56 protein-coding genes and 1 tRNA gene (2 of these 57 cut by a window edge) are annotated in these 57531 nt (G+C 67.3%); 14 read left to right on the forward strand and 43 right to left on the reverse strand.

All coding sequences use genetic code 11. The features are described 5' to 3' along the window. The 5 genes in view from E0W80_RS01345 to lnt are tightly spaced (at most 57 nt apart) and all read left to right on the forward strand, a layout consistent with a single transcriptional unit that may run on beyond the window. Nucleotides 1-42, forward strand: the end of a protein-coding gene (locus E0W80_RS01345) for a WYL domain-containing protein (RefSeq protein ID WP_131491014.1). Its footprint begins 942 nt before the window's first position; only the last 42 of its 984 coding nucleotides appear in the window; its start codon lies off the left edge, out of view; it ends in the stop codon at nt 40-42. Nucleotides 43-86: 44 nt separating this feature from the next. After that, nucleotides 87-323, forward strand: a complete 237-nt coding sequence (tatA, locus tag E0W80_RS01350) for a twin-arginine translocase TatA/TatE family subunit (RefSeq protein WP_047519604.1) — start codon at nt 87-89, stop codon at nt 321-323. A 57-nt stretch (nt 324-380) separates the two neighbouring features. Next, on the forward strand, nt 381-1139 hold the full coding sequence (gene tatC, locus E0W80_RS01355) for a twin-arginine translocase subunit TatC (RefSeq protein ID WP_131491103.1): 759 nt from the start codon (nt 381-383) through the stop codon (nt 1137-1139). Then, entirely contained in the window at nt 1136-3610 is a 2475-nt protein-coding gene (locus E0W80_RS01360) for a DEAD/DEAH box helicase (protein WP_131491015.1), read from the forward strand. The genes tatC and E0W80_RS01360 overlap by 4 nt, the downstream gene beginning before the upstream one ends. Before the next feature lie 11 nt (nt 3611-3621). Further along, complete coding sequence (gene lnt / locus E0W80_RS01365; RefSeq protein ID WP_131491016.1) at nt 3622-5145, forward strand: apolipoprotein N-acyltransferase; 1524 nt, start codon at nt 3622-3624, stop codon at nt 5143-5145. On the opposite strand, the gene E0W80_RS01370 is transcribed toward lnt, so the two are convergent. The 4 genes from E0W80_RS01370 to E0W80_RS01385 all read right to left on the reverse strand — a co-directional run bounded on the left by E0W80_RS01370 (nt 5142) and on the right by E0W80_RS01385 (nt 7834). Next, nucleotides 5142-5525, reverse strand: coding sequence for an RNA polymerase-binding protein RbpA (locus E0W80_RS01370; protein ID WP_131491017.1), 384 nt, complete (start codon nt 5523-5525; stop codon nt 5142-5144). The two genes, lnt and E0W80_RS01370, sit on opposite strands and share 4 nt — an antisense overlap. A gap of 124 nt (nt 5526-5649) precedes the next feature. Then, nucleotides 5650-6426: a glycerophosphodiester phosphodiesterase family protein gene (locus E0W80_RS01375; protein WP_131491018.1), complete on the reverse strand. Its 777-nt coding sequence runs from the start codon at nt 6424-6426 to the stop codon at nt 5650-5652. Continuing rightward, on the reverse strand, nt 6423-7352 hold the full coding sequence (locus E0W80_RS01380; RefSeq protein WP_052193254.1) for an SPFH domain-containing protein: 930 nt from the start codon (nt 7350-7352) through the stop codon (nt 6423-6425). The genes E0W80_RS01375 and E0W80_RS01380 overlap by 4 nt, the downstream gene beginning before the upstream one ends. Nucleotides 7353-7360: 8 nt before the next feature. Further along, nucleotides 7361-7834: an NfeD family protein gene (locus tag E0W80_RS01385; RefSeq protein WP_047519596.1), complete on the reverse strand. Its 474-nt coding sequence runs from the start codon at nt 7832-7834 to the stop codon at nt 7361-7363. A 122-nt stretch (nt 7835-7956) separates the two neighbouring features. On the opposite strand from E0W80_RS01385, the gene E0W80_RS01390 reads away from it, so the two are divergent. Beyond that, the gene (locus tag E0W80_RS01390) at nt 7957-8721 is read left to right on the forward strand and encodes an SDR family oxidoreductase (protein ID WP_047519594.1); all 765 of its coding nucleotides are present in this window, start codon (nt 7957-7959) and stop codon (nt 8719-8721) included. A gap of 67 nt (nt 8722-8788) precedes the next feature. Here E0W80_RS01390 and E0W80_RS01395 read toward each other — a convergent pair whose 3' ends face one another. Further along, nucleotides 8789-9385: a DUF308 domain-containing protein gene (locus tag E0W80_RS01395; protein WP_047519592.1), complete on the reverse strand. Its 597-nt coding sequence runs from the start codon at nt 9383-9385 to the stop codon at nt 8789-8791. Nucleotides 9386-9568: 183 nt separating this feature from the next. Between E0W80_RS01395 and E0W80_RS01400 the strand changes: the two genes are divergently transcribed. The 3 genes from E0W80_RS01400 to E0W80_RS01410 are packed head-to-tail and all read left to right on the forward strand — an operon-like array spanning nt 9569 to nt 12767. Continuing rightward, complete coding sequence (locus E0W80_RS01400) at nt 9569-9967, forward strand: helix-turn-helix transcriptional regulator (RefSeq protein WP_131491104.1); 399 nt, start codon at nt 9569-9571, stop codon at nt 9965-9967. Between the two features lie 5 nt (nt 9968-9972). Continuing rightward, nucleotides 9973-10383: a VOC family protein gene (locus E0W80_RS01405; RefSeq protein WP_131491019.1), complete on the forward strand. Its 411-nt coding sequence runs from the start codon at nt 9973-9975 to the stop codon at nt 10381-10383. 29 nt (nt 10384-10412) lie between these two features. Further along, nucleotides 10413-12767 (forward strand): excinuclease ABC subunit UvrA, encoded by a 2355-nt coding sequence (locus E0W80_RS01410; protein WP_131491020.1) that lies wholly within the window; start codon nt 10413-10415, stop codon nt 12765-12767. A 51-nt stretch (nt 12768-12818) separates the two neighbouring features. Here the strand turns inward: E0W80_RS01410 and E0W80_RS01415 are convergent, their stop codons facing one another. Together E0W80_RS01415 and E0W80_RS01420 are read right to left on the reverse strand one after the other, a co-directional pair. Further along, on the reverse strand, nt 12819-13664 hold the full coding sequence (locus E0W80_RS01415; RefSeq protein WP_131491021.1) for a class I SAM-dependent methyltransferase: 846 nt from the start codon (nt 13662-13664) through the stop codon (nt 12819-12821). A 221-nt stretch (nt 13665-13885) separates the two neighbouring features. After that, nucleotides 13886-14419, reverse strand: a complete 534-nt coding sequence (locus tag E0W80_RS01420) for a hypothetical protein (RefSeq protein WP_131491022.1) — start codon at nt 14417-14419, stop codon at nt 13886-13888. 267 nt (nt 14420-14686) lie between these two features. On the opposite strand from E0W80_RS01420, the gene E0W80_RS01425 reads away from it, so the two are divergent. After that, nucleotides 14687-14938, forward strand: coding sequence for a hypothetical protein (locus E0W80_RS01425; protein WP_194239227.1), 252 nt, complete (start codon nt 14687-14689; stop codon nt 14936-14938). 46 nt (nt 14939-14984) lie between these two features. Next, nucleotides 14985-15407 (forward strand): DUF1801 domain-containing protein, encoded by a 423-nt coding sequence (locus E0W80_RS01430; protein WP_165875368.1) that lies wholly within the window; start codon nt 14985-14987, stop codon nt 15405-15407. Nucleotides 15408-15469: 62 nt separating this feature from the next. Here E0W80_RS01430 and E0W80_RS01435 read toward each other — a convergent pair whose 3' ends face one another. Beyond that, nucleotides 15470-15838: a VOC family protein gene (locus E0W80_RS01435; protein WP_047519583.1), complete on the reverse strand. Its 369-nt coding sequence runs from the start codon at nt 15836-15838 to the stop codon at nt 15470-15472. A gap of 76 nt (nt 15839-15914) precedes the next feature. Between E0W80_RS01435 and E0W80_RS01440 the strand changes: the two genes are divergently transcribed. Then, nucleotides 15915-17240: an MFS transporter gene (locus tag E0W80_RS01440; RefSeq protein WP_131491024.1), complete on the forward strand. Its 1326-nt coding sequence runs from the start codon at nt 15915-15917 to the stop codon at nt 17238-17240. 7 nt (nt 17241-17247) lie between these two features. On the opposite strand, the gene E0W80_RS01445 is transcribed toward E0W80_RS01440, so the two are convergent. The 7 genes from E0W80_RS01445 to polA form a co-directional block, all read right to left on the reverse strand. Continuing rightward, nucleotides 17248-18060: an arginase family protein gene (locus E0W80_RS01445; protein ID WP_131491025.1), complete on the reverse strand. Its 813-nt coding sequence runs from the start codon at nt 18058-18060 to the stop codon at nt 17248-17250. A 90-nt stretch (nt 18061-18150) separates the two neighbouring features. Beyond that, nucleotides 18151-18897 carry an SUMF1/EgtB/PvdO family nonheme iron enzyme gene (locus tag E0W80_RS01450; protein WP_131491026.1) on the reverse strand — a complete coding sequence of 249 codons (747 nt, stop codon included), beginning with the start codon at nt 18895-18897 and terminating at the stop codon, nt 18151-18153. Nucleotides 18898-18916: 19 nt separating this feature from the next. Next, a complete protein-coding gene (locus E0W80_RS01455) occupies nt 18917-19672 on the reverse strand; it encodes an SGNH/GDSL hydrolase family protein (protein ID WP_205802285.1) in 756 nt (251 codons plus the stop codon). 35 nt (nt 19673-19707) lie between these two features. Further along, complete coding sequence (locus tag E0W80_RS01460) at nt 19708-21060, reverse strand: MFS transporter (RefSeq protein WP_131491027.1); 1353 nt, start codon at nt 21058-21060, stop codon at nt 19708-19710. A 47-nt stretch (nt 21061-21107) separates the two neighbouring features. Further along, nucleotides 21108-22142 carry an LLM class flavin-dependent oxidoreductase gene (locus E0W80_RS01465; protein WP_131491028.1) on the reverse strand — a complete coding sequence of 345 codons (1035 nt, stop codon included), beginning with the start codon at nt 22140-22142 and terminating at the stop codon, nt 21108-21110. 54 nt (nt 22143-22196) lie between these two features. Further along, the gene (locus E0W80_RS01470) at nt 22197-23873 is read right to left on the reverse strand and encodes a DUF885 domain-containing protein (protein ID WP_047519571.1); all 1677 of its coding nucleotides are present in this window, start codon (nt 23871-23873) and stop codon (nt 22197-22199) included. Nucleotides 23874-23911: 38 nt separating this feature from the next. Then, nucleotides 23912-26545 carry a DNA polymerase I gene (gene polA, locus E0W80_RS01475; protein ID WP_205802286.1) on the reverse strand — a complete coding sequence of 878 codons (2634 nt, stop codon included), beginning with the start codon at nt 26543-26545 and terminating at the stop codon, nt 23912-23914. 45 nt (nt 26546-26590) lie between these two features. Here polA and E0W80_RS01480 point away from each other — a divergent pair, with 45 nt between their 5' ends. Next, nucleotides 26591-27019 carry a hotdog fold thioesterase gene (locus E0W80_RS01480; RefSeq protein WP_131491029.1) on the forward strand — a complete coding sequence of 143 codons (429 nt, stop codon included), beginning with the start codon at nt 26591-26593 and terminating at the stop codon, nt 27017-27019. On the opposite strand, the gene E0W80_RS01485 is transcribed toward E0W80_RS01480, so the two are convergent. Both E0W80_RS01485 and E0W80_RS01490 read right to left on the reverse strand, forming a co-directional pair. Next, the gene (locus E0W80_RS01485) at nt 26994-27569 is read right to left on the reverse strand and encodes a GNAT family N-acetyltransferase (RefSeq protein WP_131491030.1); all 576 of its coding nucleotides are present in this window, start codon (nt 27567-27569) and stop codon (nt 26994-26996) included. The two genes, E0W80_RS01480 and E0W80_RS01485, sit on opposite strands and share 26 nt — an antisense overlap. A gap of 2 nt (nt 27570-27571) precedes the next feature. Continuing rightward, on the reverse strand, nt 27572-28192 hold the full coding sequence (locus E0W80_RS01490; protein WP_017830602.1) for a response regulator: 621 nt from the start codon (nt 28190-28192) through the stop codon (nt 27572-27574). Nucleotides 28193-28292: 100 nt separating this feature from the next. Here E0W80_RS01490 and E0W80_RS01495 point away from each other — a divergent pair. Further along, nucleotides 28293-28375, forward strand: a tRNA-Leu gene (locus tag E0W80_RS01495). Nucleotides 28376-28395: 20 nt separating this feature from the next. On the opposite strand, the gene E0W80_RS01500 is transcribed toward E0W80_RS01495, so the two are convergent. The 26 genes from E0W80_RS01500 to E0W80_RS01625 all read right to left on the reverse strand — a co-directional run. After that, nucleotides 28396-28992, reverse strand: a complete 597-nt coding sequence (locus E0W80_RS01500) for an alpha/beta hydrolase (protein ID WP_240740426.1) — start codon at nt 28990-28992, stop codon at nt 28396-28398. 172 nt (nt 28993-29164) lie between these two features. Further along, nucleotides 29165-30613, reverse strand: a complete 1449-nt coding sequence (gene pyk / locus E0W80_RS01505) for a pyruvate kinase (protein ID WP_131491032.1) — start codon at nt 30611-30613, stop codon at nt 29165-29167. Between the two features lie 57 nt (nt 30614-30670). After that, nucleotides 30671-32137 (reverse strand): glutamate synthase subunit beta, encoded by a 1467-nt coding sequence (locus tag E0W80_RS01510; RefSeq protein ID WP_131491033.1) that lies wholly within the window; start codon nt 32135-32137, stop codon nt 30671-30673. Then, nucleotides 32130-36653 carry a glutamate synthase large subunit gene (gene gltB, locus E0W80_RS01515; RefSeq protein ID WP_131491107.1) on the reverse strand — a complete coding sequence of 1508 codons (4524 nt, stop codon included), beginning with the start codon at nt 36651-36653 and terminating at the stop codon, nt 32130-32132. Before gltB ends, E0W80_RS01510 begins: the two co-directional genes overlap by 8 nt. 143 nt (nt 36654-36796) lie before the next feature. Further along, nucleotides 36797-37822 (reverse strand): prolipoprotein diacylglyceryl transferase, encoded by a 1026-nt coding sequence (gene lgt / locus E0W80_RS01520; RefSeq protein WP_047519559.1) that lies wholly within the window; start codon nt 37820-37822, stop codon nt 36797-36799. A 10-nt stretch (nt 37823-37832) separates the two neighbouring features. Continuing rightward, entirely contained in the window at nt 37833-38636 is an 804-nt protein-coding gene (trpA, locus tag E0W80_RS01525; RefSeq protein ID WP_131491034.1) for a tryptophan synthase subunit alpha, read from the reverse strand. Continuing rightward, entirely contained in the window at nt 38633-39901 is a 1269-nt protein-coding gene (gene trpB / locus E0W80_RS01530) for a tryptophan synthase subunit beta (protein ID WP_131491108.1), read from the reverse strand. Before trpB ends, trpA begins: the two co-directional genes overlap by 4 nt. Beyond that, a complete protein-coding gene (gene trpC, locus E0W80_RS01535; RefSeq protein ID WP_047519553.1) occupies nt 39901-40674 on the reverse strand; it encodes an indole-3-glycerol phosphate synthase TrpC in 774 nt (257 codons plus the stop codon). Before trpC ends, trpB begins: the two co-directional genes overlap by 1 nt. Next, entirely contained in the window at nt 40674-40904 is a 231-nt protein-coding gene (locus E0W80_RS01540) for an HGxxPAAW family protein (protein WP_047519551.1), read from the reverse strand. Before E0W80_RS01540 ends, trpC begins: the two co-directional genes overlap by 1 nt. Before the next feature lie 47 nt (nt 40905-40951). After that, on the reverse strand, nt 40952-41539 hold the full coding sequence (locus E0W80_RS01545) for a Trp biosynthesis-associated membrane protein (protein WP_131491035.1): 588 nt from the start codon (nt 41537-41539) through the stop codon (nt 40952-40954). After that, nucleotides 41536-41895: a phosphoribosyl-AMP cyclohydrolase gene (hisI, locus tag E0W80_RS01550; protein ID WP_131491036.1), complete on the reverse strand. Its 360-nt coding sequence runs from the start codon at nt 41893-41895 to the stop codon at nt 41536-41538. The genes E0W80_RS01545 and hisI overlap by 4 nt, the downstream gene beginning before the upstream one ends. Continuing rightward, a complete protein-coding gene (hisF, locus tag E0W80_RS01555; RefSeq protein ID WP_131491037.1) occupies nt 41892-42653 on the reverse strand; it encodes an imidazole glycerol phosphate synthase subunit HisF in 762 nt (253 codons plus the stop codon). The genes hisI and hisF overlap by 4 nt, the downstream gene beginning before the upstream one ends. After that, the gene (gene hisG, locus E0W80_RS01560) at nt 42653-43495 is read right to left on the reverse strand and encodes an ATP phosphoribosyltransferase (protein ID WP_047519543.1); all 843 of its coding nucleotides are present in this window, start codon (nt 43493-43495) and stop codon (nt 42653-42655) included. The genes hisF and hisG overlap by 1 nt, the downstream gene beginning before the upstream one ends. Nucleotides 43496-43533: 38 nt before the next feature. Continuing rightward, nucleotides 43534-43797 carry a phosphoribosyl-ATP diphosphatase gene (locus E0W80_RS01565; RefSeq protein WP_131491038.1) on the reverse strand — a complete coding sequence of 88 codons (264 nt, stop codon included), beginning with the start codon at nt 43795-43797 and terminating at the stop codon, nt 43534-43536. Further along, nucleotides 43794-44474, reverse strand: a complete 681-nt coding sequence (gene rpe / locus E0W80_RS01570; protein WP_131491039.1) for a ribulose-phosphate 3-epimerase — start codon at nt 44472-44474, stop codon at nt 43794-43796. The genes E0W80_RS01565 and rpe overlap by 4 nt, the downstream gene beginning before the upstream one ends. 4 nt (nt 44475-44478) lie before the next feature. After that, a complete protein-coding gene (locus tag E0W80_RS01575) occupies nt 44479-45978 on the reverse strand; it encodes a transcription antitermination factor NusB (RefSeq protein ID WP_240740427.1) in 1500 nt (499 codons plus the stop codon). Continuing rightward, on the reverse strand, nt 45975-46895 hold the full coding sequence (gene fmt / locus E0W80_RS01580; RefSeq protein ID WP_131491041.1) for a methionyl-tRNA formyltransferase: 921 nt from the start codon (nt 46893-46895) through the stop codon (nt 45975-45977). Before fmt ends, E0W80_RS01575 begins: the two co-directional genes overlap by 4 nt. Before the next feature lie 18 nt (nt 46896-46913). Beyond that, on the reverse strand, nt 46914-48872 hold the full coding sequence (locus E0W80_RS01585; RefSeq protein ID WP_131491042.1) for a primosomal protein N': 1959 nt from the start codon (nt 48870-48872) through the stop codon (nt 46914-46916). A 16-nt stretch (nt 48873-48888) separates the two neighbouring features. Further along, nucleotides 48889-50082, reverse strand: a complete 1194-nt coding sequence (gene metK, locus E0W80_RS01590) for a methionine adenosyltransferase (RefSeq protein WP_131491043.1) — start codon at nt 50080-50082, stop codon at nt 48889-48891. Between the two features lie 87 nt (nt 50083-50169). After that, entirely contained in the window at nt 50170-50424 is a 255-nt protein-coding gene (rpoZ, locus tag E0W80_RS01595) for a DNA-directed RNA polymerase subunit omega (RefSeq protein WP_017204385.1), read from the reverse strand. A 65-nt stretch (nt 50425-50489) separates the two neighbouring features. Further along, nucleotides 50490-51401 carry a guanylate kinase gene (gmk, locus tag E0W80_RS01600; protein ID WP_131491044.1) on the reverse strand — a complete coding sequence of 304 codons (912 nt, stop codon included), beginning with the start codon at nt 51399-51401 and terminating at the stop codon, nt 50490-50492. Next, on the reverse strand, nt 51394-52239 hold the full coding sequence (pyrF, locus tag E0W80_RS01605) for an orotidine-5'-phosphate decarboxylase (RefSeq protein ID WP_131491045.1): 846 nt from the start codon (nt 52237-52239) through the stop codon (nt 51394-51396). The genes gmk and pyrF overlap by 8 nt, the downstream gene beginning before the upstream one ends. Beyond that, nucleotides 52236-55523 (reverse strand): carbamoyl-phosphate synthase large subunit, encoded by a 3288-nt coding sequence (gene carB, locus E0W80_RS01610; protein WP_131491046.1) that lies wholly within the window; start codon nt 55521-55523, stop codon nt 52236-52238. The genes pyrF and carB overlap by 4 nt, the downstream gene beginning before the upstream one ends. Beyond that, a complete protein-coding gene (gene carA, locus E0W80_RS01615) occupies nt 55523-56701 on the reverse strand; it encodes a glutamine-hydrolyzing carbamoyl-phosphate synthase small subunit (RefSeq protein ID WP_131491047.1) in 1179 nt (392 codons plus the stop codon). The genes carB and carA overlap by 1 nt, the downstream gene beginning before the upstream one ends. Continuing rightward, on the reverse strand, nt 56698-57210 hold the full coding sequence (locus E0W80_RS01620) for a hypothetical protein (RefSeq protein ID WP_047519526.1): 513 nt from the start codon (nt 57208-57210) through the stop codon (nt 56698-56700). The genes carA and E0W80_RS01620 overlap by 4 nt, the downstream gene beginning before the upstream one ends. Continuing rightward, nucleotides 57207-57531, reverse strand: partial view of a dihydroorotase gene (locus E0W80_RS01625; RefSeq protein ID WP_131491048.1) — the 3' end only. Its footprint extends 980 nt past the window's final position; only the last 325 of its 1305 coding nucleotides appear in the window; its start codon lies beyond the right edge, outside the window — the gene reads right to left on this strand; it ends in the stop codon at nt 57207-57209. Before E0W80_RS01625 ends, E0W80_RS01620 begins: the two co-directional genes overlap by 4 nt.

The raw sequence follows: 57531 nt of genomic DNA on the forward strand, positions 1-57531 counted from the left end.
TCGGGACTCGCGCTGTATCACCAGCCCGATGCGAAGAATTGATCTGTAGACTGAATCGAACGCTCACCGACGACGGGAATCCTGACATGTTCGCTGGAATGCAAGGCTGGCACCTGCTTATCGTGCTCGCCGTGATCCTCCTTCTGTTCGGTGCCGCCAAGCTGCCGGCGCTCGCGAAGAGCATGGGCCAGTCCGCTCGCGTGTTCAAGGGCGAGATGAAGGCGATGAAGGAAGAAGACGCGACCCGCGCAGATTCGACCGTCGCCGACCCCACCTCGGCCAAGGACTCGGGCGCTGACCCTGAGACTCCGCCTCGCGCCTGACCGGCCGTGGCAGCCATCGAACCGTCCGTGATGCCGAAGGCGGATCGGGATCGACGGATGTCGCTCGGCGCGCATCTCGTCGAACTGCGCAAGCGTCTGATGTACGCGGCGCTGGCACTCGTGGTCGGGATGGTCATCGCGTTCATCGTGGCGGACCCCGTGATCCACTTCATCACGGAACCGATCCGTATCATCACGGAGAAGCGCGGCGATAATTTCAGCGCGTTGAACTTCGGTACGGTCACGTCGGCGTTCGACATGCGCATGCGTATCGCCTTCTCCATCGGTCTGTTCATCTCGGCGCCTGTGTGGCTCTGGCAGATCTGGGCGTTCATCATGCCCGGACTGACCCGCAAGGAGATCAAGTACACCGTCGGGTTCGTCGTCGCGGCGGTTCCGCTGTTCTTCGCCGGCTGCTATCTCGGCGTGATGATCATGCCGCACGTGATCGAGCTCATGTGGAGCTTCACCCCGGACGGCGCAACCAACTTCTACTACGCGCAGGAGTACTACGACTTCGTCTTCAAGCTGATGATCGTGATCGGCGTCTCCTTCGTGCTCCCCGTGTTCCTGGTGGCGCTGAATCTGTCCGGGGTCATGTCGGGCCGGGCGATCCTGAAGGGATGGCGTGTGGCCATCCTCATCGCGACCGTGTTCGCGGCCCTGGCGACGCCGGCAGCCGACGTGGTCAGCATGCTGATGCTCGCCGGAATCCTGATCGTCCTGTTCTTCGCCGCCGCCGGACTGTCCCTCATCTTCGATCGGCGAAAGCGGAAGCGCGACGATGCGTCAGGGCTCCTGCCGGACGCGGTATGAGTTCACCTTCCGAGAAGTACGCCCGGGCGCGCCAGGCGGCCGAGCACCCGGAGTCGTCCGCGTTCGCGGCGTTGCAGAAGTTCCAGCTGGATCCCTTCCAGGTGGCGGGGTGCCACGCGCTCGAGAACGGACGCAGCGTGCTCGTCGCCGCACCGACCGGAGCAGGAAAGACGATCGTCGGCGAGTTCGCGATTCACCTCGCGATGCAGACGCCGACCGACAAGGCGTTCTACACGACACCCATGAAGGCCTTGTCGAATCAGAAGTTCCGGGAGCTGGTCGACGTCTACGGCGCCGATCAGGTGGGACTGCTCACCGGCGACACCAACATCAACGGCAATGCGCGCATCGTGGTGATGACGACCGAAGTCCTGCGCAACATGATCTACGCCGACTCCACGGCGCTCCGGGATCTCCGTTACGTGATCATGGACGAGGTCCACTACCTCGCTGACCGTTTCCGCGGCGCTGTCTGGGAAGAGGTCATCATCCACCTGCCTGCGCAGGTGCGGCTGGTCTCCCTGAGCGCCACGGTCTCGAACGCCGAGGAGTTCGGGGACTGGCTCGACACGGTGCGCGGCGACACCGAAGTGATCGTCTCCGAGATCAGGCCGGTGCCGTTGGAGCAGCACGTGCTCGTGCGGGACGACCTGCTTCCCCTGTTCGATGACCGCGCCGGCCTCGCCACGGCCCAGGTCAACCAGGAGTTGATGCGCATCCGCTCATCGACCACGTCGACGTATGACAACAACCGACAGGCGCAGGCGTATCGGAGCAACCGGCATGCGGGCCGACAGGCGCAGCGCCCTTCCCGAGGAGGCCGCCGTCCCGTCCGTGCCGCGAATGCGCGCCGGATCGAACGGATGGATCGTCCGGATGTCGTGCGCCTTCTGGAGCGCTCGAACCTCCTCCCGGCGATCTTCTTCATCTTCAGTCGCGTGGGGTGCGACGCGGCCGTGCAGCAGGTGCGTCGCTCCGGCGTCCGTCTGACGTCGACGGAGGAGAGAGCTGAGATCCGGGCCATCGTCGAGGACCGCACCCGCACCCTCCAGGACGAAGACCTCGACGTCCTGGGCTACTGGGAGTGGCTGGACAACCTCGAACGCGGTGTCGCCTCTCATCACGCCGGTCTTCTGCCCGCCTTCAAGGAGGTCGTGGAAGAGCTGTATCAGCGCAAGCTCGTCAAGGTGGTGTTCGCGACCGAGACCCTGGCTCTCGGCATCAACATGCCGGCGCGTACGGTCGTGCTCGAGAAGATGGAGAAATTCAACGGCGAGGCACGCGTCGCGATCACGTCGGGGGAGTACACACAGCTCACCGGTCGCGCCGGACGCCGTGGCATCGACGTCGAGGGCCACGCCGTCGTGCAGTGGACCGAGGGGATGGATCCCCAGGCTGTCGCTGCCCTCGCGTCACGACGCACATACCCCCTGAACTCGAGCTTCCGTCCGACGTACAACATGGCCGTGAATCTGATCGACATGTTCGGCAAACCCCGAGCGCGGCAGATCCTCGAGTCGTCCTTCGCGCAGTTCCAGGCGGATCGTGCTGTCGTCGGCCTCGCTCGGCAGGTGCGCGAAGCCGAGGAGTCGCTCGCCGGTTATCAGAGTGCGATGGCCTGTGAGCACGGGAGCTTCCCGGAGTACGCCGCGATCCGCCGCGAACTGAGCGATCTCGAGAAGAAGAACCGCCAGGACTCCCAGGCGCCACGGGCGTCACGGGACAAGCGGATGAAGCGCATCCAGACCCTGCGTACGCAGATGCAGCGCCACCCGTGCCACCGTTGTCCCGACCGCGAGGCTCATGCCCGCTGGGCGGAGCGCTATTGGAAGCTCAAGCGCCAGACAGACCGGATCCGGCGCCAGATCGAGACACGCACCGGAACGGTCGCGCGGGTGTTCGACCGCGTCGTCGAGGTCTTGGAGACACTCGACTACGTGACGCATGATGGTGCGGACACGACGCTGACGGATGCCGGACGCACGATGCGCCGCATCTACGGCGAGCGGGATCTGCTGGTGGCCGAGTCCCTGAGACAGGGTCTCTGGGCGGGCTTGGATGCTCCTTCGCTGGCAGCCATGGCCTGCTGCCTCGTGTACGAACCGCGACGCGATGAAGCCAATTCGGGGGAGCGCGGCCTGCCGCGTGGCGCATTCCGCACCGCCTACGAGAAGACCACCACACTCTGGGCGGAGCTGGACGACCTGGAACAGGACCACCATCTTCCCGGCAGTGAGCCTCTCGCCGCCGGTCTGGCGGGTGCCATGCATGCCTGGGCGCGCGGGGGAGCACTGGACCGCGTCCTGATCGACGCCGACATGGCAGCGGGAGACTTCGTGCGCTGGGCCAAGCAGACCATCGATCTGCTGGATCAACTCTCGATCGTCGCGGAGGATGCCGCGCTGGCGCGTACCGCGCGGAGCGCTCTCGACGGAGTCCGCCGCGGCATCGTGGCCTACTCATCGATGTGAGGGTGGACACGATGCCCGAACGCCCCGCTCCGCAGCGCGCCCTTCTCCCGCTCTGGGCGGCCGTCCTCACCGCGGGCGTCGCCGCCGTCCTCATGGACCTGGCGTATCCGGAGGCAGCCGTCTGGGTTCTCGCTTTCCCCGCCGTGGGGCTTCTGCTCGTCGCGCTGATCGGCCGTCGCTTCGGTGGCGCTCTGCTCGTCGGACTCGTGTACGGAATTCTCTTCTTCGCGCTCATGGTGTCGTGGACGTCGCGCTACCTCGGTCCGATCCCCTGGGGTGCGCTCAGTGTCGTCGAAGGCGGACTCACCGCGTTCGCCCTCATTCCGATCGCTCTGGCCTACCGGTGGCTGCCTCGTGCCTTCCCCGGTACCGCAGGGCGCCTCCTGGGGCTTCCGGCTGTCGTGGCCGCTCTCTGGGTCGGCAGGGAGCTCTTCGTCGGCTCCTGGCCCTACGGCGGCTTCCCATGGGCCCGGCTCGGCATGAGCCAGGCCGAGAGCCCGCTCGCCCCCGTGTCCTCCTGGCTCGGGGTCAGCGGACTCAGCTTCCTGATGGTGCTGCTGGTCGCGATGCTGGTCGAGGTGGTGCGGCTGCGCCTGTGGCGGCGGCCGCTGCGATTGTCGGCACCGACCGTGGCCATCCTCGTGCTGCTGTTCACCCCGCTCTTCCCGACCTCGCCGTCGGGCTCGATGCGGATCGCGGCAGTGCAGGGGAACGGCCCGACGGGATACTTCGATGAGCGCGAAGCGTTCGCCGTGATCCAGGCGCAGACGGACGCCACCGCACCTCTGTACGGAGAAGACGTCGACCTGCTCGTGTGGCCGGAAGGGTCCTTGGACGCCGATCCGTTCCAGAACGACGCGATCGCCCGGCGGATGACGCTCGTCTCGAACCGCATCGATGCGCCTCTGCTCGCCAACGCGGCGACGGGGCGCGATGACGTCTACTTCAACACGTCGATGCTCTGGACGGCCGACGGCACGGCTACGCAGCTGCACGACAAGAGACATCCGGTCCCGTTCGGCGAGTACGTTCCGGATCGTCCCTTCTTCAACGCGCTGGCGCCCGATCTGATCGGTCTGATCCAACGGGAGTACACGCCCGGATCCAACCCGCCGGTCGTCGACGTGGACGGCGTCACGATCGGCCTGGCCATCTGCTTCGACGTCATCTATGACGACGTCATCTGGGAAGGCCTGAACGACGGCGCAGAGGTCCTGGTGTTCCAGACCAACAACGCGGACTTCCGCGGCACCGACGAGAACCTCCAGCAGCTCGCGTTCGCACGGATGCGGGCGATCGAGACCGGTCGCAGTGTCGTGAACGTGTCGACGGTCGGCACCAGCCAGGTCATCCGCGCGGACGGTTCGACCGTCACGAGCCTCGATGCAGGAGAGGCCGGTGCGATGCTCGACGATGTCGAACTTCGTACCGGCCTCACAGCGGGTGTGCTCCTGGGCCCCGTCATCCAGCAGCTGCTGCTCTGGGTCGGTGTCGGCGCGCTCCTCTTCGGGTGGTGGCGCGCCAGGGGGCGTTAAGCCCCGATCTTCTCCCGCGTCGGGTCTTCTCCTGCACCGCGACGGGCGCGGATGAAGGCGAGGCGCTCTTCCAGGAGCTCCTCGAGCTCCGCTCGCGTGCGGCGCTCCATCAGCATGTCCCAGTGGGTGCGTGCGGCCTTCTCATCGCTTGCTTCGAGCGTCACGGCCTCGCCGTCGACGTTCAGACGGGCTTCCGCGCCGCACGCACGGCACTCCCACGTCTGGGGCGGCTCGGCGTCCGCTGCGAACATCAGGTTCGTGAAGTGTCCGCACGTGTCACAGGTGTAGGTCGTTTCGCGGCGCTCCATGAAAACGACGCCCTCTTCGCTCTGTAGGCTCTGGGCGCCGAGCCGGATGCCGCGCAGGCTGCGATCTGCCATTTTGTGGTCCTCTCGTCGCTGTCAGGTATAACGCTCCAGCCTGTGCGCTTCATCCACGCGGGCGACTTCGCGGCGGAATTCACAGCCGAATCCCAGCGCCGGAGGTTATGGGGCGCGTCGGCGACTACTTCGCAGAGAGCGTGGCCAGTGCGATGTCGGCACGGTCGGACACGATGCCGTCCACTCCGGCCGCAACGAGTCGGAGCATGTCGATGGGGTCGTTCACGGTCCAGACGTGGATCTCGACGCCGCGGCGGCGGGCGGCGCGGAGCAGGGCCGGGGTGAGTACGGTCAGCTTCCCGTGGCGCTCCGGGATCTGAAGCGCATCGATGTCTTCGAGCACACGACCGGGGGAGAGGTGCAGTGCGGAGAGTGCTCGGAGAGCGGCGATGGTGCGGCTCCCCCCGGAGGTGGCCGGTCGGAGCGCGGCGCCCGCCTTCAGCACGGACGCGACCGTGCCACGGCGATTGGAGTCAGAGAAGCTCGTCACCAGCACGCGGTGAGTGTGGTTGGCGAGGATCGGCCCGAGTGGCTCGACAGCGGCGGACGTCTTCACGTCGACATTGAAACGGACCTCGGGAAACGAATCGAGTGCCTCCGAGACGGTGAGCAACCCGCCATGGTCGGCGAACATCTCGCGCAGTTCGCGCGTGCGCACGTCGCGGACGGCTCGCTTGTCGCCCAGGAGGCGATCGAGTGTCGAATCGTGGAACAGCACGACGTCACCGTCGGCGGTCACCTGGCAGTCGGTCTCGACGTACTCGGCGCCGGCGGCATGGGCGGCGGCGATGGCTGCGGCCGAGTTCTCCCAGACGCCCGAGTCCTCGCCGGCCGCGGTGATCAGACCGCGGTGGGCGAGGACTCGGGGATGCCGTGCCTTCGAGAAGTACGGGTGCGTCACGCGCCCGGCAGTGTGTTGGTCGGGCCCTGGCCCGGCTTCGGGGTGAATGCGCTGCCGATGCCCTTGAGCGCCTCGGTGAGTTCGCTCGGGATGATCCACAGCTTGTTGGACTGGCCTTCGCTGATCTTCGGGAGCATCTGCAGGTACTGGTAGGCGAGCAGTTTGTCGTCCGGCGCACCCTGATGAATGGCGCTGAAGACGTTCTGGATCGCTTCGGCTTCACCCTGGGCACGGAGCACCGCAGCCTGCTTGTCGCCCTCTGCCCGGAGGATCTCGGCTTGACGGGAGCCCTCCGCTTCGAGGATCGCCGACTGCTTGGTGCCCTCGGCGGTGAGGATCGCCGCGCGACGGTCACGCTCGGCGCGCATCTGCTTTTCCATGGAGTCCTGGATCGAGATGGGCGGGTCGATCGCTTTCAGCTCGACGCGTCCGACACGGATGCCCCACTTGCCCGTCGCCTCGTCCAGCACGACGCGCAGCTGGCCGTTGATGTTGTCGCGACTGGTGAGTGCCTCTTCGAGGTTGAGCCCACCCACGACGTTACGCAGGGTGGTGGTGGTCAGCTGCTCGACGGCACCGAGGTAGTTCGCGATCTCGTAGGTGGCGGCGCGGGCATCGGTGACCTGGAAGTACACGACGGTGTCGATCGAGACGACGAGGTTGTCCTCGGTGATCACCGGTTGCGGCGGGAACGAGACGACCTGCTCGCGCATGTCGATGAGCGGACGAAGACGGTCGATGAAGGGGACCAGGATGTTCAGACCTGGCGTGAGCGTCTTGTGGTAGCGCCCGAGGCGCTCGACGACGCCGGCAGTCGCCTGCGGAATGATGCGGATGGCCCGTGCGACGGTGACCACCACGAAGATGATCACGGCGATGGCGAGGATCCATCCGATCGCTGCGGGGATGAACGATGCGTCGTCCACGGGAACTCCTAGTCGTTGACGGGTCGGACGATGGCGGTGGCGCCGTTGATCACGCTCACGGCGATCGGCGCCCCCGAGGGAATCGGAACGGGGGTCGAAGTCCGCGCGGTCCAGGTGTCGCCGTTCGCGAGCTTCACTTGCCCGGAGATCTGGGTGATCTCACTCAGGGCCACACCGCGCAGGTCGAGAAGGGCGTCGACGTTCGATTTCGTCGGATCCTCCCCGCGGTGCAGACGCTTGAGCAACGGGGGCCGGAGGAAGAGGATGAAGACCGCCGCAGCGGCCGCTGCGATGATCACCTGCACCCACACCGGCACACCCAGCAGATCGGTCACGAGACCGACGACGCTGCCGAAGGCGAGCATGAGGAACGTGAAGTCCAGCGAGAGCATCTCGATGACGAGGAAGACGGCGATCAGGACCAGCCAGCCGATCCAGGCCCATTGGTCGATGAACGTGACGAATGTCGTGAAGTTGTCCATGCGGCCTCCTTTCTGGTCAACGTACCACGCGGAGGCCCGCCCATCGGGGTGCCCCGGCGCGCGCTTGATAGTGTGAGAGGGCCGTGCGATCACGGCTTTTTCACGCATCATGAGGAGTCACCGTGACCGACGTTCTTCCCGCAGGATCCCTCGAAGGCAAGGTCGCGCTTGTCACCGGTTCATCACGCGGGATCGGCGCCGACACCGTGCGCTACCTCGCCGAGGCCGGCGCCGATGTGGTCATCAACTACCGCAACAAGGCGCCGCGTGCGGAGAAGCTCGCCACGCAGCTGCGCGAGCTCGGTCGCCGCGCGCTCGTCGTCGGCGCGGATCTCACCGATCCGGCCTCGGTCGCCGAGATGTTCGAGGCGGTCCGCGCTGAGTACGGACGCCTCGACGTGCTGGTGCTCAACGCGTCCGGTGGCATGGAGTCGGGGATGGCGGAGGACTACGCGCTCACGTTGAACCGTGACGCGCAGCTGAACGTGCTCGAGGCTGCGACGCCGCTGCTCGGAGACGGTGCACGGGTGGTCTTCGTCACCAGCCACCAGGCCCACTTCATCCGCACCACGCCCACGATGCCGGAGTACGAGCCGGTCGCGCTGTCGAAGCGAGCCGGGGAAGACGCGCTTCGTGAGCTCATCCCGAGCCTTGCCGAGAAGGGGATCGGCTTCACGGTCGTCTCCGGAGACATGATCGAGGGAACGATCACTGCGACCCTGTTGGAGCGGGCGAACCCCGGCGCGATCGCCGAGCGGCGGGAGTCGGCAGGCAAGCTCTACAACGTCTCCGAGTTCGCTGCCGAGGTGGCCAAGGCCACGGTCGATCCTGTTCCGGCTGACAACACACGCCTGGTCGGCGATGTGAGCGCGTTCGCCGCGGAGTGACCTCCGACCTACGGAACGGCCCCGTCCTGCTGGATGCAGGACGGGGCCGTTCTGTTCGCGGGGGAGATCAGCTGGCCGTGTCTCCCTGAACGGCGGCCACATACTCCTTCTCGTCCTTGCCGAGCGTGAAAGCGCGCACGATCTGGATGATGCCGAGAACGATCAGCGAGATGCCGAGCAGCAGCCAGAATGCGAAGCCGGCGATCAGCGGCGAGAACAGGACGATGATTCCGGCGACGATGCTCAGGAGCGCGTAGAGAACGGTCCAGACGCGCGAGCCATCGCTGCCCAGAAGCGTCAAGGCCACGACGCCATCGACGATCCAGCTGATGCCGATGAAGATCACGACCACGAACGCGAGCGTGGCCGCGGCTGCATTCAAGTTGAAGAACGCGATGATGCCCGCCGCGACGTAGAGCAGTCCGAGGACGATGTGCCCCACGCGGGCCCATCCGCCCTTGGCGCTCGAGAAGATGCCCAGCCCGATGTAGACGAGTCCGGCGACGACCAGGTAGGAGGCGAAGATCGCCGTCACGATGACCGCGGACTTCACCGGCCAGACGAGGAGGACGATTCCGGCGACGAGCGCGAGAACACCGGCGACGGCGAGCGAGATGCGAATCGATTTGAACAGTGACTTCGCCTCGGTGAGTGGTTCAGACATGGTGGGGGACCCCTTTCTGAGAAGATCCTGTGAGGATGCTTCCTCAGGGTAGCGCCCTCACCGCCCCAGATGGGGAGGAGTCGCCGTTCGCGTTTCATTCCGTCACACCAGGACACCCGGCGTCATGGCACTATCGACTTCGTGACGGGTCCGGATGATGCGCGCTTGCGCGAGCTCACAGTGATGCGAAGAGTGCGGGATCGCATCGATCGCGAGTATGCCCGGCCGCTCGATGTCGAGGCGCTGGCCCGGGGTGTGCACATGTCGGCGGGGCACCTGAGTCGGTGCTTCCGGGACGCATACGGCGAATCGCCGTACTCGTACCTGATGACGAGACGGATCGAGCGGGCCATGGCGCTTCTGCGCCGTGGCGACCTCACGGTCACCGAGGTCTGCTTCGAAGTCGGCTGCTCATCGCTCGGCACGTTCAGCACCCGGTTCACCGAGCTGGTCGGTGTCTCACCCCGCGTGTACCGTGAACGAGCAGCGCACGTCGAAGGGATTCCCTCGTTCCAGGCCAAGCAGGTCACACGACCGATCAGGAATCAAGAAGCACCCCGCATCGATGCCCATCTAACGTGAACACCATGAACATCAGCATTCACTACGCCTTCCTGCCTCACACCGACGCCGAAGCTGCGCTCGGGTTCTACCGCGATGCGCTCGGCTTCGAGGTGCGCAACGACGTCGGGTACGACGGTCTGCGCTGGCTCACGGTCGGACCGGAGGGACAGCCCGAGACATCGATCGTGCTTCACCCACCGGCAACCGACCCCGGCATCACCGACGCCGAGCGGCAGACGATCCTCGAACTGATCGCCAAGGGCAGCTATGCCGCGCTCACCCTCGCGAGCGACGACCTCGACGGGCTCTTCGAACGGCTCGTCGAACGAGGGGCAGACGTCGTGCAGGAACCCATGGACCAGCCTTACGGCGTCCGCGACTGTGCTTTCCGGGATCCGGCAGGCAACCTGCTCCGTATCAACCAGGCCGCCTGAGCCCTCCACCGAATCGACGAAGGACGCTGATGACCACCGAGCACCCCGCCGACACCCACGACCTGATCCGCGTTCAGGGCGCGCGCGAGAACAATCTGAAGGATGTCAGTGTAGAGATCCCGAAGCGACGTCTCACCGTGTTCACCGGAGTCTCGGGGTCAGGCAAGAGCTCGCTCGTCTTCGACACGATCGCCGCGGAATCCCGCCGGATGATCGATGAGACGTACAGCGCTTTCGTGCAGGGGTTCATGCCGTCGGTGCCGCGTCCGGACGTCGACGTCCTGGAGGGACTGACCACGGCGATCATCGTCGATCAGGAACGACTCGGAGCGAATCCGCGCTCGACCGTCGGCACGGTCACCGATGCCAACGCGATGCTGCGCATCCTGTTCAGCAAGCTCGGGCAGCCCTACATCGGCGGACCGACCGCGTTCTCGTTCAACATCCCGACGCAGAAGGCCAGCGGCGTCATGACCGGTCCCGGCGGCGAGAAGAAGATCGTGAAGGATGCGATCTATCTGGGCGGCATGTGTCCGCGTTGCGAGGGGAGGGGAGCGGTGTCGGACCTCGATCTCACGCAGATCGTCGACGAGTCCAAGTCGCTCGATGAGGGCGCCATCATGGTCCCCGGCTACACCGCCGACGGGTGGATGGTGAAGGGCTTCTCCCAGTCGGGGTTCTATCCGTCCGACAAACCGATCGCGGAGTTCACGGACAAGCAGCGGCATCTGTTCCTCTACGGCGAGGTCACGAAGGTGAAGATCTCGGGGATCAACATGACCTACGAAGGTCTGATCCCCAAGATCACGAAGGCGATGCTCTCGAAGGATCTCGACGCACTCCAGCCGCATATCCGAGCCTTCGTCGAACGCGTCGCCACCTTCGCGGTCTGCCCGGAGTGCGACGGCACGCGGCTCACTGAAGGTGCGCGCTCTTCGAAGATCGAGGGCGTCAGCATCGCGGATGCGTGCCGAATGCAGGTGACCGACCTGGCTGAGTGGGTGCGCGGACTCGATCTTCCCGGCGCCGGACCGCTGTTGCAGGCGCTCAGCGCCAACCTGGACGCGTTCGTGACGCTGGGACTGGGATACCTCAGCCTCGAGCGGCCGTCGGGCACGCTGTCCGGGGGAGAGGCGCAACGCATCAAGATGCTGCGGCACCTCGGCTCCTCGCTCACGGACATCACCTACGTGTTCGACGAGCCGACGATCGGCCTGCACCCGCACGACATCCAGCGGATGAACGGCCTGCTGCTGCAACTGCGCGACAAGGGGAACACCGTCCTCGTCGTCGAGCACAAGCCTGAGACCATCGCGATCGGCGATCACGTCGTGGATCTGGGGCCAGGAGCCGGCAGCGCGGGCGGAGAGATCTGCTACGAGGGCTCGGTCGAGGGGCTGAAAGCGAGCGGAACGAAGACCGGAGATCATCTCGAAGACCGCGCGACGTTGAAGGACGAGGTGCGAACGGGGTCGGGAAAGATCGAAGTGCGCGGCGCGTCGGCGAACAATCTGCAGGACGTCGATGTCGATATCCCCACCGGAGTCCTCACCGTCGTGACCGGCGTCGCCGGGTCGGGCAAGAGCTCACTCATCCATGGATCGGTGTCCCATCAGGATGGCGTCGTCGCGATCGACCAGGCCGCGATCAAGGGGTCCCGCCGCAGCAATCCTGCCACCTACACAGGACTCCTCGAACCGATCCGGAAGGCGTTCGCGAAGGCGAACGGCGTGAAGCCGGCGCTGTTCAGCGCGAACTCGGAAGGCGCGTGTCCGTCATGCAAGGGGGCGGGCGTCATCATCACCGAACTCGGTTTCATGGACACGATCGAGACGCCGTGCGAGGACTGCGGAGGTAAGCGCTTCCAGGCAGGCGTGCTGGAGTACAAGCTCGCGGGCAAGGACATCACCGAGGTCCTCGATCTGCCGGTCGCCGAGGCCCGGCTCTTCTTCGGCGACGGCGAGGCGAAGCTGCCCGCCGCGGCGGCGATCCTCGGTCGCATGGAAGACGTGGGACTCGGATATCTGTCGCTCGGGCAACCGCTGTCGACGCTGTCGGGCGGCGAACGCCAGCGTCTCAAGCTCGCGATCCAGATGGGGGAGAAGGGCGACGTCTACGTGCTCGATGAGCCCACGACAGGTTTGCACCTCGCGGATGTCGACAAGATCCTGGGCCTGCTGGATCGACTCGTCGACGCGGGGAAGACCGTGATCGTCATCGAACACCATCAAGCAGTCATGGCGCACGCGGACTGGATCATCGACATCGGCCCCGGCGCCGGTCACGACGGCGGGAAGATCGTCTTCGAGGGAACCCCGAGAGATTTGGTATCCCAAAAGGCGACGCTCACGGGGGAGCACCTCGCGGAGTACGTCGGAGCGTGAGTCGGGCAGGGGGATAGTCCGCCCGGCGTTGCGCCCCGCTTCGTCGCGGTCTCAGTCCCGGCGGGCGATGATCGTGTACGTGCACGGCAGCTTGTCGCGCTCTGCATCGGGCCAGGCATAGCCGCCGGGAACCTCCACCATGCGGTCGCTGAAGCGCCACGGCAGGGTTCGGCCTTCGTCGAAGTGGATGAGCCGGAGACCGGCGCGCAACAGAGCGCCGAGGATCTCGGACAGGGGGTGCGGCCACTCGTACGTGCGCGTGTGAGCGAGGCGTCCGTCACCGACGTAGGTGCTGTCGTCATCCCACTGCTGCGCATGCCCGGTCGCGAAGTAGGAATAGCGTGTGGTGAGCTCAGCAGCGTTCTCATCGAGTGCGTAGAGCGCGGGATGGCCGTCACGGATGAAGAACATGCCGCCCGGCCGCAGCAGTGCCACGATCTGGGCGGCCCAGCGGTCCAGATCGCTGAGCCAGGTGATCGTGCCGATGCTCGTGTAGACGACATCGAAGTCGCCGTCGACTGCGGCACGCGCATCGAGAACGTCGGTTTCCACCCAGGTGGCGTCGATACCCAGGCGCCCAGCAAGCTGGGCGGCAGCACGGAGCGCGGACGGCGAGAAGTCGACGCCGGTGACTGTGGCGCCCACGCGAGCCAGCGAGACCGTGTCGGTGCCGATGTGGCACTGCAGGTGGCACAGGTCGAGCCCGGAGAGCGAACCGGACGGAAGGAACGACTTCATCGCGTCCAGATCGTCGCGCACGACGTCGCTGAGATGATCCGGGTCGTCGAACGCGTCGAGACCGTACGCTTCTTCGTGCACAGGCACACGATCTTCCCAATTCTCCTGGTTCGCCAGCCGCGCAGATTCCCAGTCGATGTCGACGTTGTTCCCGTTCACGCAGTGAGCCTATCGAGGACCCCGCTCCAGTCCGAGTTATATCCGATAATGCACATTATGTCAGCTTGTGTCGATCAGGTCGCTCCTCCTCTCCCTGCGGCAGGAACTGCGAGGATAGGTTCGATGACTCCCACCGGCCATGACTCCACGTGTCTCGTCATCCTGCGCGGCGACGCCATTGAACACGACAGCCAGCGGAAGCCGCTCGGCGTGAACCGCCTCTAAGTCTCGTAGGGGCTGGCCTTCACCCTGCCTCGTAGCCATTGGACCGGCCACACGAAATGCGCAACGGAGAGGGCAAACACGCCCCAAGCAATGGCCAAGAGTCCCCAAAGTACCGTGGCTGCAGACGCGCCGCCCTCCCCCGGGCTCACGGCCAGCGCCGCGGTGATTCCGATTAGAGCGATGAATCCAACGACCGCACCGGCCACCGTGATCGCGCCGTTCGCGAGCCACCGAGACCGAAGCGCCGGAACGAGTCGAATCGGCAGTCCGATGACCATTGCGAGGACCATCGATGGTGCGGCGACCAATACGCCACTGAAGACGATTCCGATGAGCGACATGGCTCCGTCATACTCGTTGCCGCCAGCCCCTGAGGCGATCATGCCGGTCCCCACGATCACCGCCGCGACGAACAAGACGAACCCACCCACAAAGAACTGAGCGATCGTCAATGTCCGAAGGTCGATCTCTGGCCGCGAAGTGCCCTCATCGCCAGCGGTTGACACGTTCGCGGCCCCGTTTGTGCTCACGTCTCGATCCTACGAGTTCGCCCCGCGGAGGCGGAGAAGCCGCCCATCACCTTCGCGCTCCCCATTGCACCGCGTTGCTGCTGGGGGCTGCGGACGCTCCCGATCCTCCCGAACCGGGGCGCCCACCGAGCCGCCTCCGCGTTGCACGACGTCATCGAAACGCCACCAAGTGACTACGAGCTGTGGGAAAGCGGCGACACAGGATCGCCAGCAGTCTCGATCAGGTCTCTCCGCCTCTCGCTGCGGCAGAATCTCCTCGGGCGGCGGGTGGCTCTCATCTCTCAGGATCACTTTCGCCGCGAGGTGCTGCACGACCCCGATCGGCGTCATGCGGGAAGACCGCTCGCGATCGCCTTCGGACAGGACGAGCTCCGCGAATGGTACGACGGATGGCAGCCCCTCCCCTGGTTCGAAGAGACGCGAGTGGGCCGCGAGGTGTCGACCGACGAACTGGTGTCATCGATCCTGCAGAACCTCGGGCGTCCGGGGCTACACAACCCGACGAGCGAAAGCGCGTAGTCCGAAGTCGGCATCGACGAATGAACCTCGGCGATAGGCTCCGATCGTGGACAGAGTGAAAGATGACGTGTATGGGTTCCTGGTGGCGGCGTCACGCGCCGATGAACTCGTGCGCTTGGACGAGATCATCCGTGAAGCGCTGCCTGGGGTGGACCGTGTGCTGTGGCGAGGCAAGATGTGGGGCGGCACGGAACAGGCGATCGTGGGCTACGGCACGATCGCTCAGCCCCGCCCTCGGGGCGGAAGCGTCGACTGGTTCCTCGTGGGGCTCGCGGAGCAGAAGAGCCACTTGTCGGTCTACGTGAACGCGGCCGAGAACGGCGAGTACCTCGTGCGTGCGCGCGCTCATCAGCTCGGGAAGGTCAAGGTCGGCGCTGCGGCGATCACCTTCCGGTCCGTCGACGACCTTGACCTCGCGGAGTTCCGCTTGTTGCTCCAAAAGGCGCGGGAGATCGAACTCCCCGGATAGCACGTCCCCGTCACGCTTCGTAGCGCCTGGGCCGCGGTGAGATGAGAGCCCCGGCGGGACTCCTACTGTGTGGACCAGACGCCGAGCTCGTTGCCCGTCGGGTCTGCAAAGTGGAGGCGTCGTCCACCGGGGAACTCGTACGGCGCCTGGAGGATCGTGCCGCCGGCCTTCTCGATCGCAGCCTGCGTGGCGTCGAGGTCTTCGGAGTAGAGGAGCACGAGAGGACCGCCGACCGGCCGCGGCTCATCCGCGAGCATCAGCCCACCGGATTCATTGCCGTCGTCGCGCGGTGAAACGATCCCTGCGTATCCGGGGCCGTAGTCGTGGAAGCCCCAACCGAAGGCCTCACGGAAGAAATCCTTCGACTTCTCCAGATCGGTGACGACGAGCTCGATGTAGTCCAGTGAGTGGTGCAGAGGTGAACCTGTCATGACGCCACCGTAGCCACCGTCACCGACAACGCTCCGAGGGCACTGAAGCCCGGTGGCAGAGGAGTAGCGTTGAGGCGTGCCGCCGGTCTCCCCCTCCCCCGTGTCGACCCCGGGGTTGCGCGCATGGATCATCTGGTCGGTCGGTGTCGCGGCCTACGTCCTCGCCATCACGAATCGCACGTCCCTCGGCGCGGTCGGCGTCGAAGCGGCGGACCGGTTCCAGGCGGATGCGTCGACGCTCGCCCTGTTCGCCGTGGTGCAGCTCGCCGTCTACGGCGGAATGCAGATTCCTGTCGGGGTGCTCCTCGATCGCTTCGGATCACGACCGATCATGACGGTCGGCATGCTGCTCATGGCGGCTGGTCAGCTGACGATGGCGCTGTCTCCGAACATCGGGATCGCGATCTTCGCGCGTGTGCTGCTCGGCGCCGGCGACGCCGCGATCTTCCCCGCCGTGCTTCGACTCGTCGCGACCTGGTTCCCCGCGCAGCGCGGACCGCTGATGGTGCAGTTCACCGGAATCATCGGCCAGGCCGGCCAGCTGATCGCGCTGGTCCCGCTCGCGGCGCTGCTCCACGCGACGACCTGGAGCATCACGTTCGGAAGCATCGCGGGACTCGGTCTGCTGTTCGCGATCCTCGTGGCGCTGGTCATCCGCAACCATCCCCCGGAGCAGGGCGCGGACGTCACCGTCAACACGGATACGGGTGTGGTCCGCGTCGTCACGTCTGCGATAGACACCGGTGTCGGCATACGCGCGGCGTGGGCTCACCCCGGCACCAGGCTCGCCTTCTGGTCGCACTTCACCACTCCCTTTGCGGGTACTGCTTTCGTGCTGCTGTGGGGAATGCCGTTCCTCACCGCCGGCGAGGGTCTCGACACCGCGCACGCCGCCGGCATCATCTCTGTATATGTCGTTGCGGGAATGTTTCTCGGGCCGATCATCGGCGACCTCTCCCGCCGACACCCGAATCACCGCTCACTCGCGCTCGTGCTCCCCGCCGTCGGCGTGCAGATGGCAGCGTGGATCGCTGTCATCGCTCTCCCCGGAGCGGCGCCGATCTGGCTCCTCTACGTGCTGGCGATCGCTCTCGCCACCGGTGGCCCCGCTTCGATGATCGCCTTCGACCACGCTCGGACGCACAACCCGAGTCATCGTCTGAGCACCGCGACCGGTGTCACGAACGCGGGTGGCTTCATCGCCGCATTGATCGCGATCTTCCTGATCGGACTCGCGCTCGACCTGCAGGGCGCGGGGACCCCCGAGACCTATTCGCTGGAGGCCTTCAGGATCGCCTTCCTCATGCCCATCCCGCTGTGGATCCTCGGGGTGACCTTTATCCTGATCGAACGCAAACGCACTCGGATCCGCATCGGCCTCGATCCGGAACGTCGGCGCTGAGGGACGCTCAGCGGAGCAGGTGCTGGAGTGTCTCCACGATCAACTCGACGCTGACGCGCTCCGGCACCTCCGCATCGCCTGCTTCGAACTCCGCGAGTTCGATCCCCCGCACGGAGTCCGGCGGTAGCGCAGCGAAGATCGCGGCGATCTGGTGAGGCAGCAGTCCTCCCCCGACGCGGTACGCGGCAGGGATGTAGCCAGGCTCGAGGACGTCCCAATCGACGTGGATCCACACCGGGCGACCCGCGACCGACTCGAGGACGCGCTCGGGCGTGCTCTCCGACGGGGGGATGACGGTGACGCCGGCATCGGCGAGCAGCTGCTCCTCAGCGGTGTCGATGTCCCGGCCACCGACCACCACCACCTTTCTCGGATCGAGGCCCGCCCCGTGCCCGCTGTTCCAGAGCCCACACGCAGCGGCCAGGACCATACCTCCCAGATACCCGGAATCGGTCGTATCGGGTGTGTTGAAGTCGCCATGCGCGTCGATCCAGAGCACGACGGCCTCGGGATGATGCGCGGCCGCCGTCGGCAACGTGCCGAGGCTCGCCGCGCAGGTGTTGGTGATCAGAAGAGGCGTCGTGCCATCCGCGATGGCTTCGCTCACCGCGGTGCGCAGCCCTCTCAACGTCGTCTCCGCTTCGGGAAGTGCGACGGACCAATCATCGATCTCGCTCGGTGTCGGCGTGCCGATGATCAGCGGGTCGACAGCGAGAAGTGACGAGACCGCCTCGCCGACGCGTCGTGCACCCGCGAGCGCCCCATCGGTGCGGTCGGCGACGCGGCCCTGGGAGACGATGAGCGAATATTCCGATGCCATGGAACCAGCTTTCCACCCGTGCTGCTCCCCGCCAAAACCGTCGGACAGCGAGCCTTCCCTCTGCGGACTTCGGAGACTGCGAGAGAGACGTCACCGTCGACGCGGCGTCCAACCCGACGGAAGCGGCCCGTCCTGCACAGCACGCTCGCGGTCGGCTCGAGCCGACCACCCCTGCGCCTGTTCGAGCGTGTCGAACGCCCCTCGAGCAAGCCGGAGGCCGACGTCTTCGTGATGCATCCGCGGCGCTCCCCCTCGGCGGACCGAGGCGCGGACACTCCACGCATCGTCAGCGAATCCGCCCCCGCGGAACACCCGGTAGTCGTCGTAGCGGGCAGGATCCAGGAGGTCCCAGCACCACTCCCATACGTTGCCGAGGGTGTCGAAGAGACCGTGGAGGTTCGGGAGCTTCCCCCCGACATCTTGCGGAGACGAGACGCCGTCCGCGCTCGTCCACGCCGCATCGGCCAGAGGCGCATAGTGCGGCCCGGTCGACCCCGCCCGACACGCGAACTCCCATTCCGCCTCGGTGGGCAGTCGGTAGCCGTCGGCCGTCGTGTCCCAGGCGACCTCCTCGCCGTCGAACAGATAGACCTGGTCCAACCCTTCCCACTCGGAGGCGGCGTTGCAGAAGTGGACGGCGCGCAACCAGCTCAGGTCGGCTGCGGGGCGACGCGGGTGGCGCATCGGAATGCCCAGTACCTCGGTGAGCTGCGCCTCGGTCACGGGGTACACGCCGATCTCGTACGGCTCGAGCGTCACCTCACGCTGCTCGCCCCGTCGCGCATCGCGGAGGGTCACGACCCCGGCGGGGATTCGCGCGAGCTCGATGTCGGTCACTTCGCGTCACTCCGCGGCATCACGACGGGACCCGTTCGACCCAGGCCGGGTATTTCGCCGCACGGCCGTCGCCCGACGAGGTACGCGTCACTCGTCGGCGCACCCAGGGCCCGACGAACTCGCGGTAGTAGGCGAGGCCCGATGGTCCTGCACCCATGCGATCGCTCGGCGCCCACCAGGTCTCCGGAGGCTCGAACCCGAGCGCGTGGAGCACCCTGGCAGCGACACGGTGATGACCGGCCGCGTTCATGTGCAGACGATCGTCGGCCCAGTACGCGCCGCGAGAGAGTTCGCGATCGGGCCAGTTGAGCGCCCGGATGACGTCGGGGCGTCCTTCGATGCGTCGGAGCACCGCCTCGGAGAGCAGGTCTCCCCTGCGCTGGACGAGGGAACCCATCGGCAGCTGCCCGCTCGGGTTCGCACCGGAAAGCAGGATCATGGTCACGCCCTCCTCGTCGCAGCGACGCAGCACCCGGCTGAAGGCGTCGGCGATGTGCTCGACGTCGGTACGCGGTCGCAGCATGTCGTTGCCACCGCCGTTGAAGGAGAGGTGGGTCGGGCGCAGCGCGAGCGCCGGTTCCAACTGCTGCTCGACGATCGGCCAGGCCAGCTTGCCCCGGATCGCGAGGTTCGCATACTGGATCGGGTATCCGGCTGCATCGGCCCATCCTTGAGCTGCGAGGTCCGCCCAACCGCGTTCCCGCCCATCCGGAAGGACGTCACCGACCCCCTCCGTGAAGGAGTCGCCGATCGCCACGAACCGCACATCTGCCATCGCCCCAGCCTATTGCGGGTCGGCGACAACGGGGATCAGCGATCGTCGAGCGCTCGCCCGCGCCGATCGACGAGCCCCCAGGCGGCGGCGGCAGCTCCGAGGAAGCATGCCCCGAAGACCGCGAACAGCAGCGGCGCTCCCCCGGCGACCAGCAGCACGGGAACGGACAGAGGAGCCACGATCGACGCGATACGGCCCACTCCGGCAGCCCAGCCCGCTCCTGTCCCCCGCAGCGACGTCGGATAGATCTCCGGCGTCACGGCGTAGAGCGCACCCCACGCACCGAGGTTGAAGAACGACAGCGCCATGCCCGCCGCGATGATCGCACCCTCTGTCGTCGCGGTGCCGAAGATCACGGCGGAGACCGCCGAGCCGAGAAGGAACACCGACAGCGTCACACGGCGCCCCCACACCTCGATCAACCACGCGGCGACCGCATAGCCCGGAAGCTGCGCCAACGTGATGATCAACGTGAAACCGAATGAGCGCACCAGATCGAACCCGGCGTCGACGAGGATGCTCGGGATCCAGATGAACGCTCCGTAGTAGGCGAAGTTCACCCCCAGCCACACCACCCACAGGCAAAGAGTGCGCAGCCGGAACTCCGGGTTCCAGAGTGTCGCCAGCCGCGCCCTCGCCGTGACGGCGATCGCACGGGAGGCGGGTTCCTTCCGGATCGCGGGTGCGACTTCCACACCGGCATCGGTCTCGAACGCCGAGACGATGCGGTCTGCCTCCGCGATGCGTCCTCGTGAGGCGAGCCAGCGAGGTGACTCCGGCATGCGCCAACGTACGAAGAGTGCGTACGCCGCGGGGATCGCGCCCAGCGCGAACGCCCAGCGCCAGCCGTCGTCCGAAGCCGGGATGACCAGGAAGCCGATCACCGCGGCGGCGGTCCATCCGAGCGCCCAGAAAGCCTCCAGCACCACGATCAGGCGGCCGCGGATCCGCGCGGGTGCGAACTCGCTCACATAGGTCGACGCCACCGGGAGCTCTGCGCCGAGGCCGAGTCCCACCAGGAACCGCAGGACCAGGAGCGCCACCAGTCCTCCGACCAGGGCGCTGGCACCGGTCGCGATGCCGTACACGAGCAGCGTGAGGGCGAAGACCTGCCGCCGGCCGAAACGATCGGCGAGGAGCCCACCGAGTGTGGCCCCGACGGCCATGCCGATGAATCCGACCGAGGCGATCCAGCCGGCCTCGCCTTTCGTCAGCCCCCACTGCTGCGTGAGCGCCGCGAGGATGAACGAGATCAGGCCGACATCCATCGCGTCCAGCGCCCAACCGACCCCGGACCCTGTCAGCAGGCGGAGGTGTCGACGTGTGAACGGCAGGACGTCCAGGCGCTCAGCCAGCGATGAGCGGCCCGGCAGGGCAGAGTTGGCCATATTCTTCATCGTAGAGCCGAGCGCCCGACGTCCTGCGCGGGATGTCGTCAGTCCTGCGCGTCGAGGATCCGCTTCACGCGCGGGATCACTTCGGTCCCGTACAGCTCGATGCTGCGCATCATCGACTCGTGCGACAGGGTGCCGGTGGCGTACTTCAGGTCGAACCGCCCGAGCCCGAGGGTCGTGATCGTGTCTGCGATCTTCGCGGCGACGCGGTCCGGTGAACCCGCGTAGATCGCGCCTTCCGGCCCGACGTCGTTCTGGAAGCGCGCGCGACTGTACGCCGGCCATCCGCGCTCCCGGCCGATGGTGTTGTTCATCGCTTCGAACCCGGAGTAGGCGGCGTCCCAGGCTTCCGCATCCGTCTCGGCGATGTGGCCGGGCGAATGCACCGAGACAGGATGCGAGGTGGTTCCGAAAGACGCGACAGAGCGGTGGTACAGATCGACGAAGGGCTTGAACCGCGCCGCCGGCCCGCCGATGATCGCGAGCATCAGCCCCAGGCCATTGCGCGCGACCCGTACGACGGACTCCGGGCTGCCACCCACCCCCACCCAGGTACGAAGACCCTTCTCGGTCTTGGGGAACACGTTCGCATTCTCCAGCGAGGCGCGCATGGTGCCCGACCATGTCACGGGCTCCTCCTTGAGGAGTTCGACGAACAGCTCGAGCTTCTGCTCGAACAGCGCGTCGTAGTCCCGCAGGTCGTAGCCGAAGAGTGGAAAGGACTCGATGAAGGAGCCGCGGCCGAGGACGACCTCGGCTCGGCCGTTCGAGAGGGCGTCCAAGGTCGAGAAGCGCTCGAACACGCGGACCGGATCATCCGAAGACAGCACCGTCACCGCCGTGCCGAGGCGGATGTGTTCGGTGCGGGCAGCGATCGCGGCGAGCACCATCTCCGGCGCGGACACCGCGAACTCTTCGCGGTGGTGCTCCCCCACCCCGAAGAAGTCCACCCCGACCGTGTCTGCGAGCTCAGCCTGCTCCACGACGTTGCGGATCGTCTGCGCCCCGGTCAGGAGCTTCCCGCCCGCGTCCCTCGTGATGTCGCCGAAGGTGTCCAGTCCGAATTCGATGCCCATGTCATCCCTCTCTATTCAGGTGAATGAACACTCGTGGGCCGGATCCCATTCCCGTCAGCGTGGGAGCAGAGCGCTGCGCAGCGTGTCGAGGCCGACGCCGCCCAGGTCGAGCGCCTTCTTGTGGAAGTCTTTGAACGAGAAGGCATCTCCCTCGGCGGCACGGACTCCGTCGCGCACCTGCTCCCAGATGCGCTGACCGACCTTGTACGACGGCGCCTGGCCCGGCCAGCCGAGGTAGCGGTTCACCTCGAACTGCACGAACTGATCCGACATGTTCACGTTCTGGCGCATGAAGTCGAGTGCGTACTCCGCGTCCCACACTCCGGTGCCGTCGAGACGCGGCTTGCCCAGGTGCACACCGATGTCGAGGACGACGCGGGCGGCCCGCATCCGCTGTCCGTCGAGCATGCCGAGCCGGTCGGCGGGGTCGTCCAGGTACCCGAGCTGCTCCATCAGACGCTCCGCGTACAGAGCCCAGCCCTCGGCATGACCCGAGGTTCCCGCGAGCAGCCGACGCCAGGAATTGAGCTCGGCCCGGTTGTACACCGCCTGAGCGATCTGCAGATGGTGACCCGGGACGCCCTCATGGAAGACCGTGGTGAGCTCCCGCCACGTGTCGAACTCCGTGACGCCCTCGGGGACGGACCACCACATGCGACCGGGGCGAGAGAAGTCGTCGGTCGGGCCGGTGTAGTAGATGCCGCCCTCCTGCGTGGGGGCGATCATGCACTCGAGCGTGCGAATGGCTTCGGGGATGTCGAAATGCGAGACGCCGAGTTCAGCGACCGCGCGGTCGCTCGTCTCCTGCATCCACTTCTGGAGAGCGTCGGTGCCGACGAGCTTGCGCGCGGGGTCGGCTTCCAGGTGGGCGACCGCTTCCTCGACGGACGCACCGGGGAGGATCTCGTTCGCGATCGCGGTCTGCTCCTCGACCATGCGCGCGAGCTCCTCGCGCCCCCACTCGTAGGTCTCGTCGAGATCGATGGTCGCCCCGAGGAAGCGACGCGAGTTGAGCGCATAGAGGTCACGCCCCACTGCGTCGTCGTCGCCTGCGGCAGGAGCGAGCTCCTCCGCGAGGAAACGGCGCAGTTCGTCGTAGGCGACACGGGCCGAGGCCGAGTTGTCGGCGAGAGTGCGGGCGAGAGACGCGGGCAGCTGCCCCTCCTCGGGGTCCGCGTTCGCGACGAACGCAGCGAAGAAGCCGTCATCGGCGGTGTAGCGATCGATCTGCGTCGCCACCTCGGTCACCTGCCTGCGCGCCGGCACGATGCCCTCCGCGATACCCGTCCTGAGGGTCTCGACGTAGCCGCGAAGGGCATCGGGCACCGCGGCGAGGCGGGTCGCGATCACGTCCCAGTCCTGCACCGTCGCCGTGGGCATCAGGTCGAACGCCGCGCGCACATCCTGTGCGGCAGAAGCGATCACGTTGAGATCGCGCAGGTGCCACTTCGCGTCGTGCAGCTCGAGGTCGAGCCGGAGCTCGGCACCGAGGTCGGTCTTCGTCACCTCGTCGATCGCGTCCACGGGCTCGAGCGCGGAGAGCTTGTCCAACGTCGCACGCGTCGCCGCAGCGATCTCCTCATGCCCGGCGGGGCTCAGGTCGCCGAAGCGGTCGTTCACCTCGTCGCGCCCGATGTAGGTGCCGAGAGTGGGTGCCAGAACCGCGATCGTGTCGACCCATTCATCGGCGACGGCGTCGATGGCGGAAGGGGTGCGGGGAGCTGAAGTCATAACTGCCAGCCTAGCCCCGGCCCCTCCCGCGGCGGAGGTCAGTGCGCGGCTTCGTTCCAGTCACGGCCGCGGCCGACCTGAACATCGAGCGGCACCGACAACTGTGCGGCATCACCCATTCGAGCGCGAACGATCTGCTCCGTGGCGTCCCACTCCCCCGGGGCGACCTCGACGACGAGTTCATCATGGATCTGGAGCAGCACGCGCGAGGACAGCTGCTGGGATCGGAGATCGTCGTGGATGTGAAGCAGCGCGATCTTCATGATGTCGGCGGCGCTCCCCTGGATCGGCGCGTTGAGGGCAGCGCGCTCGGCGTTCTCGCGCAACACCCGGTTCGGGCTCGCGAGGTCGGGGAACGGCCGACGGCGCCCGAAGATCGTCTCGGTGTAGCCGACCTCTTTCGCCTTCATGACCGAGGCGCGCAGATAGTCGCGCACCGCGCCGAATCGTGCGAAGTACTCCACCATCAGCTGCTTGGCCTCGGACTGCTCGATGCGCAGCTGCTTCGAGAGCCCGAACGCCGAGAGTCCGTAGACGAGGCCGTAGGACATCGCCTTCACCTTCGTGCGCATCGCCGGAGACACCTCGCTGGGCTCGACCCCGAACACGCGGGCGCCGACGAACCGGTGCAGGTCCTCGCCACTGTTGAAGGCCTCGATCAGCCCCTCGTCGCCGGACAGATGGGCCATGATGCGCATCTCGATCTGCGAATAGTCGGCCGTCAAGAGAGCGTCGTACCCCTCGCCGACTTCGAACGCGCTCCGGATGCGGCGCGATTCCTCCGTACGCACCGGGATGTTCTGCAGATTGGGATCGGTACTGGACAGTCGCCCGGTCTGGCTCCCCGTCTGCACATACGTCGTGTGCACGCGGTGGTCGTCGCCGATCGCCGTGTCGAGGGACTCGATGATCTGCCGGAGCTTGGTGGCCTCACGGTGCTGCAGCAACAGGCTGAGGAACGGGTGCGGGTTGCTCTCCTGCAGGTCGGCGAGTACCGCGGCGTCGGTGGAGTAGCCGGTCTTGGTCTTGCGGGTCTTCGGCAACTGCAGGTCTTCGAACAAGACCTCCTGCAGCTGCTTGGGCGAACCGAGATTGAATTCACGACCGACGACCGAGAACGCCTCCTGCGCGAGTCCCTCGGCGCGAGCGGCGAGCTCGCCGGAGAACGTGGAGAGCACCTCGTGCGAGACCGCGACGCCCGCGACCTCCATGTCGGCGAGTGTGAGCAGGGTCGGCAGTTCGATGTCGACCAGGACAGCGGCGACCGACTCGGGGATGTCTTCACGCAGCGCATCGGCGACGCGCAACGCGAACCATGCCTCCTGCGACGGTGTGGCTCCCTCGGTCTCGGGCACCAGCTGGGACGGGTCGGCCTCGGGCAGCTTCTCGCCGAGATAGCGCTCGACCAGGTCGGACAGGGTCTTGTCCGGGAAGCTCGGCCGCAGGAGCCAGCCGGCCAGGCTCGTGTCATAGGCGAGACCGCGGAGGCGGATTCCCTGACGGATCAGGGCCTTCACCTGCGGCTTCGCATCGTGCAGCACCTTCGGCGCGTCGGACTCGATCCATTCGCGCAGAGCCTCTGCGGCGCTCTCCGTCCAATCCGACTCGCGGAGGTCGGTGAGAGTCGCGGCGCCGATCCGTGTGGGGGAACCTCCCTGCGTCATGATCCGCAGGGAGACATCGCCGTCCTGCGCGGCAGCCCAGGCCGCCAGCTCCGCCGGTGACGTCTCGACCGGTGCGGGCACCACGACGACCGACGCCGGGTCATCGGCGACCTCCCCGGCTCCGACGGCCTCGAACACCCGCGGCAGCAGGGTGCGGAACTCGAGCCGGGCGAAGATGTCACGCACGGCCTGCGCATCGATCGGTGCCACGGCCAGGTCGGAGGGCCCGACCGGGAGCTCGACATCGGTGAGGAGACGGTTGAGCTTGCGGTTGCGTCGGACATCGTCGATGTGGTCGCGGAGGTTGCCGCCGACCACTCCCTTGATCTCGTCGGCACGGGCGATCAGCTCATCGAGCGATCCGAACTGCGTGAGCCACTTGACCGCCGTCTTCTCCCCGACCTTCGGAACACCGGGCAGGTTGTCGCTGGTCTCGCCGACCAGGGCCGCGATGTCGGGGTACTGCTCGGGACGCACACCGTAGCGCTCCTGCACCGTCGTCGGGTCATAGCGCTTCAGCTGCGAGACGCCCTGCACCGACGGGTAGAGCAGGGTGACGTCGTCGTTCACGAGCTGGATGGTGTCACGGTCTCCGGAGACGACGAGCACGTCGAAGCCCTGCTCGGCGCCCTGTGAAGCGAGCGTCGCGAGGATGTCGTCGGCCTCGATCCCCTCCTTCGTCAGGACAGGGATCGACATGGCGGCGAGGCAGTCCTGCAGAAGCGGGATCTGACCCTTGAACTCCTGCGGCGACTCGGAACGCGTGGCCTTGTACTCGGAGTACTCCTCCGTGCGGAACGAGTGACGCGAGGTGTCGAAGGCGATCGCCAAGTGCGTCGGCTGCTCGGCTTTGATGAGGTTCACCAGCATCGAGAGGAAGCCGTAGATGCCGTTGGTGTGCTGATTGTCCTTGGTCGTGAAATTGTCGACCGGGAGCGCGAAGAAAGCGCGGTAGGCGAGCGAGTGGCCGTCGACGACCATGAGGGTAGGCTTTGCGGAGTCCGTCACCCTGTCAGCCTAACGAGGACGACAGACACCCGCTGAGGAGGATGCATGAGCGACGTCGCGACGAGCGAGGGACTCGACTGGGCCACGGCCCGCGGAATGGGCGCCCTGGCCGAGAAGATGGGCATGGAGTTCGTCGAGTTCGGCATCGACCGTTGTGTCGCGACGATGCCTGTCGAAGGCAACACCCAGCCGGTCGGCCTCATGCACGGTGGCGCGTACGTGGTGCTCGGCGAATCGCTCGGTTCGATGGCGGCGAACCTGCATGCCGGTGCCGGCCGACTCGCCGTCGGCGTCGACATCAACGCGACGCACACCCGATCGGCCACGTCGGGCGTCGTCACCGGCGTGTGCACACCGGTGCACCTGGGACGGAGCATCACCGTGCACGAGATCGTGGTGACCGACGATCAGGGACGCCGCTGCTCCACGATCCGCATCACCAACATGATCAAGGACCTTCCCGCCGCGAACTGAGCGGTTCCTCGAGCAGTCGCTGGAACAGCAGGTGGTCCTGCCACTCCCCCGCGATGCGGAGGTACTTCGGCGCCATGCCGATGCGCTCGAAGCCGTTGCCGATCAGCACGCGTTGGGAACCGAGGTTGTGCAGCAGGGTGGCGGCCTGGAGCCGGTGAAGGCGGAGCTGCGTTCGTGAATACTCGATGAGCTGAGCGACCGCGCGGCTCGCGAGGCCGCGACGCAGCCGCGTGGCATCGACCCAGTAGCCGAGGTCAGCGCTCCAGAACGCCCCCCGGACGATGTTGTTGATGTTCATCCGACCGCGGATCTCCCCGTCATCGGATTCGATGACGAAGCGGAGACTCCGCCCGGCGTCCGCGTCTTCCACGCAGAGCTGTGCGTGCTGCTCCTGCGCGGCGACGGTGAAGAACGCCTCCGAGCGCGTCGGCTCCCACGGCGCGAGATGTTCGCGATTCGCGACATACGCACGGGCGAGCGCAACCCCATCCCCCCGCCTCACCGGCCGCAGGATGTGCTCGGTATCGAGCCGGATCGCGCCGGCGCTCACCGCTACTTCTTGGGGGCGAGCTGCTCGATGATCGCCTTGGCGACGTCCTGCATCGTCAGACGGCGGTCCATCGACGCCTTCTGGATCCAGCGGAACGCCTCAGGTTCGCTCAGGCCCATCTTCTCGTTGAGCAGACCCTTGGCCCGGTCGACGAGCTTGCGGGTCTCGAAGCGCTCGACCATGTCGGCGACCTCGGCCTCGAGCGTGATGATCTGCTCGTGGCGAGCCAGCGCGATCTCGATCGCGGGCAGAAGGTCGTTCGGAGTGAACGGCTTCACGACGTACGCGAGCGCACCGGCCTCGCTCGCGCGCTCGACGAGCTCCTTCTGGCTGAACGCTGTGAGCAGGACGACCGGCGCGATGTTGCCCTTGTGCAGCTTCTCCGCGGCGCTGATGCCGTCGAGCTGCGGCATCTTGACGTCCATGATGACGAGGTCCGGTCGGAGCTCGGTCGCCAGAGCGACCGCGGTCTCTCCATCCCCCGCCTCGCCCACGACATCGAAGCCGTTGTCGCGAAGGATCTCGACGATGTCGAGACGGATCAGCGACTCGTCTTCAGCGACGACGACGCGTCGGGGTGCGGATGACGTGGGCTGCTCAGCCTGCTCTTCTTGCTCTGTCACACAACCATCCTAGTGGAGAGCCCCTGTTCGCAGGCCCCAGGCGGTCGGCGCGGAGAATCCGGCTCTCATGCTGCGCTAAAGTCGTAGACGCGACACACGAGCCGGCGTGGCGGAATGGCAGACGCGGAGCACTCAAAATGCTTTGTCCGAAAGGGCGTGTGGGTTCGAGTCCCACCGCCGGCACCGTTTGATGAAGAGAGCCCTCAGTGCTCCTCGGCGAGGACAGCCAGCTCGGCGAGTACCCGGGGATGCGCGAGGATCCGGAAATGGCCTCCGGTGTCGAGGCGGACGTTCTTGGCACCGACGAGTTCGCTGCCCTCCGGGATGTGCGGGTCGAATTCCGCGTAGATCGAGACGATCCGATCGTTCACCGACCGCCTCTGGGTGAGGCTGACGATTCCCGGGTCGTCGGGGGCGAACTCCCGCAGCGTCCGCGAGAGCATCAAACGGGCATAGCTCGAACCGCCGAACGGTGTCGCGATCGCCAGCATCGAGCGCACACGGCCGGCCGCCGGTCCCGTCATGACCAGCTTGCCCGCGAGCCCGCCCTTGCTGTGGGCGACCAGGATCACATCCGTGAGGTCATGGCGCTCCAGGAAGTCCCCGACGCTCTGCGCCATCTCCACCACCGGACGTCGATTGCGATGGAGGGTGTCGACGACCTGGACCGGATGGCCTCGCTCATGCATCGCCGCGACGAGCGGCTGCATGAACTTCCACGTCTCGTAGACGCCGGGAAGGACGACGATCCGTGCACCGCTCCCGGAGGTGAACGACGCAGGATCCGTGCGGTCGAACATCGCGCGCAGCTGCCAGAACCCCGCGTACGCGTAGTCCGCGCACCACCACCCCGCCTTCCTCAGCGCGCCGATGACGTGCTCCTCGGAAGACGATGCGGACCCATGAGGGAAAACTACCGGATCGCACGGCAGAGGGGGCGAAGCCGAAGCTCCGCCCCCTCGATGCGCGATGTCAGACGCCGGCCTTGTAGATCGGTGCCGCGCCGCGGATCGCGTCGCCGACCTTGTGCACGCGCAGGTCGTTGGTCGATCCGACGATTCCGGGAGGGGAACCGGAGATCACGACGACCTTGTCCCCCTCCTGTGCGAGACCGTTGCCGAGCAGATACTCGTCCACCTGGTGATACATCAGGTCGGTGTGCTGGACCATGTCGACCAGGGTGGAGCGGATGCCCCAAGTCAGAGCCATGCGGCGACGGATTCCCGGCTCCGGGGTGAACGCGATCATCGGGATGCGTGAACGCAGACGCGATAGACGACGCGCGGAATCCCCGGACTGCGTGAACACGCAGAGGAACTTCGCCTCGACGAACTCCGCCACCTCGAGAGCAGCGAGCGTGATCGCGCCTCCCTGCGTGCGGGGCTTGGTCGTCAGCGGCAGGATGCGCTCCAAGCCGTGCTCTTCCGTGGAGGCGATGATCCGTGCCATGGTCTCGACGACCACGACCGGGTAGTCGCCGACGCTGGTCTCACCGGAGAGCATGACGGCATCCGCACCGTCGAGGACGGCGTTCGCGACGTCCGAGGTCTCGGCACGCGTGGGAACCGGGCTGCTGATCATCGACTCGAGCATCTGCGTCGCGACGATCACCGGCTTGGCCATCCGGCGAGCGATCTCGACGGCGCGCTTCTGCACGATCGGCACGGCCTCGAGCGGAAGCTCGACGCCCAGGTCACCACGGGCGACCATGATCGCATCGAACGCGTCGACGATCTCTTCCAGTGCGTCGACGGCCTGCGGCTTCTCGACCTTGGCGATGACGGGAACCTTGACGCCCTCTTCCGCCATGATCTCGTGAACGCGGGTCACATCGGCGGCATTGCGCACGAACGACAGCGCGATCAGATCGGCGCCGATGCGCAGTCCCCAACGCAGGTCGTCTTCATCCTTCTCGCTGAGAGCGGGGACGTTGACGGCGACACCGGGGAGGTTGATGCCCTTGTTGTTGGAGACGGCACCGGCGACGATGACCTTGGTGGTCACCGTGACGCCGTCGGTCTCGACGACCTCGACGCGGACCTTGCCGTCGTCGATCAGGAGGAAGTCGCCCGGCTTGACGTCCTGCGGGAGGCCCTTGAAGGTCGTGCCGCAGATCTCCTTGTTGCCGATGATGTCTTCGGTCGTGATCTTGAAGATGTCGCCCTTGGCGAGCTCGTACGGCCCGTCCTCGAACTTGCCGAGGCGGATCTTCGGCCCCTGCAGGTCGACGAGGATCGCGACGGCCCGGCCGGCATCCTCTGCGGCACGACGCACGTTCGCGTAGTTGTTCTCGTGGACCGAGTAGTCGCCGTGGCTGAGGTTCAGTCGCGCGACGTCCACCCCCGCATCGATCAGTGCGCGCACCGTCTCATACGTGGAAGTTGCGGGGCCCAAGGTGGCGACGATTTTCGCGCGTCTCAACAGATACTCCAGGGTAGAAATGGGGGATGTAAATCAGGCGACGGTGCCGGCCTCAGCCTACGCGGGCTGGAGACCGATCGCGACATCACTCGGTCGCACCGGCTCGGGAAGCACGGTGGTGCCCATCAGGAAGCGATCGACGTTCGCGGCAGCGGCGCGACCCTCGGCGATGGCCCACACGATGAGCGACTGACCGCGACCGGCGTCTCCGGCGACGAACACTCCGGGAACCGTCGACTCGTACGACGAGTCGCGACGGAAGGCGCCACGGTCGGTGACCTGCAGAAGCGTGTCTTCGGTGTATCCCTCCTGCTCGGGTCCGGTGAAGCCCATCGCGATCAGGACCAGATCCGCGGGGATCTCTCGCTCGGTGCCGCTCTTGGGGACGCGGCGGCCGTCGACGTACTCGGTCTCGGCCACGCGCAGCGCACGCACCTCACCGACGTCGTTTCCGAGGAACTCGACGGTGGACGCGAGGTACACCCGCTCTCCACCCTCCTCGTGGGCGGACGACACCTCGAAGATCGTCGGCATCATCGGCCACGGCTGGTGGTCCGGACGGACGTCGCCCGGCTGCATGCCGATCGCCAGGTTGGTGACGCTGAGAGCGCCCTGACGGTGCGCGGTGCCGATGCAGTCCGCTCCGGTGTCTCCACCGCCGATGACGATGACGTGCTTGCCCTCCGCGCTGATCTGGTCGGTGACCTTGTCGCCCGCGACCGCGTGGTTGGACTCGACGAGGTACTCCATGGCGAAGTGCACCCCGTCGAGGTCACGGCCGGGGATGGCGAGGTCACGTGGAACCGTGGACCCCGTCGCGATGACGACGGCGTCGTAGCGGGCACGCAGGTCGGGCCAGGAGATGTCCTTGCCGATCTCGACGCCGGCGCGGAAACGCGTGCCTTCCTCCTGCATCTGGCGAAGGCGCGATTCGAGCTGCGTCTTCTCCATCTTGAAGTCCGGGATGCCGTAGCGCAGCAGGCCGCCGATGCGGTCGTCCCGTTCGAAGACCGCGACCGTGTGCCCGGCTCGGGTGAGCTGCTGGGCGGCAGCGAGACCCGCGGGGCCGGATCCGACGACGGCGACCGTCTTTCCCGTGAGGCGCTCGGGCGGCTCCGGCTCGACCCACCCCTTGGCGAAGGCCTCATCGATGATCGAGACCTCGATCTGCTTGATCGTGACCGCCGGCTGGTTGATGCCGAGCACGCACGAGCTCTCGCAGGGCGCGGGGCACAGCCGCCCCGTGAACTCCGGGAAGTTGTTCGTGGCGTGCAGGCGCTCGATCGCCGCGCGGCCCTCACCGCGCCAGGTGAGGTCGTTCCACTCGGGGATCAGGTTGCCGAGCGGGCATCCCTGATGACAGAACGGCACGCCGCAGTCCATGCAGCGTCCGGCTTGACGACGCAGGACCTGCTTGTCGCCCGGCTCGTAGACCTCTTTCCAGTCCATGATGCGCACAGGCACCGGACGTCGTGCGGGAAGTTCCCGCTCGGTCACCTTCAGAAAGCCTTTGGGGTCAGCCACCGGTCACCTCCAGGATGCGGTTCCAAACGATGTCGCCGTCGGGGTCGATCCCCTCGGCCAGTGCTTCTTCGCGCATGCTCCGCACCGCGGCGAAGTCGCGAGGAAGCACCTTCACGAATTCCGCGGCGACGTCATCGAAGTTCTCGAGGAGTGCGGAGGCCCGTGGTGAGGCCGTGCGCTCGGCGTGCGCGACCAACAGGCTTCGCAGCACCTCGAGATCTGCGCGATCGAGTGGTTCGAGCCGCAGTTCTCCACTCCCGAGCGACTGCGCGTTCACCTTGCTGGTGTCGAGGGCGTGCACGTAGGCCACTCCCCCGGACATACCGGCGCCGAAGTTGCGGCCGGTCGAGCCGAGGATCACGGCCAGACCACCCGTCATGTACTCGAGCGCGTGGTCGCCCACTCCCTCGACGACGGCGGTCGCGCCCGAGTTGCGGACGAGGAAGCGTTCGCCGACGACACCGGAGATGAACATCGTCCCCGACGTCGCGCCATAGCCGATCACGTTTCCGGCGATCACGTTGTCCTCCGGAGCGATGGAGGACCCGCGAGGCGGGCGGATCGTGATGTCCCCACCGGACAGCCCCTTGCCGACGTAGTCGTTCGCGTCGCCTTCGAGCCGCAGCACGATGCCCGGCGGCAGGAACGCGCCGAGCGACTGCCCCGCGGTGCCGTGCAGCGTGACGTCGATGGTTCCCTCGGGGAGGCCTGTGGCGCCGTGGCGTGACGTGACCTGATGCCCCAGCATCGTCCCCACGGCACGCTCGGTGTTCGCGATGGGCAGCTCCGCCACGACGGGTTCGCCGTTGAGCAGCGCCCCCTTCGCGATGTCGATGAGCTGCACGTCGAAGTGCTTCTCGAGTTCGTGATCCTGCGCGCGGCCGCTGCGACGCGGCTCGCCCGCCGGGAAGGCCGGGCCTTCGAGCACGGGTGTCAGGTCGAGACCCTCTGCCTTCCAGTGCTCCACGGCGGCGTTCACCTCGATGAGATCGGCGCGCCCGATCACCTCGTCGAGAGAGCGGTATCCCAGCTCGGCGAGGAGTTCGCGCACCTCTTCGGCGATGAACTCCATGAAGTTCACGACGAACTCCGGCTTTCCTGTGAAGCGCTCGCGCAGCACCGGGTTCTGGGTCGCGACGCCGACCGGGCAGGTGTCGAGGTGGCAGACCCGCATCATGATGCAGCCGCTGACCACGAGGGGCGCCGTCGCGAAACCGAACTCCTCCGCGCCCAGCAGCGCACCGATGATCACGTCACGACCGGTCTTGAGCTGACCGTCGACCTGCACGACGACACGGTCCCGCATGCCGTTGAGCATGAGCGTCTGCTGGGTCTCGGCGAGACCGAGCTCCCACGGCGTGCCGGCGTGCTTGAGCGAGTTCAACGGGCTCGCTCCAGTTCCACCGTCGTGGCCGGAGACGAGAATCACGTCGCTCAGAGCCTTGGCGACACCCGCCGACACCGCACCGATGCCCGACTGGCTCACCAGCTTGGTGTGGATACGCGCCTCGGGGTTCGCCCGCTTCAGGTCGAAGATCAGCTGCTTGAGGTCTTCGATCGAGTAGATGTCATGGTGCGGCGGTGGCGAGATGAGACCGACACCGGCCGTTGCGTGACGGGTGCGGGCGACCCAGGGGTAGACCTTGGTCGGCGGCAGCTGTCCTCCCTCGCCGGGCTTGGCCCCCTGAGCGAGCTTGATCTGGATGTCGTCCGCCTCGGTGAGATAGAGGCTGGTCACACCGAAACGTCCGGAGGCGACCTGCTTGATCGCGCTGCGGCGTTCCGGGTCGACCAGGCGATCCGGATCCTCACCGCCTTCACCGGTGTTCGACTTCCCGCCGATCCTGTTCATGGCGATCGCGAGCGTCTCGTGCGCCTCCCGGGAGATCGACCCATAGCTCATCGCCCCCGTCGAGAACCTCTTGACGATCGCGGACACCGGCTCGACCTCGTCCAGCGGGACGGGCTTGCGGGTGCCGGTGCGCAGCGTGAACAGCCCGCGCAGCGTCTTCAGCTCTGCCGCCTGCTCATCGACGAGCTTCGTGTATTCCCGGAAGATGTCGTAGCGACGCGTGCGGGTCGAGTGCTGAAGCTTAAACACTGTCTCCGGGTTGAACAGGTGCGGAGAGCCGTCACGGCGCCACTGGTACTCGCCACCGGTCCACAGACGCTCGTGCGCACGCGCCGCCGCGTCCTCCGGATAGGCGTAGTCGTGACGCGCCTGGTTCTCGGCGAAGATCTCCTCGATGCCCACACCGCCGAGCTTGGACTCGGTGCGCGTGAAGTAGGCGTCGATGAACTCCTGGCTGAGGCCGACGGCCTCGAACACCTGAGCGCCCGCGTAGGACGACACGGTGGAGATGCCCATCTTCGACATGATCTTGAGCACGCCCTTGCCGAGGGCGTAGATCAGGTTCTTGACCGCCTTCTCGGGCGTGATGCCGTTGATGTAGCCGGTGCGTACGAGGTGCTCGACCGTCTCCATCGCGAGATACGGGTTCACGGCAGATGCGCCGTAACCGATCAGGGTCGCGACGTGGTGCACTTCACGCACGTCTCCGGCTTCGACGATGAGCCCGACCTTCATACGGTTCTCACGCCGGATGAGGTGGTGGTGGATCGCCGACACCATCAACAGGGACGGGATCGGGGTGAGGTCCTTGTTCGAGTCGCGGTCCGACAGGATGATGAACTCGGCGCCGTTCTCGATCGCCTCGTCGACCTCCGCGCACATCTCCGTGAGACGGTCCTGCAGGGTCTGGGGACCCGCATCGAAGTGGTAGAGGCCGCGAATGGTCACACTCGACCGGCCGGGCATCGCCTTGTCGATGTGACGGATCTTCGCGAGCTCGTCGTTGTCGATCACGGGGAAATCGAGCGACACGGTGCGGGTGTGCTCCGGCCCCCAGGAGAGCAGATTGCTCTCGGGCCCGAGACCCAGCTTGAGACTCGTGACGACCTCTTCACGGATCGAGTCGAGCGGCGGGTTCGTCACCTGTGCGAACTGCTGCGTGAAATAGTCGAAGAGCAGTCGCGGACGCTTGCTGAGCACCGCGATAGGCGTGTCGGAGCCCATGGCACCGAGGGGCTCGACGCCGGTCTGACCCATCGGGGTGAGCAGGATGCGGACTTCTTCCTCGGTGTATCCGAAGGTCCGCTGACGGCGGGTGATCGAGGCCGGAGGGTGCACGATGTGCTCGCGCTCCGGCAGCTCGGCGAGACGCACGGCGCCGGCATCCAGCCACTCCTGCCACGGGTGCATGGTGGCGAGGTCGCGCTTGATCTCGCTGTCCTCGACGATGCGACGCTGAGCCGTGTCGACGAGGAACATCTTTCCGGGCTGCAGTCGGCCGCGACGCTTGATGCGCTCCGGCTCGAACTGCAGCACACCGGTCTCGGAGCCGATCACGACCAGACCGTCGGTCGTCTCCGTCCACCGTCCCGGGCGGAGACCGTTGCGGTCGAGTGTGGCGCCGACGAGCGTACCGTCGGTGAAGATGAGGGCAGCGGGACCGTCCCACGGCTCCATCTGGTTCGAGTGGTACTCGTAGAACGAACGCAGCTCCGGCGAGATGTCGGTCTGCTTCTCGTAAGCCTCCGGAACCATCATCATGATGGCGTGCGGCAGGCTCCGTCCGGTGAGTGTGAGCAGCTCGAGCACCTCGTCGAAAGAGGCGGAGTCGCTCGCGCCATCGGTGCAGATCGGCAGCAGCGGATCGATGTCGCCGAGCAACTCCGATTCCAGCTGCGACTGGCGCGCACGCATCCAGTTGCGGTTCCCGCCGACGGTGTTGATCTCACCGTTGTGCGCGAGCATCCGCAGCGGCTGCGCGAGCGGCCATGACGGGAAGGTGTTCGTGGAGTACCGGGAATGCACCACCGCGAGCTCGGACGCGAAACGCTCGTCCTGCAGGTCGGGGTAGAACGGTTCGAGCTGCAGCGTCGTGACCATGCCCTTGTAGCCGAGCGTGCGGGCCGAGAGCGAGACGAAGTACGCGCCGAGTTCGTGACCTGCACGCTTGCGCAGGCGGTAGGCGACACGGTCGAGGGCGATGCCCGTGAGCGGCGCATCGGCGTGGGTCGCTCCCCCGGCGCTCACGAAGAGCTGCTCGAAGGCGGGACGCGCCTCATCGGCGAGCTTGCCGAGGTTCTCGTTGGCGGTAGGGACATCGCGCCATCCGAGGACACGGAGTCCTTCGGAGCGGGCGATCTTCTCGATCCCGGCCTTCTGCTGACGACGCTCGCTCGAATCGCGAGGCAGGAACGCCAGCCCCGCGGCGTACTCGCCCACCGGCGGCAGCTCGAAGCCGACCACAGCGCGGAGGAACGCATCGGGCATCTGCGTCAGGATGCCCGCACCGTCTCCGGTTCCGGCGTCGGAACCGATGGCACCACGGTGCTCCAGATTGCGAAGAGCCTGAAGGGCCAACGCGATGATGTCGTGCCCGGCTTCGCCGCGCAGCGTGGCGACCATGGCCAGGCCGCAGGCGTCCTTCTCGAACGCCGGGTTGTACATGCCCTGCTTCGGGGGGTATGCGCCGGAGGCGCCGTAAGGGGGCTGGAAGTACACCAGTTACCGTCCTCAGATCGTCGAGTGAAACCCGGGGACGACGTCGGCCCGCTCGTTCAGTGCAATGGTTCTCCCGCCACGAGGCGGCGTTATCGAGAGCCGTCCTCGCTCGTGGGAGCAGTGCTTGTGGCGGTGGCTCCTGCGGTGACTTCTTCGGTCGGAGGCTCGCTCACGTCTACGAAGTCAGAGGGATTGTTCTGCGATTGTACATCAGCGTCCGCGTCGGTCCGTTCGCGGCCCGGCTGATACGGCGAGGGCTCGAGACCGGGGTGGCGACGCGTCTGCACGATGAGGATCGCGAGACCCACGAGGACGCCGATGATGGCCGCGAGGACGTTGCTGCGCAGCCCCAGGATGATCTCGCTCGGGTCGATGCGGATCGACTCCCAGACGATGCGTCCCGCGCTGTACCAGATGAGGTACATCGCGAACAGGCGACCCCACTGGAAGAAGAGCTTGCGACCGAGCCAGAGCAGGACGATGACGCCCAGCCCGTTCCACAGCACCTCGTAGAGGAAGGTCGGGTGGAACAGCGTGCCCTCGGGAAGACCGGGAGGGAACGCGGAGTTCGTGGACTCGATCTCCAGCCCCCACGGCAGGTCGGTGGGGAGGCCGAAGAGTTCGTGGTTGAACCAGTTGCCGAAGCGTCCCATGGCCTGCGCCAGCAGCAGCCCTGGGGCCAGAGCGTCGGCGAACGTCCAGAACCGGATGCCGGTCCAGCGGCAGCCGAGATACGCACCGATCGCGCCACCGATGAGCGCACCGAAGATCGCGATACCGCCCTCCCAGATGGCCCACACCGAGCCCGGTTGGAAGGGGTTCCAGGTGTTGATGCCCTCGCCGAAGTAGTCGTTCGGGTGGGTGAGTACGTGGAAGATCCGGGCGCCGATGATCGCCAGGGGCACCGCCAGGATCGAGATGTCGATCACGACCCACGGCTCCGCACCGCGCTTGGTGAGACGGTGGTTGGTCAGCAGCGTCGCGGCGATGATGCCCGCGATGATGCACAGCGCATAGAAGTGGATCCGTATGGGCCCGAGGTCGAAGTAGGACACCGGGGGGCTCGGGATGCTGGCGAGCACACCGGTGAAGGTGCTGTGGAGCGCGAGTGACATGAGTGCGATTCTAGTTCTCGTGATCGGGGCGCGCCGACGAGGTGCCGGCTGCCAGGTTGCGGGTGACCTCGGCGAGGGCGGGGACGCCGCCGTCACGCAGGGCACGGACGAGGGCTGTGCCGACGATGGCACCGTCGGCGTACTCCGACACCCCGGCGATCTGCTCGGCCGTGGAGATGCCGATGCCCACGCACGCGCGTCGGGCGCCGTGCGCGCGCAGGCGTCCGACGAGGGTGCGTGCGGCGCGGTCGAGTTCGGCGCGTTCGCCCGTGATACCCATCGTCGAGACGGTGTACACGAACCCGGTGGACGACTTCACGACGAGGTCGAGCCGCTCGTCGGAGGAGGTGGGCGCAGCCAGGAACACGCGGTCGAGGCCCGTCCGCTCGCTCGCGGCGATCCACTCCCCCGCGGCATCGGGCGTGATGTCGGGCGTGATGAGTCCGGCGCCGCCCGCGGCGAGCAGGTCATCCGCATACCGGTCGACGCCGTACTGCATGACCGGGTTCCAGTACGTCATGACGAGGACCGGCACATCGGTCGCAGCCGTGATGGCGCGGATCGCCGTGAAGAGGTCGGCCATCCGGAAGCCCGCAGCCAGAGCCGTGGTGGTCGCCTCCTGGATGATCGCGCCGTCCATCACCGGGTCGCTGTACGGCGGCCCCAGCTCGATGATGTCGACGCCGTTCTCGGCGAGGGCGATGGCCGCCTGGATGCTCGTCTCGAGGTCGGGGAATCCGACGGGCAGGTAGCCGACGAACGCGCTGCGGCCGGCGTCCTGGGCGCGCTGGATCGCCTGTTCGACTCGGCTCATAGCTGGGGCTCCCCCTTCGATGCGAGCTCTTCCTCGGCGCTCTCCTCCGCGACTTCGTGGGCCAGAGCGGCCTGGTCGTAGAGCTCGAAGTAGCGGGCTGCGGTGTCCATGTCCTTGTCGCCACGACCCGAGAGACACACGGCGATGAGTCCGTCAGGACCGAGCTCGCGCCCGACGCGCAGCGCACCGGCGAGGGCATGAGCCGATTCGATGGCGGGGATGATCCCCTCCGTCCGACTCAGTAGACGCAGAGCCTGCATGGCTTCGTCGTCGGTCGCCGGGATGTACTCGGCGCGGCCGATGTCCGCGAGCCAGGCGTGCTCCGGGCCGACACCGGGATAGTCGAGCCCTGCGGAGATCGAGTGCGACTCGATGGTCTGGCCGTCCTCATCCTGGAGCACGTAGGTCTTGGCGCCGTGCAGCACACCGGGCCGCCCACGCTCGATCGATGCCGCGTGCTTCTCGGTGTCGACGCCATCGCCCGCCGCCTCCACGCCGTAGAGGGCGACGCCCTCATCGTCGAGGAACGCATCGAACATGCCGATCGCATTCGACCCGCCGCCCACGCACGCGAGGACCGCATCGGGGAGCCGTCCGACCTCGTCGAGGAGTTGCGCACGCGCCTCCTCGCCGATGATCTTCTGGAAGTCGCGGACCATCGCCGGGAAGGGGTGCGGTCCTGCGGCGGTGCCGAAGATGTAGTTGGTGGTCTCGACCGACGCCACCCAGTCGCGGTAGGCATCGTTGATCGCGTCCTTGAGCGTGCGGGAACCGGACGTCACCGGAACGACCTCCGCACCGAGCAGGCGCATGCGGGCCACGTTGAGCGCTTGACGCTCGGTGTCGACCTCACCCATGTAGATCGTGCAGTCCAAGCCGAACAGCGCCGCAGCGGTGGCGGTCGCGACGCCGTGCTGTCCAGCGCCCGTCTCGGCGATCACACGGGTCTTGCCGAGCCGCTTGGTCAGCAGCGCCTGTCCGAGGACGTTGTTGATCTTGTGCGAACCCGTGTGGTTGAGGTCTTCCCGCTTGAGGAAGACGCGTGCCCCACCGGCGTGCTCGGCGAACCGCGGCACCTCGGTGATCGCGGACGGCCTCCCGGCGTACGAGCTCAGCAGGTGCGCGAGCTCAGCCCGGAAATCCGGGTCGATGATCGCCGCCTCGTACGCCACGGTCAACTCGTCGATCGCGGCGATGAGCGACTCGGGCATGTAACGCCCGCCGAATTCGCCGAAGAAGGGACCGTGCTGGTCGCGCAGGCTCATCATGCCTCCAGGAAACGCGTGAGAGTGGCGACGGGGTCGCCGGTGACGAGAGCCTCGCCGATCAGGACGACGTCGGCGCCGGCGGAGCGGTAGTGCGCGACGTCTTCGGGGGTGAGCACTGCGGACTCCGCGATCTTCACCGCGGTGTCCGGGATCCGATCCACCAGGCGACCGAACAGGTCGCGGTCGAGTTCGAGTGTCTTCAGATCACGCGCGTTCACACCGATCAGCGGAGAACCGAGGTCGATGGCGGCTTCGAGCTCCTCGGCCGAATGCGTCTCGACGAGGGGGGTCATGCCGAGTTCGGTGATGAACCCGAAGAGGTCGCGAAGCACTTCGGCGTCGAGACCGGCGACGATGAGGAGGACGAGATCGGCGCCCGCGGCACGGGCCTCGAGGACCTGGTAGCGGGTGGCGATGAAGTCCTTGCGCAGCACCGGCAGCGAGACCCTGGCGGTGACCGCCTCGAGGTCGGCGAGGCTCCCCCCGAATCGACGTTCCTCGGTCAGCACGCTGATCGCCGAGGCGCCTCCCTCTTCGTAGAGAGATGCCTGGAGCGCCGGGTCGGGGATCTCCGCGAGAGCGCCGCGCGAGGGGCTCGCGCGCTTGACCTCGGCGATGATCTTCACACGATCGGCCGGCGCGAGGAACGCCAGCGCGTCCTTCGCGGCGGGACGCGCGAGCGCATCGCGCTCCACGGCGGCCAACGGGCGCGATGAGGCGCGACGCTCAGCGTCTGCGACAGCGCCGGCCGTCAGGTCGGCGAGGACCATTAGTGCGCCTTCGGAGCGTACTTCGGACCCTTCACGCCATAGCCGGCCTTGGCCAGCACCCAGCCCATGATCGCGCCGATGGGAACGAGAGCGATCGAGATCATCACGAGGACCGGCTGCTCGAAGCAGAACGCGACAGTGGCGGCGGCGACGCCGACCAGCATGATGACGACGGCGGTCCAGGCGGCAGGCGAATGTCCGTGGCCGGGATCGGCGATCGGGTTGGTCATGTTCTCCTCCGGGGGACGACGTGCAGTTCGGAATCAGTCTATCGGGGTCAACGAGTCGGATCGGTCCCGCGGGACAGCTCGTCCCACGAATCGACGGCATCCACAGGCCCATCGTGGGCGACGTCGACGCGATCGGTGCGGTACCGCCGTCCGCCCGTCTTCCATCCGCGCCAGGTCACGAGGACGACGACGGACGCGACCAGCAGGATCGCCCAGCCGACCAGCGCGATGTACGGCCACGCGGAAGGCACGATGCTCGAGACCGTCTCGTGGACCGCCGCGCCACCGGCCAGACCCGTCACCTCGGTCACGGTGGCGGCGACGGCGCCGAACGGCTCGGTGAGCAGGAGCTGGAGCGTCGACCAGCCGAGGAACAGTGCTGTCACGGCCGCCAGCACTCCGAAGACGAAGCGGACCGCCTTGCCGGCGATCGAGAGCGCCGCACCGAGGGCGAGAACCGCAAGGCTGAGCGGGGCGAGGAGAACGAGGGCGGACGCGCCGGGCACGAGGATCGCTTCTCCCGCATCCGCGCGCTCGACCGTGAACCAGGTCTGGGTCGAGGAGATGATGCCGATCGCGCCGGCGAGCAGGAAGCCGGACACCGAGATCGAGCGACCGCGCTTCGCGAGTGTCACGACTGCTCCTCCCCCACCACGGCGCCGAGATCGGTCGTGTCGAAACAGGTACGGGTACCCGTGTGGCAGGCCGGACCGTGCTGCGCCACGAGGAGCAGGATGGCGTCCCCGTCGCAGTCGAGCCGCGCTTCGCGCACGACCTGGATGTGACCCGAGGTGTCGCCCTTCCGCCAGTACTCCTGACGTGAACGCGACCAGTACGTGGCGCGGCCGGAGGTCAGGGTGCGTCGCAGGGCCTCCGCGTCGACCCACGCGAGCATGAGGACCTCTCGCGTGTCCCACTGCTGCACGATCACCGGGGCGAGACCGTCCGGATTGAAGTCGACCTGCGCGATGCGCTCGTCCACGGTGGTCATCTGATCACCACTCCCTCTGCGCGGAGCGCATCCTTGACGTCGCCGACCGTGAGCGCGCCGGTGTGGAACACACTCGCCGCCAGGACCGCGTCGGCTCCCGCTTTAATGGCCGGAGCGAAGTCGGCGGCCTTCCCCGCACCGCCCGAGGCGATCACGGGCACCGACGCGACCTCACGCATCAGGCGCACCAGCTCGAGATCGAAACCGTCTCGCGTGCCGTCGGCGTCGATGGAGTTCACGAGGAGCTCCCCGGCTCCTCGATCGACGGCTTCACGAGCCCAGTCGAGTGCATCGAGCGTCGTCTCCGTGCGACCGCCGTGCGTCGTGACGACGAACCCGGAGGACGTGGTGGGGGCGCGCTTCACGTCGAGGGACAGGACGAGCACCTGGGCGCCGAAGCGGTCCGCGATCTCTCCGATGAGGTCTGGGCGCGAGATCGCGGCGGAGTTCACGCCCACCTTGTCGGCACCGACCGAGAGCAGTCGGGCCACGTCTTCCACGGTGCGCACTCCCCCGCCCACGGTCAACGGCACGAAGACCTGCTCGGCGGTGCGCTGCACAACGTCGTAAGTAGTCGCCCGGGCGTCGACCGTCGCGGTCACATCGAGGAAGGTGATCTCGTCAGCACCCTGTGCCGCATAGTGCCGTGCCAGCTCGACAGGGTCACCCATGTCCCGCAGGTTCTCGAAGTTGACGCCCTTGACGACGCGACCGGCGGCGACATCGAGGCACGGGATGACACGACTGGCGAGAGTCATCACAGCCTCGCGTTGTGGATGGCCGTCACCAGGATCGCGCGCGCGCCCAGGGCGTAGAGCGCATCCATGACGGGGTTGACGCGCGAGCGCGCGACCATGACGCGCACGGCCACCCACTCGGGGTCGCGGAGCGGGGAGACGGTCGGCGATTCCACGCCTCCGGCGATCTTCACGGCGTCGTCGAGGAGCGCGACCGGGAGGTCGTAGTCGATCATCACGAACCGTCGTGCGACCATCACGCCACGCAGGCGGCGGAGCAGCGTCTCCGCACCGTCCGCATCGACCGGCCCGGCGATGAGCACCGCCTCCGACTCCAGGATGACGGGGCCGAACACATCGAGACCCGCCTGACGCAGTGTGGTCCCGGTCTCGACGACGTCGGCGACCGCATCGGCGACCCCGAGTCGGACCGCGGACTCGACCGCGCCGTCGAGGGGTACCAGGTCGACCGCGATGTCGCGCTCGTCGAGGAACGCATCCACCAGGCCCGGGTAGGAGGTAGCGACGCGCAGCCCGTCGAGCTCCGACACGTCGGTGTAACGCCCCGTCGGTGCAGCGAAGCGGAATGTGGAGCCGGCGAACCCGAGCGCCTCGATCTCGCGCGCGCCGGGCATCCGCGCGTCGAGCAGGAGGTCGCGTCCGGTGATGCCGACGTCGATGGCGCCGGAGCCGACGTAGGTCGCGATGTCCTTGGGTCGGAGGAAGAAGAACTCGACGTCGTTCTCGGCGTCGACGACATGGAGGGTCTTGGGATCACGACGCCCGGCGTAGCCCGCTTCGGCGAGCATCTCGGCGGCGGTCTCGGAGAGGGAGCCCTTGTTGGGAACAGCGATGCGCAGCATGGATGGCTTTCAGTTCGAGGAGGTCGGAACGGAGCGCATCACAGATGTCGGTAGACGTCCTGCAGGCTGAGCCCCTTCGCGAGCATCATCACCTGGACGTGGTACAGCAGCTGGGAGATCTCCTCGGCGGCAGCGGCGTCGGACTCGTACTCCGACGCCATCCACACCTCGGCGGCTTCTTCCACGATCTTCTTGCCGATCGTGTGCACGCCGCCGTCGAGCTCGGCGACCGTGCCCGATCCTTCAGGGCGGGTCTCTGCCTTGACGCTGAGCTCGGCGAACAGCTCGTCGAAAGTCTTCACGCTTCCAGGCTAGCGGCTCGGGCGAGGTCTCTCAGCCGGGTGACGGCCGCCTCGACGTCATCGGCCCCGTACACGGCCGATCCGGCGACGAAGGTGTCGGCGCCGGCCGCCGCGGCGATCTCGATCGTGCGATCGGAGATGCCTCCGTCGACCTGGAGCCAGACCCGGGAGCCCCGCCGACGCGCCTCTGCCGCCAGCGCCTCGAGCTTGGGCATCGTCTCCGGCATGAAGCTCTGACCGCCGAAGCCCGGTTCGACCGTCATCACGAGGATCTGGTCGAATTCATCGAGGATCTCGAACAATGAGTCGACGGGCGTCGCCGGCTTCACCGCGACACCCGCACGGGATCCGATGTCACGCAGTCGGCGAGCGAGCGCCACGGGGTCGGACGTGGCCTCCAGATGGAACGTGACACTCGCGGCACCGATCTCGGCGTACTCCGGTGCCCACCGCTCCGGCTCCGTGATCATCAGATGGACATCGAGCGGGATGGGGCTGGTCGCCTGGATCCGCTCGACCATCTGCGGGCCGAACGTCAGGTTCGGCACGAAGTGGTTGTCCATCACGTCGACATGGGCGAAGTCCGCGGCGGCGATCCGGGCGAGATCCGCCTGCATGTTCACGAAATCGGCGGCGAGGATACTCGGGTTGATGCGCGGGGCGCGGGGCAGATCCACGGTCCTAGTCTTCCTTGCCGGATGAGGTGTTCTCGGTCGATGGGCGCTGCAGGAGCGCGAGGAACATGGCGTCGGTGCCGTGTCGATGCGGCCAGAGCTGGGCGCTGCCGGAGCCGGAACGGCCCTCGACCGCGAGATCGATCGGCGACATCGAGACATCCGCGATCGCCGCACGCGCATCGAGCTCCACGATGTCCGTGCGCGCCCGCAGCACCTCCTGCACGACGCCGGTGGTCTCCGCGAGATGCGGCGAGCACGTCACATAAGCGACGACGCCACCGGGAGCGAGCGCGTCGACCGCAGCGGACAGCAACTCGACCTGCAGCGGGACGAGTTCGGCGACATCCGCCGGCGACTTCCGCCAGCGTGCCTCGGGGCGGCGACGAAGCGCGCCGAGACCCGTGCAGGGCGCATCGACGAGGATCCGGTCGAACTCCCCTGGTCGGGATGCGGCGAGAGCCCGCCCATCCTGCTCGTGGACGACGATGTCACCCGGTACGGCCCGGAGAGCCTTGCGGACGAGTCGCGCGCGGACGGGGACGACCTCGTTCGCCTCCAGCGTGGCGTCATGCTCGAGCGCGATCGCGGCGAGGAGCGCGGTCTTCCCTCCCGGACCCGCGCAGAGGTCGAGCCAGCGCTCCCCCGAGGCGATGGGCGCAGCGCCCGCCAGCGCGAGGGCCACGAGCTGGGAGCCTTCGTCCTGCACGCGCACAGTACCGCCGGAGGCTTCGACCGAGCGCCGGGGGTCGCCCCCAGGAGACGCGAAAGCGGTCGGCGCGTAGGGCAGACGAGGCTCGGCAGGCTCGGCCAGCCCCGGCAACGCGACGAGGGTCACCTCGGGCGAGATGTTGTCGGACTCCAGAAGCGCCTCGAGCTCGTCGCCGCGCCCTTCGGCTGCGAGGGCCCGACGGAGCGCCCTGATGACCCAGACCGGATGCGCGGTGCGCAGTGCCAGCCGCTCGTCATCGGAGCGCGCCTGCTCCTCGATGCGCGCCTGCCAGACCTCTCCCGAGTCGCGGGTGATGCGACGGAGGACGGCGTTCGCGAAGCTCGACGCCCCACGCCCTGATGTCGTCGCCACGAGGTTCACCGACTCGTTCACAGCCGCGTGCGAAGCGACGCGGGTGGCGAGCAGTTGATGCACCGCGAGCCGCAGTGCGTCGAGCACCGCAGGGTCGATGCCGTCCGTCGGGCGGTCGGCTGCCGATGCGATGATCGCGTCATACGTGCCGAGCCTTCGCAACGTTCCGTACGTGAGCTCCGTCGCGAGCGCCGCGTCCTGCGGCGTGAGCCCCGCATCCGCGATCGCGGTCGGGAGCACGAGGTTCGCATAGGCATCGGTCTCGGACACCGCGCGCAGCACGTCGTACGCGACCCGACGGGCGGGTTGAACAGCGCGCACAGGACCACGCCGCACCGATCCCCGTCCCTCGCGGGAAGACTGCCCGGACGGACGTCGTCCCTGCGGCCTCGGGGTGCGACGCTCCGGTCCTTTGCCGCTCATGATCCTGCCTGCAGCTCATCGCCACTGCGCTGCCCGCGCCACCAGTCGACCGCGTTCATCGCTCCCTTGCCGGCCGGCTGCACGCGAGTCACCGCCAGCGCCCCCGATCCCGTCCCGATGAGGAGCGCCTTCTTCGTGCCACGAAAACGTCCGGGAGCGAGGGGCTCCGCATCCGCAGCGGGCACCGCTTCGAGCACCTTGAGCGCCTGACCGCCGACCGTCGTGTGCGCGCCGGGTTCGGGAGTCGCACCTCGAAAACGTGCGAACACCGTGTCGAGCGGCGCGTTCCAATCGAGGAGGCCGTCGGCGTGTGACAGCTTGGCCGCGAAACTCGGCTCCCCCACCTGCGGTCGCGCGTCGGCTGTGCCGTCTGCGATCGCGTCGACCACCTGGGCCGTGAGGTCGGCACCGTCGTGGGCGAGAGTCTCGAGCGCCTCGCCCGCGGTCGCCGTCTCCGCGACCTCGATCTCCCGCGTCGCATAGACGTCGCCCGCATCCAGCTCGGCGACCAGCTGGAAGACACTCGCCCCGAGAACGTCGTCGCCGGCGATGAGCGCTCGTTGCACCGGGGCGGCTCCGCGCCATGCCGGAAGGAGGGAGAAGTGCAGGTTGATCCATCCCCTCGTCGGCATGGACAGGAGCGGCTCGCGGACCAGGCCCCCGTAGGCCACGATCACGCCGAGTTCCACCTCCAGGGCGGCGATCTCCGCGGTCGCGGCGTCGTCGAGCCGCGCGGCCTTGATCACGGGAAGTCCGAGTTCGAGGGCCGCCTGCGCGACCGGAGACGGCGTGAGCACACGCCGACGCCCGAGTGCGGCATCGGGCCGCGTCACGACCGCGGCGATGTCGTGCGAGGTCGCGAGACGACGCAGGGTGGGCACGGCCGCAGCGGGTGTGCCGGCGAAGACGAGGCGCATGAAGGTTCTCCGGAAGGGTCAGAGCTCTGGATCGAGGATATCGAGACGGACCGAGAGTGTGCTCTTCGTCGACCGCCCCTTGCGTCGGCGGCCGCTCACGGCTTCGGCGACCACTGCCGCGCGCAGGGCCGTGGCGACACGGCTGCCGGCGCTGTAGTCGAAACGCACGAGGGCACGTACGCGGGGAGGCATCTCGTCGGACTCGACGGGAACAGGTCCGAGGACGGCATCGCTGGGGAGGGCGAGTTCCTTGAGCGCGGCGAGAGCGTCACCGACGGCGGAAGCCGACCCCTGCACGAGTGCCACGCGCGTCGTGGGCGGCATGTGCAGGGGCGCCCGACTCTCCAGCTCGGCGCGCGCATGGGCCGCGTGGTTCCAGGTCGCGAGCGCCTTGGCCGCTGCGCCGTTCACTCCGACCAGGTGGACGGGCGCTCCGGGCGCAGCGAGGGCCGCGGCGTTCGACCACCAGCGCAGACACGATTCCGCGACACGCAGGTCGGGGGCCTGGAGCATGCGCGGCCCGTCCAGCAGGACGACCGCTCGGTAGCCGCCGTCGGCGATCGGCTCCGCTCCACGGGTCGCGACCACGAGTGCGGGTCTGTCCGTGACGCGTTCGACCGGATGCGCACTGTCGGCGACGATCACGCGGACACCCGGAAAGCCGCGTCCGAGCTCATCGGCGGTGCGTTCGCTCCCGGACGACGCGAGGCGCAGCTTCGTCGAGGAGCACGACGGGCACGTCCACGCGCTCGCACCCCGCCCACACCAGCCGCACACCGGCACGGCCCCACGATGCCGCGCACCGAGTGGTCCCCCGCAGTGCGGGCAGCGTGCGGGTGCTCGGCAGTCGGCGCACACCAAGGATGGCGAGAACCCCGGGCGCGAAACCTGCACGAGGACGGGTCCTTCGGCCGCGGCGTTGCGCGCAGCGAGGAACGCCGATGACGGCATGCGTTGAGCCGTCGGCTGCTCCATCTCCTGTGCCGTGCTGAGGACGACCCGCGGGAGCACGCGACGCGTGGCGCGGACATCCTGCAGCCAACCGAGTACGACGAGGCGCTCGACGTCGGTCGTACGCGAGTGCCCCGCGAACAGCAGTGCGGAGCCCTCGAGCTCTTGTCGGAGGAGCGCCGCGTCACGGGAATTGACGTACGGCGACAGCGGTTCTCCGAGCAACGGGTCGCCATCGTCCCAGATCGCCACCAGCCCGGCGGCCACAGGCGAGTAGACCGCGGAGCGATTGCCGACGACGATGCAGGGAGCGTCCTCGAGTGTGCGCAGAAAGGCCCGATAGCGGTCGGGGTTGGCCTGCCGGGAGTCGTGACGCACCACCGTGCCAGCAGGCACGAGCGGCTCGAGCGCGGCGAGCAGACGATCGAGATCGCGATGGTCCGGAACGACGATGATCGAGGACCGTCCCGACGACAATGTCCGCGCTGCAGCCGAGGCCAAGAGTTTCGCCCACCCCTGCACGCCGTCGAGGAGCTGCGGGATCGCTTCGACCGCGGCGCGTCCTCCGGTATCGAGGATGGCGCCGAGGCCGTCGTAGGCCGCGATGGCTTCCTCCGCGATCTCGCGAGCGGCGGCATCAGGCTGCATTTCCGGCGAGTCCGCGGTCCAGGCCTTCTCGACCCGCACCTGACGCTTGGGGATCACGAGGCGCAGCACGTCCGAGGCCGACCCGGCAGCACGATCGGCGACTCGACGTGCCAGCGTGTAGAGGCGCTCGGGAAGGACGGGCACGGCCGAGACAACGCTCTCGACCTCGGACAGCGGTCGGTCGGCGTCGTCTTCGGTGTCGATCTCGACGATGTATCCGTCGATCACCCGCCCCGCGGTGCGCAACGGCACGCGGACACGGACGCCGAGTGGTACGTCGCCGAGCTCTGCGGGAAGCGCGTAGTCGAAGAGCCGGTCGAGTTGAGGCAGCGGCGAATCGAGGAGCACGCGCGCGATGCGCCGGCTCTCCGGAGGCATCAGGACCGTGGTCCCATCAGAGCCCGGCAGCGCGGCGAAGCTCTTCGGCGCGGTCGGTGCGCTCCCAGGTGAAGTCGGCGAGCTCTCGACCGAAGTGACCGTAGGCCGCGGTCTGGGCGTAGATCGGCCGCAGAAGGTCGAGCTGCTCGATGATCGACTGCGGGCGCAGATCGAACACGTCGGTGATGGCCCGGGTGATCACCTCGTCCGAGACCTTTCCGGTGCCGAAGGTCTCGACGTACAGGCCGACCGGACGCGCGACGCCGATCGCGTAGGCCACCTGGACTTCGAGACGGTCGGCGAGTCCTGCCGCCACCGCGTTCTTGGCCACCCAACGCGTGGCGTAGGCGCCGGAGCGGTCGACCTTCGACGGGTCTTTTCCGCTGAACGCTCCACCGCCGTGGCGCGCTGCCCCGCCATAGGTGTCGATGATGATCTTGCGTCCGGTGAGACCGGCGTCGCCCTTCGGGCCTCCCGTGACGAACGGGCCCGCGGGGTTGATGTAGAGCGTGACGTCGTCGAGGTCGAGGCCCGTCGTGGCGAGGACCGGGTCGATGACGTGCCGGCGCACCTGATCCTGCAGCTCGTCCTGGGAGATCTCCGGGTGATGCTGCGTGGAGACGACGACCGCGTCGACGGTCTTCGGCGTGAAGCCGTCGTAGCCCAGCGTGACCTGAGTCTTGCCGTCGGGGCGCAGGAACGGCAGCACTCCGCTGCGACGGACCTCCGTGAGACGTTCCGCCAGGCGGTGTGCGGTCCAGGCAGCCATCGGCATCAGCTGGGGCGTCTCGTTCGTCGCGAAGCCGAACATGATGCCCTGGTCGCCGGCGCCGAGCCCGTCGAGCGGATCGACGGACGACCCGTCGCGGTGCTCCTGCGCGCTGTCGACGCCGTGGGCGATGTCGGTGGACTGCTCCCCCACCGAGACGCTCACACCGCAGGACGCGCCGTCGAAGCCGGTCTCGCTGGAGGTGTAGCCGATACCGTTCACGACCTGGCGGACGATCGTCGGGATATCGACGTAGGCCTCGGTGCGGATCTCACCGGCGACGTGGACGAGGCCGGTCGTGACGAGCGTCTCGACGGCCACGCGAGAACCGCGGTCCTTCGCGATCAGACCATCGAGGATGCTGTCCGAGATCTGGTCGCAGATCTTGTCCGGATGCCCTTCGGTGACGGACTCGGACGTGAACAGACGCAGCGCGCTCATCGATTCTCCAGAACGGGACGGACAGAAGGGGGTATGGCACCCATTCTGGACTGCGCCTCCGACAGACGGGAGGCGCAGTCTCGAATATCACTCCGCGTGACGCAGGCGGAGCTTGTCCTCGTTGATCTCGTGCAGCGCGATGGTGAGCGGCTTGTCCTCGACGGAGGAATCGACCAGCGGGCCCACGTTGTCGAAGAGGTTGCCCTCGTGCAGGTCCGAGTAGTAGTCGTTGATCTGGCGCGCGCGCTTTGCGGCGTAGATCACGAGCTCGTACTTGGAGTCGACGCGGTCGAGCAGGTTGTCGATGGGGGGATCGATGATGCCGTTGTTGTGTCCGGCCATGGTGAGACCTCCTGATCAGGCGACGGGATCGTCGCGAAGACGGTGCGAAAGGCGCGCGAAGACGCTCAGCGCGCAGAGCTTGAAGACAATTCTACGACCTCGCGGGCCGCGGTGGCGACGTCCTCGTTCACGATCAGGTGATCGAACTCGTTCTGAGCGGCCAGTTCGACCTTCGCGGTACGCAATCGGCGGGCCCTCTCTTCGGCCTCTTCGGTGCCGCGCCCGACCAGTCGATGCACCAGCTCATCCCAGCTCGGCGGCAGCAGGAAGATGAGCGTCGCGGCGGGTTCCGCTCGCCGCACCTGACGCGCCCCCTGCAGGTCGATCTCGAGGAGGACCGTCTTGCCCTCGGCCAAAGCGGCGTCGATCGGTGCGCGCGGGGTGCCGTATCGGGAGCGGTTGTGCACCACCGCGTATTCGAGGAGCTCGTCGTCGGCGATCAGCCGGTCGAACTCCGCGTCGTCCACGAAGTAGTAGTGGACACCGTCGATCTCGCCCGGACGAGGCGGCCGCGTGGTCGCCGAGACCGACAGATGGATCTCCGGGTTGTGCTCACGGATATGCGCGGCCACCGTTCCCTTGCCCACGGCCGTCGGGCCGGCGAGCACGAGCAGGCGACTCCGCTCTCCACGCGGCTCCGGTACCGGGAAGCGTGTGTCGAGCCACGTCTCCAGCGCACGGCGCTGACGTGCGCCGAGGCCTCCGAGACGTTTGACCGGCGAGATGTGGAGCTCCTCCAGGATCCGGTCGCGCTTGCCCGCACCGATGGCGGGGAGAGCCAGCAGGAAGTCGGTGATGCGCATCGACCCCTCGACGGAGTCGGCGTCCGCTGTGGCGCGACGCAGCACCGCCTGCGGCGTGACCACCCGCATCGTCAGGTCGCGCTTGACGGAGGCTCTGGCACGGCGACGTTCGACCGCACGGCGGGCGGCCGCAGCTCGATCGACCTCAGGAACGGTCCGCTGGGCGTCAGACACCGGCCACCTCGAGATACTCGGCCGCGCGTGCGGCGACGGTCCGGGCCAGGTCGACCGGGCCTGCGGAGAGGATGCTGCGGCTCTCGCTCGCGATCACGGCGTCCGACAGCGCACCGAAGCGCGGCCGCAGGTCGGAGGGAGCAGCACCCTGCGCACCGAAGCCCGGAGCCAGGATGGGGGCGACGGGCTCGAAGGGCTCGATACCCGCCGGGGCCCACTCCACGGTGGCACCGATGACGAAGCCGAAGCTCCCCCACTCCCCTGCCGCCACCTGCTCGGCGTTGCGACCCGAGACCTCGGAGATGATCGATGCCGACACGGTCGCGCCGTCGGACGCCGTGGACCGCTGGAGTCCCTCGGCCTGGGGGTTGCTGGTCGCCGCGAGGACGAAGAGCCCCTTGTGGTGCTCTCCGGCGAGGGCGAAGGCCCCGTCGAGGGCTCCCACACCGAGGAAAGGACTCACCGTGAGTGCGTCCGCCTCCAACGGCGAACCCGGCGTGAGCCAGGCGCGCGCGTAGTCATCCATGGTCGACCCGATGTCGCCCCGCTTGGCGTCGGCGATCACGATGAGGCCGGCCGCGCGCGCTGCGGCAAGGACGTCTTCGAGCGCGGCGATTCCCCGGGAGCCGAAGCGCTCGAAGAACGACACCTGCGGCTTCACGAAGCCGACTCTCCCGGTGGCAGCCTCGACGGTCCGCAGGCCGAATTCACGCACGCCCTGCGCGTCGTCCGACAGTCCCCACGACGCGAGCAGCGCGGCGTGGGGGTCGATGCCGACGCAGAGGGGTCCTCGTGCGCCGAGCACGGAGCGGACCCGCTCGCCGAAGCGTGCGCTCACAGTGCCGCCTTCCGGTCCAGCGCGTACTCCTGGAGGCTCTTGACCTGGAAGCCCTCGTGGGCGGCGTCCATTCCGCTCACGGCCGCCCCGAGCACCGCCATCGTGGTGAACAGGGCCTTGTCGGCGGCGACTGCTGCGGCACGGATCTCGTAGCCGTCCGCGCGGGCCGTGCCACCGGAGGGAGTGTTCACGACGATGTCGATCTCCCCCTCGTTGATGAGGTCGACGATGTTCTTCGCGCCGGTCTCCTGTGTCGAGCTGTACTTCTCGACCACGGTGACCGCGATGCCGTTGCGCGAGAGGATCTCTGCGGTGCCCTCGGTCGCGACGATCGTGAAGCCGAGCTGTCGCAGACGGTGCGCGGGAAGGATGACGGCACGCTTGTCCGAGTCGGCGACCGAGATGAACACCGTCCCCGACGTGGGCATGCCCCCGTAGGCCGCGGCCTGACTCTTCGCGAACGCGGTCGGGAAGTCGCGGTCGATCCCCATGACCTCACCGGTGGACCGCATCTCCGGTCCGAGCACGGAGTCGACCGTCTTGCCGTCGGCGGTGCGGAATCGCTTGAACGGAAGCACCGCTTCCTTCACGGACACCGGCGCGTCGAGCGGGACCCGCGAGCCGTCCTGTTCGGGGAGCATGCCTTCGGCGCGCAGCTCGGCGATCGTCGAACCGGTCATCACGCGGCTCGCCGCCTTGGCCATCGGGATGCCGAGTGCCTTCGAGACGAAGGGCACGGTACGGCTGGCGCGCGGGTTCGCCTCGATGACGTAGAGCACTCCGGCGCTGATGGCGAACTGCACGTTGAGCAGTCCGCGTACGCCCACGCCCTTCGCGATGGCGAGCGTGGCCTCCCGCACGCGATCCACGTCGGTGCGGCCGAGCGAGACGGGCGGCAACGTGCAGCTGGAGTCGCCGGAGTGGATCCCGGCCTCTTCGAGGTGCTCCATGACACCACCGACGAACAGGTCGGTGCCGTCGTAGAGGGCGTCCACATCGAGCTCGATCGCGTCGTCGAGGAATCGGTCAACCAGGAGCGGCTTGCCCTCTTCGATCACGACTTCACCCGCGGTGCGCACGAAGTAGTCCCGGAGCGACGCGGTGTCGTAGACGATCTCCATACCGCGGCCGCCGAGCACGAAACTCGGACGCACCAGAACCGGATAGCCGATCTCCTCGGCAATGCGCACAGCGCCCTCGACGTCGATCGCGGTGCCGTTGCGCGGGGCGACCAGACCGGCCTCATCGAGCAGGCGGGAGAAGAGCTCGCGCTCCTCCGCCAGGTCGATCGCCTCGGGGCTGGTGCCGAGCACGGTGTAGCCCGCGGCTTCGATACCCTTCGCGAGGCCGAGCGGCGTCTGACCGCCGAGCTGGCAGACGACACCGAGGATCGTCCCGCTCGCGGCCTCCGCGTCCAGCACCTCCAGCACGTCCTCGAGCGTCAGCGGCTCGAAGTACAGGCGATCCGAGGTGTCGTAGTCGGTCGAGACCGTCTCCGGGTTGCAGTTGACCATGACGGTCTCGAAGCCTGCATCCGACAGCGCGAACGAGGCATGCACGCACGAGTAGTCGAACTCGACACCCTGACCGATGCGGTTGGGACCGGAGCCGATGATGACGACCTTGGTCCGATCGGACGGAGCGACCTCGGTCTCGAAGTCATAGCTCGAGTAGTGGTACGGAGTCAGCGCCGGGAACTCGCCGGCACAGGTGTCCACCGTCTTGTAGACCGGTCGGATCCCGAGACCATGGCGCACCCCGCGCATCTCCGCCTCCGAGGTTCCGCGGAGCTCGGCCAGCTGAGCGTCCGAGAAGCCGTGCTCCTTGGCGTAGCGGAGAGTGGCCGCATCGAGATCGGGCGCCGTGCGCACGATCTCCGCGACCTCGTTGATGAGCACGATCTGGTCGAGGAACCAGGGGTCCATCGCGGTCGCCTCGAAGGCCTGCTCGACCGTGGCGCCCTTGCGCAATGCCTGCTGCAGCGTGACGATACGACCGTCGGTCGGCGTCTTCGAGATCTCGAGCAGCTCCTCCACGGAACGCTCCTCCGCACCCCAGTGGAAGCTCGACCCGCGCTTCTCCAACGAACGGAGCGCCTTCTGCAGGGCGGTCGCGTAGTTGCGGCCGATCGCCATCGCCTCGCCCACGGACTTCATGGTCGTGGTCAGCGTCGCGTCCGCAGCCGGGAACTTCTCGAAGGCGAAGCGCGGGACCTTGACGACCACGTAGTCGAGCGTCGGCTCGAAGCTCGCCGGCGTCACACCGGTGATGTCGTTCGGGATCTCATCGAGGCGGTAGCCCAGGGCCAGCTTGGCTGCGAGCTTCGCGATCGGGAAGCCCGTGGCCTTCGAGGCCAGAGCGCTCGAGCGCGAGACACGCGGGTTCATCTCGATGACGATGATCCGGCCGTTCTTCGGATCGACCGCGAACTGGATGTTGCAGCCTCCGGTGTCGACGCCCACGGCGCGGATGATGTCGATGCCGATGTCGCGCATCTTCTGGTACTCGCGGTCGGTGAGGGTCAGTGCCGGCGCGACCGTGATCGAGTCACCCGTGTGCACGCCGACCGGATCGACGTTCTCGATCGAACAGACGACGACCGTGTTGTCGGCCGTGTCGCGCATGAGCTCGAGCTCGTACTCCTTCCACCCGAGGATCGACTCCTCGAGGAGTACCTCGGTGGTGGGCGAGTCGCGCAGGCCCGCTCCAGCGATGCGACGGAGGTCTTCCTCGTCGTAGGCGAAGCCGGAGCCCAGGCCCCCCATCGTGAAGCTGGGACGGACCACCATCGGGTAGCCGAGCTCGTCCGCGGCGGCCAGCACCTCCTCCATCGTGTGCGCGATGCGGGAGTCTGCCACGTCGGCGCCGGCGTCGAGGACCAGCTGCTTGAAGATCTGGCGGTCCTCGCCCTTGTTGATCGCCTCGAAGTTGGCGCCGATGAGCTCGACGTCGTACTTCTCGAGGATGCCGTGGTTGTGGAGCTCGATCGCGGCGTTGAGCGCGGTCTGTCCACCGAGGGTCGGCAGGATCGCGTCGGGGCGCTCCTTGGCGATGATCGTCTCGATGACCTCCCACGTGATCGGCTCGATGTAGGTCGCATCGGCGAAGTCGGGGTCGGTCATGATCGTGGCGGGGTTGGAGTTGACCAGGATGACCCGGACTCCCTCCTCGCGCAGCACACGACAGGCCTGAGTACCGGAGTAGTCGAACTCGCAGGCCTGGCCGATGACGATCGGGCCGGAACCGATGACGAGGACGGAGTTGATGTCGTCGCGCTTGGGCATTACTTGGAGTCCTTCTGGCTGGCGATGACCAGGTCGCGGAACCTGTCGAAGAGATAGTTGGCGTCGTGCGGGCCCGCTGCCGCCTCGGGGTGGTACTGCACCGAGAAGGCCGGGATGTCGAGAGCGCGGAGTCCCTCGACGACGTTGTCGTTCAGCCCGACATGGCTGACCTCGACCTTGCCGTACCCGTTCGGGCTGTCGAAGGTCCCCTCGATCGGAGCTTCGACGGCGAAGCCGTGGTTGTGGGCGGTGATCTCCACCTTGCCGGTCTGCTTGTCGAGCACGGGCTGGTTGATGCCGCGGTGGCCGAACGGCAGCTTGTAGGTGCCGAGACCCAGCGCACGGCCCAGGAGCTGGTTGCCGAAGCAGATGCCGAAGAACGGCAGCCCGTCGTCGAGCACCGCACGCAGCAGCTCGACGTGATCGCCCGAGGCCGCGGGGTCACCAGGGCCGTTCGAATAGAAGACGGCGACGGGGTCCACGGCTCTGATCTCATCGATGGTCACGTTCTGCGGGAGTACGTGCACCTCGAAGCCGCGGGCCGCGAGATTGTCGATCGTCGCCTGCTTCACACCGAGGTCGAGCACGGCGAGGTTGCCGATCCGCTCCCCCATCGCGGTCGTCACGGTCGCGACGTCGACGGAGACCTCGGCGGACAGATTGCGTCCCGCCATCTCGGGTGCCTCGCGGACGATGCGCACCTGCTCCTCGGGGTCGAGCGACGCATCGGCGCCGGAGAAGATGCCGCCGCGCATGGAGCCGGCTGAGCGGATGTGGCGCGTGATCGAACGGGTGTCGACCCCGCTGATGCCCACCACGCCGTCCTGGACGAGCACATCGTCGAGCGACGCGTTGGCGCGCCAGTTCGAGACGACGCGCGAAGGGTCGCGCACGATGTACCCGGAGACCCAGATGCGACGCGACTCGGCGTCTTCGTCGTTCATGCCGGTGTTGCCGATGTGCGGTGCCGTCTGCAGGACGATCTGGCCCGCGTACGAGGGGTCCGTGATGGTCTCCTGGTATCCGGACATGCCGGTCGCGAAGACGACTTCGCCGAGGGTGCGTCCGCGTGCGCCGTAGGCGCGTCCGGCGTGACGCGTGCCGTCCTCCAGGACGAGCACGGCGGGGTCGGGCAGCTGGGCCGCGGGGGCCTGCCCGGCGGGTGTCGAGAGAGTCATGACTTTGCTCCTGTGTCGGGGGCGGCGGGGACGAGCCGCTGCAGGTCGGAGATGAGGTTCTGAGGCTCACCGGTGGCGAGGCGCAGGTAGCTGTCGACGACGGTGTCGTCGGCGATCTTCCAGGCGATGCGCACGAGGCCGCCGGGCTCGACCACGCGGTCGATCGTGACGGTGGCACGATCGACGGTGACGAGCCGGTCGTTCGCGAGGAAGACCGTCGGGGTTCCGTCGAGGCAGAGGGCGATGCCGCGATCCGTGAGGGCGAGCTCGCCGCGTGCCCGATACGCGAGAGGGGACACCGCGAGGCGTTCGAGCGGCTGCTCGTGTCGTGTCGTCGACACGTACAGCACCTCGTCGCGGCGGACGATCTCCGCATGCTCAGGGACTCCGAGCGGCGCCGTGAACACGGAATCGCGGCGCATTCGTCGTCGCCAGGCGAAGAGCATCGCCAGCAGAATCAGGAGCGCCACCGCGATCATGATCGCGACGGCGAGGTCCCGAGCGCTCATGCGCGGAGCTCCTCGACGACGTGTCCGCCGTCGACGGTGAGGGTGCCGCCGTGGATGGTGTACTCCACGCGTCCGGGGAGCGTCCGGCCGAGGTAGGGCGAGTTCACGCTCCGGCCGTGGAGATCCGCCTCCGTGAAGACGCCGTCGACAGAAGCGTCATACAGCGTGAGGTGGGCCGGCTGTCCGACGCCGAGCGGAGTGCCGTGGCCGGCGAGCCTACCGATGCGTGCCGGTGTCGAACTCATGACGCGCGCGACGTCGGACCATTCGAGCAGCCCGGTCTGCACCATCGACTGATGCACCACGCGGAGCGCGCTCTCG

The organism is Microbacterium sp. PI-1, assembly GCF_004337555.1.
Taxonomy (GTDB): domain Bacteria; phylum Actinomycetota; class Actinomycetes; order Actinomycetales; family Microbacteriaceae; genus Microbacterium; species Microbacterium aurugineum.

Bases quoted from the DNA above. Each gene is read 5' to 3' on its own strand.
- tatA (WP_047519604.1), top strand. From the start codon at position 87: ATGTTCGCTGGAATGCAAGGCTGGCACCTGCTTATCGTGCTCGCCGTG.
- tatC (WP_131491103.1), top strand. From the start codon at position 381: ATGTCGCTCGGCGCGCATCTCGTCGAACTGCGCAAGCGTCTGATGTAC.
- E0W80_RS01360 (WP_131491015.1), top strand. From the start codon at position 1,136: ATGAGTTCACCTTCCGAGAAGTACGCCCGGGCGCGCCAGGCGGCCGAG.
- lnt (WP_131491016.1), top strand. From the start codon at position 3,622: ATGCCCGAACGCCCCGCTCCGCAGCGCGCCCTTCTCCCGCTCTGGGCG.
- E0W80_RS01370 (WP_131491017.1), bottom strand. From the start codon at position 5,525: ATGGCAGATCGCAGCCTGCGCGGCATCCGGCTCGGCGCCCAGAGCCTA.
- E0W80_RS01385 (WP_047519596.1), bottom strand. From the start codon at position 7,834: ATGGACAACTTCACGACATTCGTCACGTTCATCGACCAATGGGCCTGG.
- E0W80_RS01395 (WP_047519592.1), bottom strand. From the start codon at position 9,385: ATGTCTGAACCACTCACCGAGGCGAAGTCACTGTTCAAATCGATTCGC.
- E0W80_RS01400 (WP_131491104.1), top strand. From the start codon at position 9,569: ATGCGAAGAGTGCGGGATCGCATCGATCGCGAGTATGCCCGGCCGCTC.
- E0W80_RS01405 (WP_131491019.1), top strand. From the start codon at position 9,973: ATGAACATCAGCATTCACTACGCCTTCCTGCCTCACACCGACGCCGAA.
- E0W80_RS01410 (WP_131491020.1), top strand. From the start codon at position 10,413: ATGACCACCGAGCACCCCGCCGACACCCACGACCTGATCCGCGTTCAG.
- E0W80_RS01435 (WP_047519583.1), bottom strand. From the start codon at position 15,838: ATGACAGGTTCACCTCTGCACCACTCACTGGACTACATCGAGCTCGTC.
- E0W80_RS01445 (WP_131491025.1), bottom strand. From the start codon at position 18,060: ATGGCATCGGAATATTCGCTCATCGTCTCCCAGGGCCGCGTCGCCGAC.
- E0W80_RS01455 (WP_205802285.1), bottom strand. From the start codon at position 19,672: ATGGCAGATGTGCGGTTCGTGGCGATCGGCGACTCCTTCACGGAGGGG.
- E0W80_RS01460 (WP_131491027.1), bottom strand. From the start codon at position 21,060: ATGGCCAACTCTGCCCTGCCGGGCCGCTCATCGCTGGCTGAGCGCCTG.
- E0W80_RS01465 (WP_131491028.1), bottom strand. From the start codon at position 22,142: ATGGGCATCGAATTCGGACTGGACACCTTCGGCGACATCACGAGGGAC.
- E0W80_RS01470 (WP_047519571.1), bottom strand. From the start codon at position 23,873: ATGACTTCAGCTCCCCGCACCCCTTCCGCCATCGACGCCGTCGCCGAT.
- E0W80_RS01480 (WP_131491029.1), top strand. From the start codon at position 26,591: ATGAGCGACGTCGCGACGAGCGAGGGACTCGACTGGGCCACGGCCCGC.
- E0W80_RS01500 (WP_240740426.1), bottom strand. From the start codon at position 28,992: ATGTTCGACCGCACGGATCCTGCGTCGTTCACCTCCGGGAGCGGTGCA.
- gltB (WP_131491107.1), bottom strand. From the start codon at position 36,653: ATGTACAACCCGGCGTTCGAGAAGGACGCCTGCGGCCTGGCCATGGTC.
- lgt (WP_047519559.1), bottom strand. From the start codon at position 37,822: ATGTCACTCGCGCTCCACAGCACCTTCACCGGTGTGCTCGCCAGCATC.
- trpA (WP_131491034.1), bottom strand. From the start codon at position 38,636: ATGAGCCGAGTCGAACAGGCGATCCAGCGCGCCCAGGACGCCGGCCGC.
- trpB (WP_131491108.1), bottom strand. From the start codon at position 39,901: ATGAGCCTGCGCGACCAGCACGGTCCCTTCTTCGGCGAATTCGGCGGG.
- trpC (WP_047519553.1), bottom strand. From the start codon at position 40,674: ATGGTCCTCGCCGACCTGACGGCCGGCGCTGTCGCAGACGCTGAGCGT.
- E0W80_RS01540 (WP_047519551.1), bottom strand. From the start codon at position 40,904: ATGACCAACCCGATCGCCGATCCCGGCCACGGACATTCGCCTGCCGCC.
- hisI (WP_131491036.1), bottom strand. From the start codon at position 41,895: ATGACCACCGTGGACGAGCGCATCGCGCAGGTCGACTTCAATCCGGAC.
- hisF (WP_131491037.1), bottom strand. From the start codon at position 42,653: ATGACTCTCGCCAGTCGTGTCATCCCGTGCCTCGATGTCGCCGCCGGT.
- hisG (WP_047519543.1), bottom strand. From the start codon at position 43,495: ATGCTGCGCATCGCTGTTCCCAACAAGGGCTCCCTCTCCGAGACCGCC.
- E0W80_RS01575 (WP_240740427.1), bottom strand. From the start codon at position 45,978: ATGAGCGGCAAAGGACCGGAGCGTCGCACCCCGAGGCCGCAGGGACGA.
- fmt (WP_131491041.1), bottom strand. From the start codon at position 46,895: ATGCGCCTCGTCTTCGCCGGCACACCCGCTGCGGCCGTGCCCACCCTG.
- E0W80_RS01585 (WP_131491042.1), bottom strand. From the start codon at position 48,872: ATGCCTCCGGAGAGCCGGCGCATCGCGCGCGTGCTCCTCGATTCGCCG.
- metK (WP_131491043.1), bottom strand. From the start codon at position 50,082: ATGAGCGCGCTGCGTCTGTTCACGTCCGAGTCCGTCACCGAAGGGCAT.
- rpoZ (WP_017204385.1), bottom strand. From the start codon at position 50,424: ATGGCCGGACACAACAACGGCATCATCGATCCCCCCATCGACAACCTG.
- carB (WP_131491046.1), bottom strand. From the start codon at position 55,523: ATGCCCAAGCGCGACGACATCAACTCCGTCCTCGTCATCGGTTCCGGC.
- carA (WP_131491047.1), bottom strand. From the start codon at position 56,701: ATGACTCTCTCGACACCCGCCGGGCAGGCCCCCGCGGCCCAGCTGCCC.
- E0W80_RS01620 (WP_047519526.1), bottom strand. From the start codon at position 57,210: ATGAGCGCTCGGGACCTCGCCGTCGCGATCATGATCGCGGTGGCGCTC.